This is a genomic window from Pantoea sp. ANP04 (assembly GCF_041982285.1).
GTDB classification, from domain to species: Bacteria; Pseudomonadota; Gammaproteobacteria; order Enterobacterales; family Enterobacteriaceae; genus Pantoea; species Pantoea eucalypti.
Genome location: NZ_JAUTYS010000009.1, coordinates 1 through 56,163 on the forward strand (window position 1 = coordinate 1; position 56,163 = coordinate 56,163).

Consider the following 56,163-nt stretch of genomic DNA (forward strand, 5'->3'; position numbering starts at 1 on the left):
GAGCGGTAGTTCAGTTGGTTAGAATACCTGCCTGTCACGCAGGGGGTCGCGGGTTCGAGCCCCGTCCGTTCCGCCACTTAATTGGAAAGCCCTGACTTAACGGTCAGGGCTTTTTCCATTGCAGCTAAATCAGCCCGGGAAGTTCGCGCACTGATTCCCATCGATCTGCAGGATCATGTTAACGACAACTGATAATCTGAACATAAAGCAATAATCCCGTTGTCGATTCCACCATTACGAATGTGTTCGGTTAAACGCCGACAATGCCAGCCTCTTAAGCGTTCACATACGCTGTCGCTGCTCAGCTGTCCACTCAGTAAGAAAACGATAAAAGCCCGCACCCAGGCTGGCTCACCCCAGTGTCGTAGCAGTCAACCGTATTATGGCGCATCCCGACCGGCAGACGTAGTGACTGCACCGGTGCTCCCTCCGCCACTTCACAATCGATCATAAGTCCGAAAGAGAGGTAATCTCCTTACCCCAAAGACAGAGCTGATTAATTGTCTGCCCACTGACAGGGCTCAATGATGATAAAGACAACATCGCCTCCCGATCTGCCTCGATTTGCTTAGCGAGCGTAAAAGGGCTGCTTTATGCTGGAAATGCGTGATGAATTCCGACATTCACCTGCATCCATTGAAACCCCGGTCTAGAATCCCTATAACAGACAGGTGTTAACTGTATTTTTGAATCATCAGCCAGGCGGGAAAGTGCGCAAAAAAACTTATGCAATGCGATATGTAGCAGGACAACCAGTGGAACAGATCTTTCCACCTGGCGCGATGCTCCATCTCGGTCAGGCACTGCCTCCCGGCGCCCCGTTGCCAGCGCATCCAAACCTCAAGGTCCTGGTATGGAACATCTTTAAGCAGCAACGCGCGGATTGGATGTCAGTACTGGAAGGATTTGGTAAGGATGCACATCTTGTATTACTGCAGGAGGCGCAGACCACACCTGAACTGGTGGAGTTTGCGACCAGTAACTATCTGGCTGCCGATCAGGTGCCCGCCTTTGTGCTGCCTCAGCACCCCTCTGGAGTGATGACACTTGCCTCTGCGCACCCGGTCTATTGTTGTCCGTTACGTGAGCGAGAACCTCTGCTGAGGCTGTCAAAATCGGCACTGGTCACGGCTTACCCTCTGCCGGCCGGTGATATGCTGATGGTCGTCAACATCCATGCGGTTAACTTCAGCCTCGGTGTGGACGTTTACAGTAAACAGCTGGGACCTATTGGTGAGCAGATTATGCACCACCAGGGACCGGTAATTATGGCCGGTGATTTTAATGCATGGAGCCGTCAGCGCATCAATGCGCTCTACCGGTTTGCACAGCGGATGAAACTGGAAGAAGTCATGTTTACTGCCGACCATCGTCGTAAAGCGTTTGGCCGCCCGCTGGATTTCGTCTTCTATCGCGATCTCAGAGTGAGCGAAGCATCCGTACTGGTCACGCGCGCGTCCGACCATAATCCGCTACTGGTGGAGTTCAGTTCAGGACGTGAGTAAGAGACATTAAGGCTGCCAGCAGAAGGCAAGGGAAGGGGAGGGGAATGCGTAGACGGCGGCAGATGCATAAAAGAAAAAGGCTGACAATTGTCAGCCTTTTCAACGTATCAGGTATCAGGGGTTGCGTTATTATTCACAAACAGCGTTAAGTTATCGCCGGGTTGAATATCTTTCGCATTGTCCAGCACACTGTTCCAGCGCATCACGTCTTTAATATTGACGCCGTGATGACGGGCAATACTGTCAAGAGAATCACCCTTGCGAACACGGTAGGTGATGCTGTTGCCGTTATCAGCCAGTCGGGTGCCATTCGAACCGATAGTCAGAGTCTGACCCGGTCGGATATCAGCACCGCGCAGGTTGTTTTCCTGCTTCAGTGTCGAGACGCTGACGCCAAGTTTAGCGGCGATACCAGAAAGCGTATCCCCACGTCGCACTTTATACCCGCCACTCGCGCTGGCTTTTGCAAGCTGCGTCGGCTGTACTGCTGCGATGTCACCGGAAGCCAGTGAGTTACGCAGTTTAGCGACGTTCGACTTCGGCACCATAATATAGTGCGGGCCGTTTGGCGCTGTTGCACCGCCTTTGTAGCCGGTATTGAAGCTCTTCAGTTTCGTGAGCGACATACCTGCCATTTCGGCAGCCTGCGTCAGCTGTATCTGCTGACCCACTTCCACTCGCGCCAGAGCACGACTTTCATTAGGTGTCGGCAGTTTGATACCGTAACGCTTGTTATTTTTGAGCAGTTCACTCAGAGCTAACATTTTAGGCACATACACGGTTGTTTCGCGTGGCAGCGATAAATGCCAGAAGTCAGTCGGCTTACCGCGCGCCTTGTTCTGCTTAATCGCTTTAAGCACACGTCCTTCACCACTGTTATAGGCGGCGATGGTTAATAACCAGTCACCGTCAAACATAGTGTTAAGACGCTGCATCATATCCAGCGCAACTTTCGTGGATGCGACCACATCACGTCGCCCATCGTAATACTGGTTTTGTTTCAAACCATAGTTTCGACCCGTAGCTGCAACAATCTGCCAGATGCCAGCGGCATTGGCGGATGACGTTGCCCGGGGGTCAAAAGCGCTCTCCACTATGGGTAGCAGTACCAGTTCCATCGGCATTTTACGTTTCTGTATCTGCTCGACTATCCAGTACATGTACGGCTCTGCCCGTAATGTTACATCGTGGAGATAGCTCTTATTTTTTAAAAATTTTCTTTTTTGTTCGCGGATTGCCGGGTTTTCCGGAATCCCCATCTTCAACTCGTCACTAATGAAACTCCAGAGATCTGCGTCTGCTGCGAGGCCAGTTCCATCTTCCTGCCATCGCGGCGACAAAAACTCGTCTCCGTACTTTCCATTTTCACCTTGACCAGCTGAAGACAGACTCTGTGCATGCTGTTCGGGAATATTGGCATCGTTCCTGGACGCCTGACATCCCACCAGCAAGACTGAGGCGAGTAATATCGCTTTAGCCTTCATATGTGTGTCAATAGTTCGCTTAAAAGACGAGCAACTATACGTGACGACTTTTCACAACACAACCCGAAAAATCAAAAAGCGTCTTTCTTCTCGCGTAGAACAGCAAATGTATGCCATAGCGGTTCATCAGAAACATTAACGTTTAAAGCGCGTTGTAAATCAACGTCTTGCGAACGGAGAAATAAATTAATTGACCGTTCGTGCGCCAGTTTTACAGGCAGACTAATGCCATTTTCAGCGCGTAAGTCCTTAATTTTCTGATATTCGGCCATTATTTGCGGGTCATGAGGCAGAATAGCCGCAGCAAACTTCAAATTGGATAAAGTATATTCATGCGCGCAACAGACTAAGGTTTCTCCTGGTAGCTGATTAAGCTTTTGAAACGAATCATACATTTGCTCTGCTGTGCCCTCAAAAAGGCGTCCACAGCCACCCGAAAAGAGGGTGTCGCCGCAGAAAAGATAAGGCGCACTGTAATATGAGATATGTCCTAAAGTGTGACCAGGAGTGTGGATCACGTCGAAAGTCAGCCCCAGAACCGTGACTTTATCCCCTTCGCTGACGATCGTTCTGGCTCCTTTGGCCTCGGTTTCCTGAGGGCCGTACACCTCCAGTTGCGGGAAATGCTCACACAGGGTTTTCACTCCACCGGTATGATCGTTATGGTGGTGAGTCAGCAGGATGGCGACCGGCTCCCAGCCGTTGGACGCCATTTTTTCTAACACCGGTTGGGCTTCGCCGGGATCGACAATCAGGCATTTACCTTGATCATCCGTCAGTGCCCAGATGTAGTTGTCCTGCAACGCAGGAATACTGGTAAGATTCATCATCACCTCTCGCAGGTCGTAGTAAAAGGAAGAGCGTAAAGCATGAAGCCCGCTAAATCACGCCAGATTCTGAACGCTCCGCTGTCATGGCGCGATATGCCGTGGGGAGAGTATTTCCGCGACGCGTTAACGCAGCAGCTTCAGCCTTACCTCGGAAAGCTATATGGCTTTCATATGCTTAAGCTTGGCAATCTCAGCGCAGAAATCAACACAGAAAATTGTGCTATTTCACATCAGGTCAATGTGGGCAGTAAAGGTGAGCAGTTGCAGGTGCTGGCCGACCCGATGCAGTTGCCGTTTGAGTCGAAGTCGGTGGATGCCTGTCTGATGGCCCATACGCTCGCCTGGAGCCAGGATCCTCATCGGGTATTGCGCGAAGTGGACAGGGTGTTAATCGATGATGGCTGGATGATCATCAGCGGTTTTAATCCCTTCAGCCTGCTTGGCGTGAGCAAAATGGTGCCGGGATTAACTCGCAAGGCGCCGTGGAGCGGACGGATGTTCAGCCAGATGCGGTTGCTCGACTGGCTGGGGCTGCTGAATTATGAAGTGGTTTATCGCACCCGGTTTCAGGTGCTGCCATGGCATCGACAGGGCGGGAAACTGATCAGCGCCCACTTACCGGCCCTGGGCTGCCTGAATATTGTTGTGGCACGTAAACGCACCTTCCCGCTGCTGCCGACACGGGCAAAGAAGAGCCTGAGTACCAGCAAGATCCGCCAGACGGTCAACGCGACGCGTCAGTTCCGCAAGGCAGAGGATCAGGACTCGGCTTTATAACCGATATCTTCAAAGGCAGGGTTTTCAGCTGCAGTGCGGGCCAGCACGTCGCAGCGTTCATTTTCCGGATGTCCGGCATGCCCTTTAACCCACTCCCACTGAATTTTGTGGGTGCTGAGTGCTAAGTCGAGACGCTGCCAGAGATCGACATTCTTTACTGGCTTTTTATCGGCGGTTTTCCAGCCACGCTTTTTCCAGTTATGAATCCAGCTGGTGATTCCCTGGCGCACATACTGACTGTCGGTGCTGAGCACCACATCGCAGGGTTGAGTCAGCGCTTCAAGCGAAACAATCGCCGCCATCAACTCCATCCGGTTATTGGTGGTAAGGTGATAGCCCGCGCTGAACGTCTTTTCATGCTGACCGTAGCGTAAAATCGCACCATAACCGCCGGGACCGGGATTTCCGAGGCAGGATCCATCGGTGAATATTTCTACCTGTTTGCGCATCTCTGGTAGACTTCCTCTCAAAAACGCTAAGTCTGACATAAAACGGGTCTTATGAGCACTGCAAATAACCGCCAGATCGTTCTCGATACTGAAACCACCGGCATGAACATGATCGGGGTACATTATGAGGGGCACCGCATCATTGAGATTGGTGCGGTGGAGGTGATTAACCGTCGCCTGACCGGCAACAATTTTCATATGTATCTCAAGCCCGATCGGCTGGTCGATCCTGAAGCCTTTGGTGTCCACGGGATTGCAGATGAATTTCTTGCCGACAAGCCCGCGTTCAGCGAAATCGCTGATGAGTTTCTCGACTACATTCGCGGTGCTGAATTAGTCATTCACAACGCACCGTTTGATATCGGCTTTATGGACTACGAGTTCTCAAAGCTGAACCGTGGCATTGAGAAAACCGAAACCTTCTGCAAAATTACCGATAGCCTGGCGCTGGCGCGTCGTATGTTTCCCGGCAAGCGTAACAGCCTTGATGCGCTCTGCTCGCGTTATGAAATAGACAACACCAAGCGTACTCTGCACGGCGCACTGCTCGATGCCGAGATTCTGGCGGAAGTCTTCCTGACCATGACCGGTGGTCAGACGTCGCTCTCGTTCTTATCGGAAAGTGAAAGTGCCCGTGAGGCTCAGGGAGAGAGCATTCAGCGCATCGTCCGTCCCGCCTCTGCACTGCGCGTGGTCACGGCCAGCGAAGAGGAAGTGGTTGCCCATGAGTCCCGTCTGGATCTGGTGATGAAAAAGGGTGGCAGCTGTCTGTGGCGTGGCTGAATGGCCTGTTTTTGTGGATAAAATCAACGCCAAGCTGAAAAAAACAGCAAACGATTTATTCACCTGGAAAAAGCGTTGACGCCGTAACAACCTGCCATTACTATGCGCCTCGTTCTCGACGGGGAACAAAGCGCGGAGCGGTAGTTCAGTTGGTTAGAATACCTGCCTGTCACGCAGGGGGTCGCGGGTTCGAGCCCCGTCCGTTCCGCCAATCTCTTTTAAAAAGCCGATTCAGAAATGAATCGGCTTTTTGCTGTCTGCTATTCAGCGACGGCCTGGTTCTTCTGCGCCACTACCTCGCCATGCGCGCGGGTCACATCTTCAGCTTCACGATCTTCACGGGCGATAAAGCGATAGCAGCCCGCCGCCAGACCAGCACCAATGAACCAGCTGAAGTTCGCCACCTGATGCAGGGAAGGGATAAAACTAATCACCAGGCAAATCGCTACCGACGGCAGCAGCGCGCCAATCGCTTTGGGGTTAAAGCCACCGCGATACCAGTAACGACCAGATGGCGTGTCATTAAACAGATCGTCGACTGAGATACGGCCACGCTTAATCAGATAGAAATCGGTTAACAGAATCCCGAACAGCGGCCCGATAAAGGATCCCAGCACATCCAGGGTGTAGTGAATCAGCTCAGGCGACTGGAACAGGTTCCACGGCGTTAACAGCACTGAACCAACGGCGGCGATCATCCCACCGGTGCGGAAGCTGATTTTCTGTGGGGAACAGTTCGAGAAGTCAAACGCGGGTGAAACGAAGTTCGCCACGATGTTGATGCCGATGGTGGCGGTAATCATGGTCAGCAGACCAATCGCGACCGCCAGATCGTTGCCGACCATGCTCACGGTTTCGATAGGATCGGTAATCATTTTGCCAAACAGCGACTGGGTGCCCGAGACAATCACCACCGTCACCACAGAGAACAGCAGGAAGTTAAACGGCAGGCCCCAGCGGTTGCCGCGACGAATCTCGGACATATTCTTGCCGTAGCGTGAAAAATCACCGAAGTTTAACAGCGGCCCGGAGAAGTAAGAGACCACCAGCGCCGTGGCCGTAATCATCTGCCAGGTCTGTTCGCCTGCGGTCAGCGATTTGCTGGCGAGGGTAAAGGAGATGCCATCGAAGCCGGTCTTGTATACAATCCAGCCCGCCAGTGCCACCATCACCACATAGACCGCCGGTCCAGCGACATCAATAAACCGCTTAATGGCGTTCATGCCGTGCCAGAACACCATCGCCTGCAGTAACCACATAATGCCGAAACAGCACCAGCCCAGCAGCGACAGGCCCAGCCAGTGTGGCACGGTCATTGATGTCAGCGACGGCGCAAACTTCAGCAGCACCAGCATCAGGGCATTCGCCGCCAGATAGGTCTGAATGCCATACCAGGCGAACGCGATCAGCCCGCGAATCACCGCCGGAATATTGGCGCCAAACACGCCAAACGCCTGACGGCAGATCACCGCATAAGGGACACCCGCCATCTGGCTCGGTTTCGCCACCAGGTTGGCACAGATTTGCACGATGCAAATCCCGGCCAGCAGGCAGAGCAGCACCTGCCAGCTGGCTAATCCCAGCGTGAAGAAACTGGCGGCTACCACATAGCCGCCCATGCTGTGCACATCGGACATCCAGAAAGAGAAGATGTTGTACCACGACCAGTTCTGATTGCGAGTCGGTGCCAGGTCTTCGTTACAAAGCCGTGGGCTGTAACGTGCACTGGCTTCAGAGGCCGCGCTGGCCACCGTTGATTGTTTTGGCATGAAACCTGCTCCTGTACCTGAAAGTGGAATGAATAATCTGGTAAGACGGTATTGCAGGATTCAGGCCAGATCTGTTTTGTTGTATACAATATTTATTTTTCACGTATACGATAGTGGCACACAGCGAGCGACCGGAGCAGGTAATGACGAGTAAAACAGGCCAGCGAGACGCCACTCATCTGCAGGACAAAGATGAAGGGATTTACCAGGCGTTGATGAACGCTATTGTTGAGCACCAGCTGCCGCCGGGCAGTAAATTGCCGGAAGAGGCACTTTCCGCGGTCTTTGGGGTGAGTCGCACCGGCATCCGCAAAGTGCTGCAGCGCCTCGCGGCGGTGCAGATGGTCACCCTGACGCCCAAACGTGGTGCGCAGGTGGCGACACCCGGCGTTGAAGAGGCACGTGACATCTTCTCAACCCGCAGTTTAATGGAGTGCGCCAATCTGCCTGCGGTACTGGCGCATCTGCAGCCTCCGCATCTGGCGGCACTGGAGCAGCTCATTGCACAGGAAAACCAGGCGCACGCCGATCATGATGGTCCGGCAGCCATCCGGCTTTCCGCCGCGTTTCATATTCAGCTACAGGCGATCTCCGGTAATCAGGTGCTCACCGGCATGGTGACCAGCCTGACTCAGCGCTCCTCACTGGTAATTGCCGCCTGGGGCGCGCCCTGGCAGCGCGGCTGTCGCTGTGACGATCACGCAAATCTTCTGGCGTTACTGCGCGCTCGTGCGCTGGAACCGCTGACTCTCGCGCTTCAGCATCACTTTGAGCACATCGTTTCCAGCCTGCACTTTGAGCGCAGCGGAGAAACCCTGCCCGATTTCTCCCGACTGTTTGCCTCAGTCTCTGGAGTCGCTTCATGAGTCTGATTCAGGTCATTAATCCCAACACCAGTCTGGCGATGACCGAAACTATCGCTCAGGCCGCGCGTGCGGTCGCCGCGCCGGGCACCGAAATTCTGGCGGTTTCGCCGTCGCAGGGTGTGCCCTCCATTGAAGGGCACTTCGATGAGGCGATCGCCGCCATCGGCGTGCTGGAGCAGATCAAGCTGGGCAGGGAGCAGGGTGTCAGCGGACATGTCATTGCCTGCTTCGGCGATCCGGGTTTACTGGCCGCACGCGAGCTGGCCAGCGGGCCGGTAATCGGCATTGCGGAGGCGGCGATGCATACCGCCACGCTGCTGGCGACACGCTTCTCCATTGTCACCACGCTGCCGCGCACGCTGGTGATTGCGCGTCATCTGTTGCAGCAGTATGGCTTTACCCATCACTGTGCCGCGCTGCATGCCATCGATCTGCCGGTACTGGCGCTGGAGGATGGCAGCGGTCTGGCGCAGGAAAAAGTGCGGCAGCGCTGTATTCAGGCGAAACGGGAAGATGGCAGCGGGGCGATTGTGCTGGGTTGTGGCGGAATGGCGACGCTGGCGGCTTCGCTGACCCAGGAGCTGGGCCTGCCGGTGATTGATGGCGTCAGCGCAGCGGTGAAAATGGTCGAGTCGCTGGTGGCGCTTGGTTTTGGCACCAGCAAACATGGCGATCTGGCCTGGCCTTTGCAGAAACCTCTCTCAGGTGCGTTTCAACATCTAAACTAACGGAACTTTCCCGAATCAAAACAGGTGGAGTAATGACTGACGCTGCAGAGAAGAAAGAGTACAGCTTTAACAAAAACTATCCGCGCGATTTAATCGGTTATGGCGCCAATCCGCCGCACGCCGCCTGGCCCAATAACGCCCGTGTGGCAGTGCAGTTTGTCCTGAATTACGAAGAGGGTGCAGAAAACAGTGTGCTGCATGGCGATGCGGGCTCAGAGCAGTTCCTCTCCGACATCATCGGTGCAGCCAGCTATACCGATCGTCACATGTCGATGGAGTCGCTGTATGAGTACGGCTCCCGCGCCGGCTTCTGGCGCATCCACAATGAATTTCAGAAACGTGGTCTGCCGCTAACCGTGTTTGGTGTGGCGATGGCGCTGGCGCGTCATCCGGAAATTGTCGAGGCGATTAAACAGGCGGACTACGATGTGGTCAGCCACGGCTGGCGCTGGATCCACTATCAGGGCATGGATGCAAAAACTGAACGTCAGCATATGCAGCAGGCAGTGGATGTGCTGGTGGATCTGTTTGGGAAAGCGCCAACAGGCTGGTACACCGGGCGCGACAGCCCGAACACCCGTCGGCTGGTGGTGGAGCAGGGTGGGTTCAGCTACGACAGTGACTACTACGGCGATGATCTGCCGTTCTGGACGCAGGTTACCTGCCAGGATGGCACGGTAAAACCGCACCTGGTTATTCCTTACACCCTTGAGTGCAACGATATGCGCTTTGCCTCGCCGCAGGGGTTTAACACCGCCGAACAGTTCTTCACCTATCTGCGCGACACCTTCGATGTGCTGTATGAAGAGGGAGAGACGGCGCCGAAGATGATGTCGGTCGGCATGCATTGCCGCCTGCTGGGTCGCCCTGGCAAATTCCGCGCGTTGCAGAACTTCCTCGATCACATCCAGCAGCACGACGACGTCTGGATCTGTACCCGCCAGCAGATTGCTGACCACTGGATCGCAACTCACCCGGCACCTTAAGCCAGTTCCGGCGCTTGCCCCGTTCTGAACGGGAGCAGCGCCGGATGCCGTCAGCTCATCAGACTGACCTGCGCCGCCACGATGCACCAGCCGTGGGGCATTCGTACCCAGGTCTGCTGCTGACGACCAATCTTATCGCTACCAGGGCGGGTAAATTCGGTGCTGCAGACCGCATAATCCTCGCCAAAAGTCGTAATCACGGTGTTCCGTAGCGTCCGGTTCAGACCGGCTGAAGGACGCGCGGCACGGAAGGCCCGAATTTCATCAATGCCATACAGATTCTCACCCGCCCCAAGACGCACGGTTCGCGGGTCATGCCAGAAGAGCGCATCCAGTTCTTCCACGTCATTGCTGACCAGCGCCTGCTCGTAGCGATAAAACTGCGCCGTTACCTCGGTGAGCACCTGCGGTAAATTAATCTCTCTGTTCATCACGCTCCTGCCATATTCATTTGCGGCATCGTAATGCCCTGTTGTTCCAGTGCCCAGGCGGCGCGTAGTACTGCCTCTTCATTAAACGGACGGGCGATAAGCTGTAATCCAATCGGCAGGCCACTTTGGGTCGCCAGCGGCACGGTACAGACCGGCAATCCCAGGAAGGAGATCGGCTGCGTTAGCATTCCCATGCTCGCCTTGGCGGGCAGCGACTCACCCTGAATCGTCAGGGTTTGCTGACCGATAGTAATCGCGCTGCAGGGCGTCGCTGGGGCGATCAGCACATCGAACCGATCAAACAGCGGTAACACCTGCTGCTGAAAATGGCGACGGAAACGCTGTGCCTGCACATACCAGGCACCAGGCATCATGGCACCGGCCAGCAGACGCTCACGTGAGTTCGGTTCAAACTGCTCCGGCATCTGGCGCAGGGCAGGCAAATAGTGATTGCCGCCCTCGGCGGCGGTCATGATAAACGCCGCCGAGCGGGCCAGCTCCGCCTCCGGCATCAGCACCTCTTCCTGAGCCTCAAGCGCGGCTGCAACTGCCGCGACGGCCGCGCGGGCATCCTCATCGCACCAGCGGGCAAAAAAACCACCCAGTACGCCACAGCGCAATCCTTCGCTGCCCTGTGACAGCCCTGGCAGCGTCTCGGCCAGTGGACGGTCAGCCTGAAACGCGTCAGCGTGGTCTGCACCCTGCAACAGGTCATACACCAGTGCCAGGTCCTCAACCCGGCGCGCCAGTGGGCCGATGTGATCAAGGCTGGCGACAAACGGATGGCTGCCGCTGCGTGACAGACGACCAAAAGTTGGCTTAAGACCAAAAATACCGCACAGCGACGCGGGCACCCGAATCGAGCCGTTGGTGTCGGTGCCCAGTGAAAAGTGGACCAGCCCGGCGGCCACGGCGGCGGCTGAACCGCCTGAAGAGCCGCCCGCCACGCGGCTCAGATCGCGCGGATTGTGCGTCGCACCATAGTGGCTGTTTTCGGTGGTAAAACCATAGGCATAAGCATCCATGTTCAGCATGCCCGACAGCAGTGCGCCTGCGTGACGCAGTTTCTCCACGGCAAACGCATCTGCCTGGGCCGCAGGGCGATCGCGGAACAGGCTGGCACCGGCCAGTGTGCTGTGACCCGCCACATCAAACAGGTTTTTCACCGCATACGGGATGCCCGCCAGCGGTGGCAGGGTTTCGCCGCGCTGCCGCTGCGCATCAATCGCGCTGGCCTCTTTTAACATGCGCGGCCCGGTCACTTCCGTCCAGGCATTCAGCGCCGGATTATGGTGCTCAACGGCCTGCAGCGTGCTCTTCGCTACCTCCACCGCGCTGATCTCACCCTGCTGGATCGCCCGTTGCAGGCTCTGAATCGAAACATCACCTAATCTCATGCCTGGTATACTCCTGCCACTTCCAGCCGATCGTCCAGCGGAAACGCCATCAGCGGTGCCGCCATCTCCGCGATACGCGACAGCTGGATCAGCAGTTCAGCGCGGCGGGCGTCATCCAGTTCCAGTTGCAGTATCTGCTCCATATGGCCGATGTAGCTGGCCCAGTCGTGTTGATTCATGATTCGCTCCTGTTAAAAACCGGCAGCGCTGCCGTTACTGCGCGGATCGCTTGCGCCCTCAAACATGCCGTTGCTGTGACGCACGATGGCGCCCGCATGGCCAACGGATTCACTGAAGTCCGGCAGCAGCTCCACCTCATGTCCCCACAGACGCAGCATCAATACCGTTTCGTCGTCAAAGCGGCCTTCCAGTTTTAATGAGTCTGATGATTGCCCCCAGGTCCGGCCCAGCAGCCAGCGCGGCGCACTGACCGCCTGCTGTAACGGCAGGCCCTGAATGACATGGCGGGTAAAAATCGCCGCCTGGGTCTGCGGCTGACCATCTCCGCCCATGGCGCCATACACCATTGTCCGGCCATCTTTCAGGCGTGCAGCGGCGGGATTCAGGGTATGAAACGGCTGCTTGCCGGGCGCAAGGGCGAGTAAGTGGTCAGGATCCAGGCTAAACGCCGCGCCACGGTTCTGCCAGGTAATACCGGTGCCGGGCAGCACCACACCACTGCCAAACTCGTGATAGATGCTTTGAATAAAGGAGACCGCCAGGCCGCTGCTGTCCATCACGCCCATCCAGACGGTATCGCCCGGGCCGCGTCCGCTTCCCCAGGCTGCCGCCTCACCATCGGTGATCTGGCTGGCGAGTGTGGCAAGGTGATCGCTATCCAGCAGCGCCTGCAGATCTTCGGTGACGTGACGCGGATCGGTGATGTGTTTGTCCCGCAGCGCAAAGGCTTTCTTGGTGGCTTCAACGATGCGGTGCACCGTCTGCGCGTCATCAGCCTCCGCCATCGCCAGCCGGTCGGTGATGCCGAGGATTGCCAGCGACACCATGCCCTGCGTCGGCGGGGCGATATTCCAGATGTCGCCTTCACTGTGTGCGAGGTGCAGTGGCGTTGTGCGGCGGGCGCGATGCTGCTGCAGATCGTTCAGCGTCACCGGCATGCCCAGTGTCGCCATCTCGTCGGCCAGATGATGAGCCAGCGGGCCGCGATAAAAACTGTCGAGTCCCTCTTCGGTGAGCTGACTCAGGGTGTTCGCCAGTGCGGGCTGGGTAAAACGGCTGCCGGGCTGCGGCACCTCGCCGTCAGGCATAAACGTGGCGCTGAAGCCGGGCTGATGCTGCAACTCACTGCGAAACGTCGCGGTGGCGGCGCTCTGTGAAGCGGTCACCGGAATGCCGTCGGCGGCGTAGCGAATGGCATCACGCAGCAGACGAGCCAGCGGCAGCGGCGGGGTGCCCATCTCCTTAGAGAGCATCAGTGCCTCCTGCCAGCCACTGACTGTACCGGCTACGGTCAGCGCCGCTTTCGGTCCGCGATGTGGAATTTTCGGGTGATCGGCGTAAAAATCGCGGTGAGCCAGTGAACCTGCTGCGCCGCTGGCGTCGATAGCGACAGGATCACCACCGGGCGGCAGAATCAGCCAGAAACCGTCGCCGCCCAGTCCATTCATGTGTGGATAGACCACCGCGATAGTTGCGGCGGCGGCCACCATCGCTTCAATGGCATTACCGCCATCACGCAGTACCGCGAGTGCGCTTTCACTCGCCAGATGGTGCGGCGTCACCGCCATCCCCTGCGGGGCCATATTGCTTTGAATCATCGTTTTCTCATTCTTCGGGTGACAGAACCCATAACAAAGCAAGAGCTGTTCCAGTTTTCACCCTGCGATGACAATGCGCCGGTTAACCTGGCGTAAATTGTGCTAGGTTTTGCTAAACAAAAGTGCTGAAACAAAAGTTACAGGACGCCTTATGCAACAGCTTGATGAACGACTCAGAAGTCACTATCCCCAGCTCTCGCCACAGGAACAGCGCATTGCTGACTTCGTGTTTGACCATTTCGATGACCTGATCAGCTACAACAGCGCCGAGCTGGCGCGGCTCAGTGGTGTGTCGAAAGCCACGGTCAGCAGGCTGTTTAAGCGTCTGGGCTACGAGAAATACAAAGATATGCGTGATGAGTTACGCATCCTGCGTCAGAGCGGCATGCCGCTGACAGATAATCGTGATGCCGTGCAGGGTAATACCTTGCTGGCACGCCACTATAAGCAGGAAATGGCGAATCTGACGCAGTGGGTTAACAGCCTGGATGCACAGCACTTTAACGAGGTTATTCAGCAGCTGTCGCAGGCAAAACGCGTCTTTATCATCGGTATGCGCAATGCCTACCCGGTGGCGCTGCACCTGCGCCAGCAACTGGTACAGGCGCGTTCTCAGGTGCATATTCTGCCGCAGCCGGGCCAGACGCTGGCTGAGGAGCTGGTGGATATCACACCGGACGACATGGTCATCGTGATGGCCTTTCGTCGTCGTCCACGCATTATTCGCCCGCTGATGCAGCAGTTGCAGGCAGCCGGTATCCCGCTGCTGGCGCTGTGTGAGCCGCAGGCGCAGACGGTGATTACCCTGGCGCGGTGGCAGCTTTGTACGCCGCTGGATAGCGTCTCCGCTTTTGACAGTTACAGCGCGGCCATGAGTCTGGTTAACCTGATTGCTAATGCCCTGCTGCATGAAATGCTGGCTCAGGGACGTCAGCGGATTCATCAGATCGCTGACCTGTATCAGCAGTTTGACGAACTGGAGCACCGTTAACAGGCACCGTTTTGGTGCTTTGCCCCATTTCAGAACACATCTTTCCCGGCGTAATCGCTCCGATTACGCCCGCATTCTGCTGAACTCTCTGCCGCTTAACCCTTTTTTTGTTGCCGCCCGGATTGGCACATTAGTTGCAGATTGCATGTCAAAGAATCTTTTGTTTCACGTTAATCTCACCGGGGTGCATAATGAAAAAAGTTTTAATGGCGGTAGCAGCTGCAGCATTACTGATGGCTCAGGCGGGAAGTGCGCTGGCCGATCAACTGCAGGACATCCAGAAGCGCGGTGTCATCCGCGTCGCTGTGCCGCAGGATTTCCCACCCTTTGGCTCGGTCGGCACTGACCTGCAGCCGCAGGGGTATGACATCGACACGGCGAAATATCTGGCAAAGCAGATGAAACTTAAGTTGCAGCTGGTGCCGGTCAGCAGTGCCAACCGCGTGCCTTATCTGCAAACTGACAAGGTCGATCTGGTTATCTCCAGCATGGGTAAAAATGCCGAGCGTGAGAAAGTGATCGACTTTACACGTGCCTATGCGCCGTTCTTCCTGGGCGTATTTGGTCCGAAAGGTGATGAGATCAAAGCGGCGTCGGCGCTGAGCGGCAAGTCGATTGGCGTCACGCGCGGTGCGGTAGAAGACATGGTGCTCAGCGACGTTGCGCCGAAAGATGCGCAGATAAAACGCTATGAAGATAACAATACCACGTTGTCTGCCTATCTCTCCGGTCAGGTGCAATATGTCGCCACCGGTAACCTGGTGGTCGCCGCGATTGCACGCCAGAATCCGGCTAAAGCGCCTGTCGCGCAGTTTATGCTGAAAGATTCACCCTGCTTTATCGGCCTGAAGAAAGATGAGCCTGCGCTGAAAGCGAAAGTCAATGCGCTGATTGAGCAGGGCATCAAAGATGGCACTCTGAATAAACTGTCAGAAGAGTGGCTCAAAGCGCCGCTGCCCGCCAACCTCGGCGCCTGAGGACGGATTCATGACCGGGCAACTTAACTTTCCCGCCCTGTGGCCCTACTGGCCGGAGCTGCTCTCCGGTCTGTGGGTCACCCTCCAGCTGACGGTGCTGGCGACGACCGGTGGTGTGGCGCTGGGCATTGCGGGCGCGGCGCTGCGCAGTGGCAAACCCAGCTGGATGAGCCGCCTGTGGGGCATCTATGTCGAGCTGATCCGCAATACGCCGTTTGTGGTGCAACTGTTCTTTATTGTTTTCGGTCTGCCTGCGCTGGGGCTGAAACTTACCGCTGGCGAGGCGGCGCTGCTGGCGATGCTGATCAACCTTGGCGCTTACAGTACCGAGATCATCCGTGCCGGAATTCAGGTAACGCCCAAAGGGCAGTGGGAAGCAGGCCGGGTGCTGGGATTAACCCGCAGCCAGACATTTTTGCGGGTGGTGTTGCCACCTGCGCTGCAGCGCATTTACCCGGCGCTGGTCAGTCAGTGCATCATCGTGATGCTGGGGTCGTCGGTGGTGTCCCAGGTTTCTTATGAGGAGCTGACCTTCGCCGCTAACCTGATTCAGTCGCGCACCTTCTTAAGTTTTGAGGTCTATCTGGTGACCACGCTGATCTACCTGGCGTTGTCGATTGCGATGCGCCATCTGCTGCTGGCAATTGGCCGTAAATGGTTTGGAGTGCAGCCATCATGATGACGACCTTTACTGACTGGGACATCCTGCGCAACCTGCTGCTGGCGGCGCGCTGGACCCTGTTACTGTCGCTGGTGGCCTTTGCCGGCGGAACGCTGGTAACGCTGCCACTGCTGTTTCTGCGTCTGCTGCAACGCAAGTGGCTGACGCGCGTGATACGCGGTTACACCGCGCTGTTTCAGGGCACGCCGCTGCTGATGCAGCTGTTCCTGGCATTTTTCGGCGTCGGGCTATTCGGCATTGATGTCGCGCCCTGGACCGCAGCTTCGCTGGCATTGACCTTCTACACCAGCGCCTTTCTGGTGGACATCTGGTACGGCAGCATTCGCGCCCTGCCGAAAGGGCAGTGGGAAGCGTCGCGCTGCCTCGGCCTGACCTTTGGTCAGACGCTATGGCGGGTGGTGGCACCCCAGGCGATCCGCATCGGTATCGCGCCGACCGTGGGCTTTGCCGTGCAGGTGATCAAGGGCACCGCGCTGGCCTCAATAATCGGCTTCATTGAGCTGACTAAGGCGGGCACCATTCTGAACAACGTGACCTATCAGCCGTTTAAAGTCTTTGGGCTGGTGGCGCTGGGCTACTTCCTGATGTGTTATCCGCTGTCTCGCTACAGCCAGTATCTGGAGAAAAAATTCAATGCCGCTCATCACCATTAATCAGGTGCAAAAATATTACGGCGACAACCATGTGTTGAAAGGCGTGGATCTGGATATCGACATGGGCGAGGTGATCTCGATCATTGGTCGCAGTGGATCCGGCAAAAGCACGTTGCTGCGCTGTATGAACGGGCTGGAAGGCTATCAGGAGGGCAGCATCAAGCTCGGCGGGATGACGATTACTGACCGTGATTCGCAGGCGCGTGAAATCAGCCGCTCGGTCGGAATGGTATTTCAGAGCTTCAATCTGTTCCCGCACATGACGGCGCTGGAGAACGTGATGCTGGCGCCGCGCCGGGTGCTGAAGAAAAGCGAGGCCGAGTGCCGGGCGCTGGCGGCGCAGATGCTGGAGAAAGTCGGGCTGGGTGAACGTCTTGACTACTATCCTGCCAGCCTCTCTGGCGGTCAGCAGCAGCGCGTGGCGATCGCCCGTGCGCTGGCGATGACGCCGAAAGTTTTACTCTGTGATGAGATCACCTCCGCGCTCGATCCTGAACTGGTGGGCGAAGTGCTTAAAGTTCTGGAGCAGCTGGCGGCAGAGGGAATGACGCTGATCCTCGTCACCCATGAAATGAGCTTCGCCCGCGACGTGGGCGATCGTGTGGTCTTTATGCATCAGGGGCGCGTCTGGGAGCAGGGCGACAGTAAAACGCTGTTCGCCCAGCCGCAGACGCCGGAGCTGAAGCAGTTTATCTCTTCGGTTCGTCTCTAAATGTTTAGTTTGACAGGCGTTTATTGTTGCAGACAGTCTGACCACGGACAGCGCGGAACAACCGGAGCGTACACGAAGTACGTGAGGATGACTCGCTGTGCTCGCCCCTTCAGGGCCGCCCTTACGGGCGTTCAGGTTGCTAAAGCAGCCTGTGTGAGCACTGCCCGGGGCCAGAATGGCAAATAAAATAGCCTGTCGGGCATCAGAAAAGGAAATGATGATGGATATAACACAATACCCGCAACTCAATCCGCCACAGCGTCTGCTGATGGGACCGGGACCGATCAACGCCGATCCCCGCGTGCTGCGCGCCATGTCGAGCCAGCTGCTGGGTCAGTACGATCCCGCGATGACCCACTACATGAACGAAGTGATGGCGCTCTATCGCGGCGTGTTCCGCACAGAGAACCGCTGGACGCTGCTGATTGATGGCACCTCTCGTGCCGGCATCGAATCGATACTGCTCTCCGCTATCCGCCCTGGCGACAAAGTGCTGGTCCCGGTGTTTGGCCGCTTCGGTCATCTGCTGTGCGAAATTGCCCGCCGCTGTCGTGCGGACGTTCACACCATCGAAGTGCCGTGGGGCGAAGTCTTTACCCCGGACCAGATTGAAGATGCGATCAAAAAAGTGCGGCCACGCCTGCTGCTGACCGTGCAGGGCGATACCTCGACCACCATGCTGCAGCCACTTGAGCAGCTGGGGGCGATCTGTAAACAGTACGGCGTGCTGTTCTACACCGATGCCACCGCGTCGCTGGCGGGCAACCCGCTGGAAACGGATGCCTGGGGACTGGATGCCGTATCGGCGGGGATGCAGAAATGCCTGGGCGGCCCATCGGGCACGTCACCGATCACCCTGAGCGCAGAGATGGAAGCGGTGATCCGCAAACGCAAATGCGTGGAGCAGGGGATCCGCACCGAGGCGCATCAGGATGGAGATGATGAAATGATCTACTCCAACTATTTTGATCTCGGCATGATCATGGATTACTGGGGGCCGGAGCGGCTTAACCATCACACCGAAGCGACCAGTGCGCTGTTTGGCGCCCGCGAGTGTGCCCGTCTGATCCTGCAGGAAGGGCTGGATAACGGCATCGCCCGTCACAAACTGCATGGTGAAGCGATGCTGAAAGGCATTCAGGGAATGGGGCTGGAGACTTTTGGCGATCTGAAAAACAAGATGAACAACGTGCTGGGCGTGATGATCCCGTCAGGTGTCAACGGCGATCAGGTGCGCAAACTGATGCTGGAGGATTTCGGCATTGAGATTGGCACCTCATTTGGTCCGCTGCATGGCAAGGTGTGGCGCATCGGCACCATGGGTTACAACGCGCGCAAAGATTGCGTGATGCAGACGCTATCGGCGCTGGAAACAGTGCTGACTCATGTTGGTTATCGCACGCCGCAGGGCGCGGGTGCGCAGGCCGCCTGGGATCACTACGGGAGCCAGGCATGATGATGAGTGCCAGCGAAGCTCAGGCCGCTGCACAGCGCGTGATGGCGCGCTGTGATGCGCTGGCAGCGATCAGCGAAACGGCTGAGGGCCTGACCCGCGTCTACCTGTCGGCGGAACATCTGCGCGCCAACGCCTGCGTCGGTGAGTGGATGCAGGCAGCGGGGATGCAGGTGTGGCAGGATGAAGTCGGCAATATCTGTGGGCGCTATGAGGCGGCAGAAGCGGGTGCGCCTGCGCTGCTGCTCGGCTCCCATCTCGATACGGTGCGCAACGCCGGCCGCTACGACGGGATGCTGGGCGTGCTCAGCGCCATTGAAACCGTACAGTGGCTAAATGAACATCAGCGCCGCCTGCCGCTGGCCATTGAGGTGATTGGCTTTGGCGACGAAGAGGGCACCCGTTTTGGCATTACGCTGCTTGGCAGTCGCGGGATTACCGGCAGCTGGCCGCAAAGCTGGGTGACACATCCCGACGGCAATGGCATTACTGTCGCGCAGGCGATGGCCGATGTTGGTCTCGACAGCGACAGGATCGCATCTGCGGCGCGGCGGGTTGAGGATATCGTCGGATATCTTGAGCTGCACATCGAACAAGGCCCCTGTCTGGAGCAGGAAGATCTGGCGCTGGGTGTGGTCACGGCGATTAACGGTGCGCGCCGCCTCAACTGTCGTTTCACCGGCGAAGCGGGCCATGCGGGAACGGTGCCGATGACGCATCGCAAAGATGCGCTGGCCGCCGCCGCCGAGTGGATGGTGTTTATCGAGCAGGCCACCCGTGAGCAGGATCCGCAGCTGGTCGCGACTGTGGGCACGATTAACTGCGCGCCGGGTGCAGTGAATGTGATCCCCGGCGAGGTATCGCTGTCGCTGGACGTGCGCGGTCCGCTGGATAATCCGCTGGAGACGCTGCTCTCCAGCCTGCTAACGCAGGCTGAGGCGATTGCGCTGCGTCGTGGACTTCGCTTCGAGTCGAACGAATATTATCGCATCGGTGCTACCGCCTGTGACTCCGCGCTGCAACAGGCGCTGAGCCATGCGGTGGAAACGGTGCAGGGTCGCAGTCTGTCACTGCCGAGCGGGGCCGGGCATGACGCTATCGCTATCGCTGAACGCTGGCCGGTCGGCATGTTATTTGTGCGTAACCATCGCGGCATCAGTCATCATCCGGCAGAGTCGGTGGCGGTTGACGATGTGGCTCCTGCGCTGCAGGCTTATCTGGAAGCGGTCTCGCTGATTGCCGGACGGAGTTAAAATATGGAGTTAGCCACATTTAATCAGCTGTCAGCTGACGAGGCGCAGTCGGCCATCCGGCACTGTGTGGCGATCCCGCACTGGCAGCAGTCGATGGTGGCGGGCCGGCCTTTTGCCACCATTGAGGCGCTACTGGCCACTGCCGATGCGCTGGCTCGCCAGTGGCAGCAGCCCGAGCTGGAAGCGGCCTTGTCGGCCCATCCCCGCATTGGCGAACGCGCGAACGGCGCGGACAAAGAGTCTGTACTGTCGCGTGGGGAGCAGTCCGCGATGCAGCAGGCCGATTATGCTCTGCAACAGGCGATGCAGCAGGGGAATAAGGCGTATGAAGCGCGTTTTGGCCGGGTGTTTCTGATTCGTGCCAAAGGGCGCAGCGGCGAACAGATGCTCGCAGAGTTGCAGCGTCGGTTGCAGAATAGCGATGTTACCGAGCAGCAGGAGGCGCTGGATCAACTGCGTGAAATTACCCTGTTACGCCTTAAGGAGACGATTCAATGAGCACTGTGACCACCCATATTCTCGACACGGCGCTGGGTAAACCGGCCAGCGGCGTGGCGATTTCACTGGAGCAGAACAGCCCGGAAGGCTGGTTTCCGATTTCACAGGGTGAAACGGACAGCGACGGGCGTCTGAAAGATCTGACGCCTGAGCCGCTGACGCCGGGCCACTACCGTTTAACGGCGGAAATCGGCGACTATTTTGCCGTCGCCGGTCGGGATGCGCTCTACGTCAGTGCACAGATCGATTTTATGATCGCTGAGGCGGGCAGCCATTTTCATCTGCCATTTCTGATTTCGCCCTGGTCCTGGTCAACTTATCGCGGCAGTTAACCGGCGGTGGTTTACAGCGAAAACCGGTCTGCATCCTGCCAGGCCGGGAAGCGCTCGCGGTAAGCCTGAAGCGCGTCCAGTGACAGCTCGGCATCCAGCCGGGCGCGCTGATGCTGCTCGGCCGCGCTGAGGATCTCCCCCTGCGGTGAAATAATCTGGCTGTCGCCACTGTAGTGATGCTGATTGCCATCGCTGCCAACGCGGTTACAGCCTGCCACGTAAGCCTGATTTTCAATCGCCCGCGCTAACAGTAGCGCCTGCCAGTGCAGCGCACGTGGCGCAGGCCAGTTGGCGACATAGAGCGCCAGATCGTAATCATTGCGGTTGCGCGAGAAGACCGGGAAGCGCAGGTCGTAACAGATTTGCGGCAGAATGCGCCAGCCGCGCCACTCAAACACCTGCCGCTGTTCGCCGGGCTGATAGTGGTGATGCTCGTCCGCCATACGGAACAGGTGACGCTTGTCATACTGATGCAGCGTGCCGTCCGGTTCGACCAGCAGGAAGCGGTTTACCGCGCCGTGTTCTGTCTGAATTGCCGCGCTGCCGCCGACCAGGGCATCGGTGCTGCGGGCATGCTGGTGCAGCCACTCAACCACCTGCGCCTCTGGCAGCGAGCTTTTCGCCGCCTCCATCGCAAAGCCGGTCGTAAACATCTCTGGCAGGATAATCAGATCGCGTCCGGTAAGTCCGGCCAGTTGCGCGTCAAAATGGCGCAGGTTGGCCTCGCCATCCATCCAGCTCAGCGTCTCCTGCAATAGCGTGATTTTCAAAGCTGACATAAGCGCTCCGCGGCGGCATCTAATGTCGCCGGCTGTTTGGCAAAACAGAGGCGGATCAGTTTATGGGGGAAAGCATCGGCGCAGAACACCGACAGGGGTATCGCGGCGACGCCGACTTCACGGGTCAGCCACTGGCAGAAACTGACATCATCCCGATCGGAGATGGCGCTGTAATCGACCAGTAAAAAGTAGGTCCCTTCGCAGGGCAGAACCTTAAAGCGGCTGTTGCTCAGCGCCGTGGCCAGCCTATCGCGGCGATCGCGATAGAACGCTGGCAGTTCAAAATAGTGTTCCGGATGCTCACGCAGCATATCGGCGATTGCCAGCTGCGCCGGGGTATTCACCGAGAAGGTCAGGTATTGATGCACTTTGCGCAGTTCAGCGCTGATCGCCGCAGGGGCAATGCAATAGCCCACTTTCCAGCCGGTCATATGGAACGTCTTGCCAAACGACGACACCGCGATGGCGCGCTGACGCAAATCAGGATGGGCCAGCACACTGGCGTGGCCCACCTCATCGAAGCAGATGTGCTCATAAACTTCGTCGCTCAGCACATAAACCGGGTGCGCCGAAATCGCCTGCCACAGCGCGGCGAAATCGGATTGCTGCCAGACGGTAGCGGTAGGGTTGTGCGGCGTATTCAGAATCACCAGCCGGGTTTTGTCACTCAGCAGTGCAGCAAACGCCTGCCAGTCCACCCGAAAAGCGGGCGGCTGCAGCGTAATGCGTTTCATCACGCCGCCAGACAACTCCACCGCTGGCGCATAGCTGTCGTAGCTGGGATCAAAGCAGATCACCTCATCGCCCGGCCGCACCAGTGCGGTAATCGCCGCATAGAGCGCTTCAGTTGCACCCGCTGTCACCGTAATCTCCACGTCAACATCCGGGCGGTAATCATAAAGTCGCGCGGTTTTTTCAGCTATCGCCTCGCGTAACGGCAGCGCACCGGTCATCGGCGCATACTGATTCGCGCCCTGGCTGACGTGATACGCCAGCCGCTGCTGTAGATAGTCCGGGCCGCTGAAATCGGGAAAGCCCTGAGAGAGATTGATGGCGTTATGCTGCTGCGCCAGCGCACTCATCTGGCTGAAAATCGTGGTGCCGAGTAAGGGAAGTTTACTCTCGGGGATCAGGTTGTGCTGCGTCATGGTGTCAGGCCTTAAGCGCGAAAATTGATGCGGTGTCACCCGGTGTTTGTGCCACTATAAACAGGATGGTAGTATTTGGCAATCAAGACGCTTAGACGGCTAAATGCGTCATGCTCCACATCTCTTCTGCGTTGGCTGCGCTTGCTTACCCCGGTCACTGACGAGTGTCAGCTCTCGGGGATGCGCGCACTTGCCGCCTTGTCCTGCCGACATGCTCCGCGCGGCAGCGGCGTTGGCTGCGCTTGCTTACCCCGGTCACTGACGAGTGTCAGCTCCCGGGGATAAGCGCGCTTGCCGCCTTGCTGACACACGGATCATTTGGCAGGACCTGGAGATGATGATGCAACCTGTTGAAATTTCATCGCCGTTACGATTATCTGAGTTACCGGGAATTACATTTCACCGTAAGGAACCTTTATGTCGCAGAGTCTTCCGTTAGATCAGCTGGTCGCCGCCTGTCACTGGATTGGCGAAAAAGGCTGGGCACCGGCCACCGGCGGAAATATGTCCGTGCGCCGCGATGAACATGTCTGCCTGCTGAGTGAATCGGGCAAAGATAAAGGCACGCTGACGCGGGATGACTTTATTGAGGTCGATATCGCCACCAGCCAGTCGCTCTCTGGCCGTAAGCCGTCGGCAGAAACCGGCCTGCACACGATGATCTATCGCCTCTTTCCTGAGGCGGGCGCGGTGCTGCACACCCACACGGTGAATTCGACCGTGCTGTCGCGGGTGGAGCAGGGGGCGGCGCTATTGCTGCACGGCTATGAGATGCAAAAATCGTTAAGTGGTCAGCATACTCATCTGGATACGCTGGCGATTCCCGTGTTCGACAATAGCCAGGATATCGCGGCGCTGGCGTCAGAAATTGAAGATTACGCCGCACGTTTTCCGCTGCATTACGGCTTTCTGCTGCGCGGCCACGGCTTAACCTGCTGGGGCCGGGATGTCAGCGAAGCCCGCCGTCATCTGGAAGGTCTGGAATTTTTATTTGAATGTGAACGTCAACGTCGCCTGCTGGAGAAAGCATGATTCGCGCCATTGTTACTGATATCGAAGGCACTACCAGCGATATCCGCTTTGTACATAACATCCTGTTTCCCTATGCCCGCAAGCATCTGCCGGATTTCCTGCGTGAAAATGCGCACCAGCCGGACGTGGCGGCCGCACTGCAGTCGGTGCGCGAAGAAGCTGGTCAGCTGCAGGCCGATCTGGCTGGCGTCACAGATATTCTGCTGGGCTTTATGGACCAGGATCGCAAATCGACCGGCCTGAAGGCGCTGCAGGGCATGATCTGGCGCGATGGCTACGTGAACGGCAGTTTTACCGGTCATCTCTATCCCGACGTCGTGCCTGCGCTCAGCCGCTGGAAGGCGCAGGGCATTGAACTTTATGTATATTCCTCCGGCTCGGTTGCGGCGCAGAAATTGTTATTTGGCTACAGCGACGAAGGTGATATTACTGGCCTGTTCAGTGGCTATTTTGACACCCACGTCGGCGCCAAACGCGACGTCGCGGCTTATCGCACTATTGCCGCTGACATTGGCCAGCCAGCGGAGCAGCTGCTGTTTCTCTCTGATATTCATCAGGAGCTGGATGCCGCCGCAGAGGCGGGCTGGCAGACATTGCAATTACTGCGTGGCGATGCGGACAATGAGAGCCGCCATCGTCAGGTGACGGATTTTTCTCAGATTAACCCGGAGTCGATTTAGCATGAGCGCACTGACTATTTTTACCGACCGTGAAGCCAGCCAGCCGGTGTGGCACAGCACTGACGCGGAAGCGATTCGTGACCGCCTGAATGCAAAAGGTGTCCGTTTTGAGCGCTGGGAAGCCGATCGTGATTTGGGTGAAAATCCGGATCCCGAAACGGTGATCAACGCCTATCAGCATGCGATTGATCGGCTGGTGGCGGAAAAGGGATATCAGAGCTGGGATGTGATCAGCATGCGTGCTGATAACCCGCAGAAAACCGTGCTGCGGGAGAAATTTCTCAATGAACATACGCACGGCGAAGATGAAGTGCGTTTCTTTGTCGAGGGTGCCGGGCTGTTCTGCCTGCATCTGGATGGCGAGATCCTGCAGATCCTCTGCGAAAAAAACGATCTGATCTCAGTGCCAGCGGGAACGCCGCACTGGTTTGATATGGGGTCGTCACCCCACTTCACGGCTATCCGTATTTTCGACAATCAGGAAGGCTGGGTGGCGAACTTTACCGGCGATAAGATAGCGGATGCCTATCCGCGTCTGGCGTAATCTGTCAGCCTGTTATGCGAGGCGTCTCCATAGCGGCAAACGCCTCGCAGACCATTACTGCGGCTGGAAGATGCCGTCCTGCACCTGGTCAGGCGTCACCACGCCGGTGTCCAGCACCCAGCCGCTGATCAGCGCCGCTGGCGTCACGTCAAACGCCGGGTTATAAACCCAGGCTGCTTCTGGCGCCCACTGCACGCTGCCAAAACTGCCGGCAACGCCCGTCACTTCACTGGCGGCGCGCTGCTCAATGGGAATCGCTGCGCCGTCAGGGCAGCTGCGATCCAGCGTGGTATGCGGAGCCGCCACGTAGAACGGAATCTGATGATAATGCGCCAGCACCGCCAGGCTGTAGGTGCCGATCTTATTGGCGACATCGCCATTGGCGGCAATGCGGTCAGCGCCGACCCACACCGCATCTACGTCGCCACGGGCCATCAGGCTGGCGGCCATGGAGTCGGTAATCAGGGTGTAGGGAACCGCCAGCTCGCCCAGTTCCCAGGCGGTTAAGCGGCCGCCCTGTAACAGCGGACGGGTCTCATCAACCCACACATTCTTAATCAGGCCCTGCTGATGGGCACGGGCAATGACGCCCAGCGCGGTACCCACACCCGCCGTTGCCAGCCCGCCGGTATTACAGTGAGTCAGCAGCTGGCTATTAGGTTTCACCAGCGTGCAACCCGCATCAGCGATGGCATCACACAGTTGCTTATCCTCCTGCACCAGCCGCCAGGCTTCCTGAGCCAGCGCAGGGGCAAAGTCCGGCTGGGCCAGTGCCCCTTTCATCCGGTCAAGATTGTTCATCAGGTTGACGGCGGTAGGGCGGGCGGCGCGCAGGGTCTCCAGCGCCTGAGCCAGTTCAGCGCGCGGCTGCCCCTGTTCTGCCAGCAGCGCCAGCAGCAGCGAGGCAGAGAGGCCGATTAGCGGCGCACCGCGCACCCGCAGTGCATGAATATGTTCAATCAGTTGAGGCACGCTGTGTGCGGGCAGCCAGTTCTTCTGCTGCGGCAATGCCTGCTGATCCAGAATCCAGAGCTGATTGTCACGAACCTGTAAGCTGGTGGTTTGAAGTGTCTGCATTGTGGGTGAAATCCATGTTGCGTTAATGATGCGTATTGTGCCAACATGCTGAACGGATGTATAGACGTCTGAACGGCTTATTACACCTGAGTGACCCCCTTCGAATGATGAGGAACAGGCAATGTCGCAATACCGTACCTTTACTGCTGCTGATGCTGTGGAATATGCCCGACAATTTGGCGGCGTGGACAATCCTGCCGCGCTGAGCAGCGCAGAAGAGATTGGTGATGGCAACCTCAACCTGGTGTTTAAGATTTATGACGATCAGGGCATCAGTCGCGTTATCGTCAAGCAGGCACTGCCTTATGTGCGCTGCGTGGGGGAGTCCTGGCCGCTGACGCTGGATCGGGCGCGGCTGGAAGCGCAGACGCTGGTCGAGCACTACAAATATTGTCCGCAGCACACGGTGAAGATCACCCATTACGATGCGGAGCTGGCGGTGATGGTGATGGAAGATCTCTCCAGCCATCGCATCTGGCGTAGCGAGCTGGTGAAGGGCGCTTACTACCCGGAAGCGGCTCAGCAGTTAGGCAACTATCTGGCGCAAACCCTGTTTCATACATCCGATTTCATCCTGCATCCGCATCAGAAAAAAGCGGAAGTGGCGCGTTTCATCAATCCGGAAATGTGTGAAATCACTGAAGATCTTTTCTTCAACGATCCTTACACCAATCATGAGCGCAACAGCTATCCTGAAGCGCTTGAACCGCTGGTCGCCAGCCTGCGTAATGATGATGCCCTGCGCATCGCGGTGGGCGGTCTTAAGCATCGTTTCTTTGCTCACGCCGAAGCACTGCTGCATGGGGATATTCACAGCGGCTCGATTTTCGTTGCTGACGGCAGCCTGAAAGCGATTGATGCGGAATTTGGCTATTTTGGTCCCATCGGTTTTGATGTTGGTACTGCGGCAGGCAACCTGCTGATTAACTACTGCGGCCTGCCAGGTCTGCTGCCTCCGCGCGAAGCCGCCGATGCCCGCGAGCAGCGCCTCAGCGATGTCCATAAACTCTGGACGACGTTTGCTTCAGGCTTCCTGGCGCTTGCGGCAGAGAAAACCCGCGATGAGGCGCTGGCTTATCCAGGCTATGCGGAAGCGTTTCTGCGTAAAGTATGGGCTGATACCATCGGTTACTGCGGCACTGAGCTGATTCGCCGCACGGTGGGAATGTCACATGTGGCAGATATGAAGCTGATTGCCGATCCGGCGATGCGCACTGACTGCATCCGTAATGCGATTAACCTGGGTCGCACGCTGATTCTGGCAGCCGATCACGTCGAAGATGTGGATGCGCTGATTGCCCGCATCCGTCAGGCAGGATAAAAAAAGCCGACATGATGTCGGCTTTCAGGTAAATCAAAAGCTGGCTATAAGAGTGTGCCCGCGCCGGTAACAGGGACAGATCGGAAAGTCGCTAAAGCCATCCCTGGCTCGCTCGGCCCGCGTCGTCCTGACGCGGGACGCTTTCCTCTTCTGACCCTGTTCCCTGCGCTTTGGGCTTAATTATTGCGGCCAGATTTCCCCTGATTTGGCATAGTGCCGCCCTACTGATGAAGAGCGCTGAACTTCAAGCGATGGGACCATACGCCTGGAATAAAGCATCGCGGGCCATGGATGGCCCGCGCTGAGCATGCCATGGATGGCGTTTTTGCGTCTTTACGGAAGGCGTCTGCTCCCTGAGCCGGTGCTGCAGGCTAACGCTAACCTTATGCTGCCTCACTCGTCCGTGATGCAGGCTGAGGGGCTTTCTCTGGCACCGGTACTGCCAGTGCCTCCGGCTCAAACTCATCGACGTTAATCGAACGCAGACGGCTGACTTCGGCACGCTGCAACACTTCCGCCTCTTTGGCATCAATCCAGCCCTGATCCAGCGCACGCTTCGCCAGCGCGTCCAGACGGGTAAAGGAGAGGTGCTGCTTCGTCTGTTTGCACAGCCTGTCATGAATCACTTCTGCCGCCATCACATCCTGCAGCGCCTGTTCCAGCTGACCGGCAGGGTTATGTTTACTCGGCGTCAGGTACATGCCACGGCCCAGTCGGCTGCGGGTGGCTGACGGCTGCTGCAGCATTTTTGCCAGCTGATGATCCAGACGGTCAGACGGAGCAGGGCAGTGATGACCGCCAGCGAAAATCGTCATCCGCAAGGCGCCCGCCACCAGACGGTTCGGGAAGTTACGCAGCAGATCGTCAATAGCCACTTCTGCCTGATGCAGCGCATCCTGTACGCCCCAGTGAACCAGCGGCAGATCGGCTTCGTTGCGACCTTCATCGTCATAACGTTTCAGGGTTGCGGAGGCCAGATAGAGCTGACTCAACACATCGCCCAGACGCGCCGAGATACGCTCGCGACGTTTCAGGCTGCCACCCAGCACCGCCATCGACACATCAGAGAGCAACGCCAGGTTGGCACTGATGCGGTTCAGGTGCTGGTAATAACGGCGGGTGCCATCGCGGGTCGGGCTGGCGCTGGTGCGTCCGGCAGTTAAGCCCAGCCACAGGCTGCGCATCGTGCTGCTGCCCACATGACCGATATGGCTGAACAGCGCCTGATCGAACGCATTCACATCGTTGCTGGCTGCCGCCGCCATCTCCTGCAGTACATAAGGATGGCAGCGAATCGCGCCCTGACCAAAGATAATCATGCTGCGCGTCAGAATGTTCGCGCCTTCCACGGTGATAGCGATCGGCGCACCCTGATAGGCACGGGCCAGGAAGTTACTGTTCCCGAGCATAATGCCTTTACCGCCGGCAATATCCATAGCGTCGATAATGGCGCGCTGACCGCGATGGGTGCAGTGATATTTCACAATCGCCGACAGCACCGCCGGTTTTTCACCCTGCATAATGCCGGCTGTGATCAGCGTAGCGGCCGCATCCATCACATAAGCATTACCCGCAATGCGTGCCAGCGGCTCTTCAATCCCTTCCATCTTACCGATTGAGACGCGGAACTGGCGGCGGATATGGGCATAAGCACCTGTTGCCAGCGCCACACTTTTCAGGCTGCCGGTTGAGTTCGATGGCAGCGTAATGCCGCGACCCACTGACAGACACTCCACCAGCATCCGCCAGCCCTGGCCGGCCATTTCCGGACCGCCGATAATATAGTCAATCGGCACAAAGATATCGTTGCCGCGTGTCGGCCCGTTCTGGAACGGCACGTTAAGCGGGAAGTGGCGATGGCCAATTTCCACACCGGGCGTGTTGGTCGGAATCAGCGCACAGGTAATACCAGGATTTTCGTTGTCGCTGAGCAGATGATCCGGGTCGGAAAGTTTAAACGCCAGGCCCAGCACGGTGGCGATCGGTGCCAGTGTAATGTAGCGCTTGTTCCAGGTCAGGCGCATACCCAGCACCTGCTGACCTTTCCATTCGCCCATGCAGACGACGCCAGTATCGGGGATCGCGCCGGCATCTGAACCTGCTTCCGGGCTGGTCAGCGCAAAGCAGGGGATCTCATCGCCGCGTGCCAGCCGGGGCAGGTAATGATTTTTCTGCTCTTCGGTGCCGTAGTGCTGCAGCAGTTCGCCCGGACCCAGTGAGTTAGGCACACCCACAGTAATCGCCAGAATCCCGGAGACGCCCGACAGCTTTTGCAGCACACAGGCTTGTGCATAGGCAGAGAAATCGAGGCCGCCATACTCTTTTTTAATGATCATCGCGAAGAAACGATGCTCTTTCAGATATGCCCAGAGTTCCGGCGGCATATCGGCCAGCTCATGGGTGATCTGGAAATCGTTGGCCATGCGGCACGCTTCTTCGACCGGGCCATCAAGAAAGGCCTGCTCCTCGGCAGTCAGGCGTGGCTGAGGATAGTTGTGCAGCTTCTGCCAGTCCGGTTTGCCCTGGAACAGATCGCCTTCCCACCAGGTGGTACCCGCATCGATGGCCTCTTTCTCGGTGCGCGACATCGGCGGCATTACTTTCTGGAAGCGCTGAAAGATCGGCGTTGAAAAGAGGCTGCGGCGCAGCGACGGCAGGTTAAACGGCAGCAGAATGATCGCCAGTGGCAGCAGCAGCCATGGCGTCCAGAGATGCGCAACAGCCATCGCCGCAGTCCACAGCAACAGAATGGCGCTGCTGAGCCGTAACGACAGGCGGTGGTAGAACAGGGCGCCAATCAGCGCCACCGTGGCAAGTATCGAAACAACCATCATAATGAACCGCTCCAAGTAGTAAGAGGTCTGACCTGTTATACAGAGAGGTTTAGAGCAGTTGAGAGCATTTATCAATTTGTTTACATCGCAATTACAACCTGCCTCACAAAAACCTGTTTTAGCCCATTTTTGCAGCACCTTCGGCAACAATATTCCGCGTTAGAGTCCGGACCGACGTGGCATGACGCTTTGCGCTGACCGGCCATTCCGTTAAACTTGCTGCGATTAACCTCTCCTAAAAAAGGACATCCCTATGTACCAGGACATCATCCGCTCTGAGCTCAATGAAGCTGCTGATACGCTGAATAAATTCCTCAGCGACGATGCCAATATCCATGCGATCCAGCGTGCTGCGGTACTGCTGGCTGACAGCTTTAAGGCTGGCGGAAAGGTGCTTTCGTGCGGTAACGGCGGTTCACATTGCGATGCGATGCACTTCGCCGAAGAGCTGACCGGTCGCTACCGTGAAAATCGTCCTGGCTATCCGGCGATTGCCATCTCTGATGTCAGCCACCTCTCCTGCGTCAGTAATGATTTTGGTTATGACTATGTCTTTTCGCGCTACATAGAAGCAGTAGGGCGTCCGGGCGATGTGCTGCTGGGCCTCTCAACCTCCGGTAACTCTGCCAATATCATTAAAGCGATTGAAGCTGCCCGTGCGCAGGGAATGAAAGTGATCACCCTGACCGGTAAAGATGGCGGTAAGATGGCAGGCAGTGCCGACATTGAAATCCGGGTGCCGCACTTTGGTTATGCCGATCGCATTCAGGAGATCCACATTAAAGTGATCCACATCCTGATGCTGCTGATCGAAAAAGAGATGGTGAAGTAACAGCGCTGGCCTCCCACAGAAGGAGGCCACTTAATCAGAGGCGGTGGCTATGTGCGAATTGCTCGGGATGAGCGCCAATGTTCCCACGGATATCTGTTTCAGCTTTACCGGACTGGTTCAGCGTGGCGGTGGGACCGGGCCTCACAAAGATGGCTGGGGCATTACCTTTTACGAAGATAAAGGCTGCCGTACGTTTAAAGATCCGCTGCCGAGCTTTAACTCACCGATTGCGCGTCTGGTGCAGGAATACCCGATAAAATCACATTCGGTGGTGGCGCATATCCGCCAGGCGAATCGTGGTCAGGTGTCGCTGGAAAACACCCATCCGTTTACCCGTGAGCTGTGGGGCCGTCACTGGACCTATGCGCACAACGGACAGCTCAAGGGGTATCGGCAACTGGAGACCGGCACATTCCGGCCGGTAGGCGAAACGGACAGCGAGAAGGCGTTTTGCTGGATCCTGCATCAGCTGGCGACGCGCTATCCACGCACGCCGGGCAACTGGCCTGCGGTGTTTCGTTTTATCGGGGAGCTGGCTGGCACGCTGCGGCAGAAGGGCGTGTTTAACATGCTGCTGTCAGACGGGCGATATCTGATGGCCTTTTGCTCCACCAACCTCTTCTGGATCACCCGTCGTGCACCTTTTGGCCGGGCGCAGTTACTGGATCAGGATGTGGAGGTTGATTTTCAGCAGCACACCACGCCGCATGACGTGGTGACGGTGATTGCTACGCAGCCACTGACGGCCAATGAAACCTGGCAGCGGATTGCGCCAGGCGAATGGGCGTTATTCTGCCTTGGAGAGCGCCAGGAATGAACGGGAGGCCGCTTCGGGACTGGCTAAAACCGGTGCCGGGCTGCTGTTCATCACATATTTACCGCTGGCGACGTTGACCGTCGGCGGCTGGTGATATTTAGCAAAATAAGCGTATCCGGGCTGGAGCTGCTGCCAGAAACTGGCATCGCTGGAGTAGCGGTGACGCTGCATGTTGCTGTCAGTCATGCGGAACGGATAGATGCTGATGCTGACATCCTGCTGGCCATTACGCAGCGCCGCGTTCACATAAGTAAAAATCTCATCCATATAGGCGTTCGTCATGGCATAGCAGCCAATTGACTTACAGTCGCCATGAATCATCAGGTAGTTGCCGCTGTAGCCCTGATTACGATCGAACTGATTCGGGAAGCCAATGTTGATCGCGCGATAAAAACGGCTATCCGGCTTCAGCTGATTCAGCTTCACGTTGTAAAAACCTTCCGGGCTTTTGAAATCGCCTTCACGGCGTTTCGGGCCGAGGCCGCCAGAAAAGTTACAGATGCGGTAGGTATCCAGCAGGCGATATTCATTACCGATTTTGCCGTAGAGTTCGAGGGTGCGTTCTTCCTTGAAGATCTGGATATAGACCGGGGTGCCCAGTAACTGTTTCTTTAATTCTTTGCTGACCGGAGCCGCTGTCTGGACGGGTTCGGGTGTCATTGCCATGCTGAGGGCTGGCAGTAAAATCATCGCAAACAGGAGTGCGATTTTGCCCATGCTGTGTATACCTTGAGGTGAATAGAACATGACGCAAATTGTGCGTCTCTGTTTGCATTATCGGAACTGTCCGCTATCGCAGCGCAACATTAAACATTGTCTGTTTTTTTAGCAAGACGCTGGCAGCCAGATTCGCGATTTACTGAAGGATATTCGGCCACAAATTTGTAAACTTTAATTGTGGGCGCGACAAATATTGCAGTTACCCCTGCCAACTGTATACTTATCCAGTGCCGGAGGGGGTATGCGTAAAATCATTCATGTCGATATGGACTGCTTCTATGCCGCGGTGGAGATGCGTGATAATCCCCAGCTGCGCGACATCCCGATCGCGATTGGTGGCAGCCGTGAACGTCGTGGCGTCATCAGCACCGCCAACTATCCGGCCCGCAAATATGGCGTGCGCAGCGCGATGCCAACTGGCATGGCCCTCAAGTTATGCCCGCATCTCCGTTTGTTGCCAGGACGTTTCGATGCCTACAAAGAAGCCTCCGCACAAATTCGCGACATCTTTACCCGCTACACCCCGCTGATTGAACCGCTCTCCCTGGATGAAGCCTATCTGGATGTCACCGACAGCCCGCACTGTCACGGCTCTGCCACACTGATGGCGCAGGCGATCCGCGCCACCATCTACCGTGAAACCGGGCTGACCGCTTCAGCGGGCATCGCGCCGATTAAGTTTCTGGCAAAGATTGCCTCTGACCTGAATAAGCCCGATGGGCAGTTCGTGATTACGCCGCCGGAGATGGCCGGTTTTTTGCTGACGCTGCCGCTGGCGAAGATCCCCGGTGTTGGCAAAGTCTCGGCCAAAAAGCTGGAGGAGATGGGGCTGGTGACCTGCGGTGACGTGCAGAAGGCCGATCTGGCGCTACTGTTAAAGCGCTTTGGTAAGTTTGGCCGGGTGCTGTGGGAGCGCAGCAATGGCATTGATGACCGCAGCGTCATTGTGGAGCGCGAGCGTAAATCGCTGGGGGTGGAACGCACGCTGGCAGAAGATATCAGCGACTGGGATGCCTGCCTGGAGATAATCGATTTTCTCTATGCCGAGCTGGATCGCCGGCTGACGCAGATCCGACCCGACAGGCAGGTGGCGCGTCAGGGCGTTAAACTCAAGTTCAGTGATTTTCAGCAGACGACCCAGGAGCATATCTGGCCGGTACTGAATAAAGAAGACATGATTGCCATCGCCCGGAAAACCTGGGATGAGCGTCGTGCCGGGCGCGGCGTGCGGCTGGTGGGACTGCATGTCACCATGGTCGATCCCCAGCTTGAGCGTCAACTTCTGCTGGGTCTGTAACGGTCAGCCTCACCGTTCGGCAAGGCTGACGCCGGATTATTTCTTATATTTCGCCGCCAGGGTAGCAAACCACGGCGCGACGAAATCCTCATTGCTGCCCCAGCCCGGAATGATTTTGTTCAGCGACGCGACGTTCACCGCACCAGGCTGGCTGACGAGCTGCTGCTGAGAGATCGATGCCGCTTTAAACTGGTAAGTCGCAGGCGTCTCTTCACCGGCAATCTTCTTCGCCACCAGCCGCATATTCACCGCGCCAATGGTTTTAGGGTCGACCGCCACCGTCTGCATCCACGGGCTGTTCTTCTCACGCATCAGCTGCAAATCCTGATTCGAGACATCAATACTGTAGAGCTTGATCTCGGTCCGGCCATTCTCCTGCAGCGCTTTGTAAGCGCCCTGGCTGAAGGCATCCCAGGCACCCCAGATTGCGTCGATTTTGCCTTTCGGGTATTTCGCCAGAATCGCACCAATTTTGTTGGCGGTGTCGCCCTGTACGTCCGTTGAAACTGCGCCAATCGACTCCAGCTGATGAATGCCCGGATTCTCTTTCAGCAGCTTTTCATACACCACCTGGCGGCGTTCCATCGGCGGGAAACCGGCAACCCACAGCTTGACGATATTCGCCTTGCCGTTGAAATCATGGATAAGCTGACCCAGCGACAGCTGCGCCAGTGAAGCGTCATCCTGCGCGGTGACGGTGACGCCCGGAATCGGACTATCTACCGGCGTATCAAATACTGACAGCTTGATGCCCGCGTCGGCAATGCGCTTCACCAGGCCGCTGGCGTAGGGCGCTTTACCGTGCGACAGCACGATGCCGTCATATTTCTGGCTGATCGCCTGATTCACGAAATCCTGGAAGCGCGCATCGTCGCCGTTGCTCAGGAAGGTGCTGACTTTAAAGCCCAGCTGGCGCCCCTGCTGAATAGCACCGGCCACAAACTGGGTGGTGTTGTCATCGGAACCAAGGTTGCGGATCACCGCAATACGGATCGGGCCATCATGGCTGGCGATAGCCGCAGGCACCGGCGTGACGGTCTCCGCGAAGGCAGCGCTGGCGTTCAGCAGGCTCAGGGCCAGCAGCGAGAGTGTTATTTTTTGCATTGTTATCAACTCCGGTAAACGCGCCTCAGCGGCGCTGGATATAGGTGATCGCCAGTGCTAAAGCCAGCACCAGTCCTTTAATAATGTCCATGGCGTAGTAGGGAACAGAGAGCATCACCAGACCGTTCTGCAGCACGCCGAGAATCACCGCGCCGACCAGCGTGCCCAGCGCATTGGGCTTGCCGGAGCCAGCCAGCGAGAAGCCGATCCATGCCGCCGCGACAGCGTCCATCAGGTAGCCGCTTCCGGCGTTAACCTGCGATGAACCGATACGCGAGGCGAGCAGGATGCCGCCCAGACCGGCCAGCAGTGAGGCGATCACATAAGCCAGCACCCGATAACGGGTGGTGCGGATGCCGGAGAGGCGCGCCGCTTCCGGATTGCCACCCAGCGCGTACATCCGGCGACCATGTTTGGTCAGTGATAGCGCCAGCTGCGCGGCGACGGTCACCACCAGCATAATGATGACAATGGTTGGCACCTGGCCGAGCAGGCCAAACGTCGCCGGAATAGTGCCTTCCGCCATATCACCGCTCGGCAGCACCATGTTCTCGGTAATCGATCCGCCAAAGCTGTAGGTCATCGCCACACCCTGAATCACAAACAGCGTTGCCAGCGTCGCCAGCATGTCGGGGATACGCAGGATCACAATCAGGAAGGCGTTAAACAGACCGACCAGCGTGCAGAGCGCCAGGGTAATCAGGATCGCGGTGGTGGTGCCGAAGCCGTACCAGACAAACAGTGAAATCACTAACGCATTCGCCAGTGAGGCGGTCGAGCCGACCGACAGATCAAAGCCGCCCACGGTCAGTGATATCGACACGCCAATTGCAATCACCGTAACAATGGCAATCGATCGCAGAATATTGATGATGTTATTGGGTTCAAGGAAGCTGTCGGAGGCCAGGCCAAAGGCGGCAATCAGGATCACTACCGTGAGCAACATGCCCCATTTGTAGAGAAAGTCGAACAACTGGTGACGCCATGGCGAGGGTGTCAGGTTCAGGCTGGTTTCTTTGCTGCTCACGCAGGGGTTCCTCCGGTGGAATAGAGCAAAAGCGTCTCTTCAGTGACGTCGCGTGCAGCCAGCTCGGCCACGATGCGTCCATCCCAGAGCACGCAAATCCGGTCGCATAAGCCGACCAGTTCAGAAAATTCACCCGACGCGTAAATAATGCCTTTCCCTTCGCGCGCCAGGTTATCGATCAGGGTGAACAGCTCGGTTTTGGCTTTAATGTCCACGCCTTTGGTCGGCTCATCGAAGATCAGCACATCCGCGTTATTGCGCAGCCATTTGCCAATGGCCACCTTTTGCTGGTTGCCGCCGGAGAGACGTCGCAGTGTCTGTGCCGGACCGGTGGTGCGCACCTGCAATTGCCGGATAACCTGTTCTGCCCAGCGCCACGCCTGGCGATGACCAAACAGGCTCCAGCGCGAAAAGCTGTCGTCGGCGCTGACGCTGAGGTTCATTGCGACGGATTCATCAATAAAGATCCCCTCTTTGCGACGCTCTTCCGGCACCAGCGCCATACGACGACTGACCGAGTCGTGCGGCGAACGGGGTCGCCACGGCTGACCGTGCAGTTCACCGCCACTGACGCGGCTTTTGCTGGCACCAAACAGCGCTTTGCAGAGCTCGGTTTTGCCGGCACCGGCCAGTCCGGCAATCCCCAGAATTTCACCTTTATGCAGCCGCAGCGAGATATCCTGCAGCAGCTGCTCATCGTGCAATCCTTCCACCGTCAGCAGCAGCGGCTGTGCCTGTTGTTCACGGCGGGCCGGGAAGATATCGGTCAGCTGATGGCCGAGCATCTTCTCCACGATCTGTTCACCGCTCAGCGCCGCCATCGAGCCGGTTTCGATTAACCGGCCATCACGCAGCACCGTCAGCTGGTCGCAGATCGCTTTGAGTTCATGGATACGGTGAGAGATAAACACCACGCCGATACCGCTTGCTTTAAGACGACGCACCACGGCAAATAGCCGCTCGCTTTCGTGCTGATCCAGCGGGGCAGTGGGTTCGTCGAGAATCAGGAAGCGGCAGTGATGCGACAGCGCCCGCGCCAGCAGTATTTGCTGCTTTTCCGCCAGAGTGCAGCGCTCAACCAGCCGGTTAACGTCCAGCGCCACGTCGAGCTGAGCCAGTAAGGCCCGGGCCTGACGGCGAATCTCGCCCCAGCGATAGCGGTGGCCTGGCTCTGCCAGCCGATCCAGCAGAATGTTTTCCGCCACGCTGAGCTGCGGTACCAGGGCGACATCCACTTCCTGCTGAACCAGATGGATACCCAGCTGTTTCGCGTCACGCGGGGTGCGGATAGAAACCGGCTCCCCATCCAGCAGGATCTCGCCGCTGTAGTGACTGTGCGCGCCGGAAAGGATCGCCATCAGCGTAGACTTGCCCGCGCCGTTAGCGCCGGTCAGCGCATGCACCGAATGGCCCTCACTGCGGAAATCCACCGACGATAGCGCGGAAAAACCGCCAAAAGCGATGGAGATATTACGCATCTCAAGGCAGTTTACCCCTGGCATGTGATGATTCTCCTGAAGAAACACTGGCCGCATTTTTTCCTGAACCTTCAGGCGCGGCAACAGCCGAAAGCGCATAAGCTAGCACGAAATCTTATTAGCCATCCAGACATCTGGACATAATGGCGGCTGTGACCAGCGAAGCGTGAGAACGTGGCGGAATAGTAGGGGAAAGCGCGAAAAAGGTAGCGAATTATGCTGGTGAAAAGTCACAGGCATAAAAAAACCAGGCCGGAGCCTGGTTGACTTTTTTTGTGACAGAATTACTTTTCTGGCACCACATTCAGCAGGGTGGTCAGCAGTTTCCAGTAAAGACCCACGCTTTCGATGTGAACCTGCTCATCCGGCGAATGCGGCCCGGTGATGGTCGGCCCAATCGAGACCATATCCATGTCCGGATACGGCTTTTTGAACAGACCACACTCCAGACCGGCGTGAATCACCTGAATGTTAGGGGTTTTATCAAACAGCGCTATGTAGGTCTGACGGGTCAGCGCCATGATGGCGGAGTCTGCATCCGGCTGCCAGCCTGGGTAGCCGCCTTTCGCTTTCGTCTGCGCGCCAGCCAGCTGGCCCAGCGAGGTCAGCATCTGCACCACATAATCACGGCCGGTGTCGATCAGCGAACGAATCAGGCAGTTGATCTCTGCGTGATCGGCTTCCATCGTTACTACACCGATATTCAGTGAGGTTTCGACCACGCCTTTCGCCACGTCTGAATTGCGGATCACGCCGTTTGGCATGCTGTTCAGCAGGTTCAGGAAGCGATCGCGGCTGTCAGTGCTCAGGGCATCGCCCTGATGCGCCAGCGGCTCGGTGACCAGTGCAATGTTCGGCTCTTTCATGCCGTGCTCGTTTTTGATGGCGCTCAGGAACTGCGCTGCCGCTGATTTCAGCGCATCCGCTTTGTGGCTTTCTACCGCGACGGTAGCGAAGGCTTCACGCGGAATTGCATTACGCAGCGTACCGCCGCTGAACGCCAGCAGACGCAGATCCAGTTCAGCCGCATGGGCCGCCAGGAATCGCGCCAGCAGTTTGTTAGCGTTGCCCAGGCCCATATGAATATCGGCACCGGAGTGACCGCCACGCAGCCCTTTCAGCGTCAGTTTCAGGGTCTGGAACTCAGCAGGCACGGCTTCACGGGTCAGCGGCAGGGTGGAGACGAAATCGATACCGCCTGCGCAACCCATATAGATTTCACCTTCCTCTTCAGAGTCGGTGTTGATCAGGATCTCAGCCTGCAGCCAGTTGGGTTGCAGACCGAAAGCGCCATCCATGCCGGTCTCTTCGGTCATGGTCAGCAGCACTTCCAGCGGACCATGCGTCAGGCTGTTATCAGCCAGTACCGCCAGCGCAGAAGCCATGCCGATGCCGTTGTCGGCGCCCAGCGTGGTGCCGCGCGCTTTCACCCACTCGCCATCAATCCACGGCTGAATAGGATCTTTGGTGAAGTCATGAACGGTGTCGTTATTTTTCTGCGGCACCATATCCAGATGCGCCTGCAGCGCGACCGGAGTACGGTTTTCCATGCCTGCAGTGGCGGGCTTACGAATCAGGATGTTGCCGACCTGATCGCGCTCACACCAGAAGCCCTGCTCTTTAGCCCAGCCAGTGATGTAGTTCGCCAGCGCTTCTTCGTGAAAAGAGGGATGGGGAATAGAGCAGATCTTAGCGAAAATATCCCACAGCGGCTGTGGAGAGAGTTGAGACAATTCAGACACGACAGGTCTCCTGTGTCAGTGTACCGGCGAGGCCGGACATCGCGAGTTTCCAGTGAAAAATCGCCGTCAGAGAATCTGACGAGCCAGTCCTGAGAATATCACTGTTTTTTACCGGGTGCGCTCTCAGACGCGCTAAAAAGCCGCAACCGGCGCACGGGTGCTGGTTTTTAGTGCGTCAACTCCTTATAATCTCGCGCAACCTTTTCCCCGTTGCACATTTTTACGCCACCTCGGTTGGCTGGGATTTCTATTTATGAGCGAAAAATACGTCGTTACCTGGGACATGCTTCAGATTCATGCCCGCAAACTGGCCCAGCGTCTGCTCCCTGTTGAACAGTGGACAGGCATTATCGCGGTGAGCCGCGGCGGTCTGGTACCGGCTTCGCTGCTGGCACGTGAACTGGGTATCCGCTACGTTGATACCGTCTGCATCTCCAGCTATGACCACGATCATCAGCGTGAAATGAAAGTCCTGAAGCGCGCAGAAGGCGACGGTGAAGGCTTTATCGTAATCGACGACCTGGTCGATACGGGCGGCACCGCGCAGGCGATTCGCGAAATGTATCCGAAAGCGCGTTTCTGCACCATTTTCGCTAAACCCGCCGGTCGTTCACTGGTTGATGATTACATCGTCGATATTCCGCAGGATACCTGGATCGAGCAGCCGTGGGATATGGGTGTCGTTTATATCCCGCCGATTGTAAAAAACTGATTGATATACATCAGACAACGCCCGGTTTTCCGGGCGTTGTGCATTCTGAGCCTCGCACCCCGAATTGCCGTACAGTACACTTAGCCATCGCCGTTCTGTTGCAGGAGAAGTGAGTATGTCGAGCAAAAATCTCAGCGAGGAGCTATTCAAGCCGCGCTTTAAACATCCTGAAACCTCTTCCCTGGTTCGCCGCCAACATCACGCTACCCCGAATGTCCACTCTGCCCTGGAGGGTGACAGCCAGCGCGGCTGGTATCGCATGCTGAATAAGCTGATGTGGACATGGCGAGGGCTGACGCCGCAGGAGATCAGTGAAGTGCTGGCACGTATTGCCATCAGCAACGCTGAACATACTGATGAGACGCTGCTCGACACCGTGATTGGTTTTCGCGGCGGCAACTGGCATTTCGAATGGTCTAAGCAGGCGGGCATCTGGCAGCAGAAAGCGCTGGAGGCATCCGACGACAGCGAGGCGGGCGACGACTGGCTACATGCGGCCCATCTTTATAGCGTTGCGGCTTATCCCTATATAAAAGGCGATGAACTGGCTGACCAGGCACAGACGCTGGCCAATCGTGCCTATGAAGAGGCGACTCAGCGGTTGCCTGGCGAACTGAAAATCCTGACGTTTGCTATTCCGGGCGGCAGTCCGGTCAGCGGCTTTCTGCATATGCCGCCGGATGTTGAAGCGCCTTATCCCACCGTACTGTTTTGCGGCGCACTCGACTCGTTACAGAGCGATCACTATCGCCTGTTCCATGATTACCTTGCCCCGCGTGGCATTGCTATGCTGACAATTGATGTGCCGTCAGTGGGCAATTCGGTGAAATGGACGCTGAATCAGGACACCAGTTTTCTGCATCAGCAGGTGCTGCGCGATCTAGTCAATGTGCCCTGGGTCGACCATACCCGCGTGGCGGCATTCGGTTATCGCTTTGGCGCTAACGTGGCCGTGCGGCTGGCCTATCTGGAATCGCAGCGGTTGCGTGGGGTCGCCTGTCTGGGCCCGATTGTGCATGCTCTGCTGACCCAGACGGCGTTGCAGGATGCGATCCCGGATATGTATATGGATATGCTGGCGAGCCGGCTGGGTATGGCCACCGCCTCCGACAGTGCGCTGCGCACTGAACTCAACCGCTATTCGCTTAAAACCCAGGGATTACTGGGCCGCCGGACGCCCACGCCGATGCTGTCGGGCTACTGGCAAAACGATCTCTTCAGCCCGGAAGAGGAGAGCAGGCTTATCGCAAACTCTTCCTCAGACGGCAAAGCGTTGCGAATTCCGGTGAAGCCGGTGATGGCCAGTTTTGATAAGGCGCTGAATGAAATTTGTGACTGGCTGGAGAAGCGTTTAAAAAGGTGACTGGCAAAATTTACAGTATTTGCTACAACTAGTAGCGGAATTCTTCCGGGCTGCCGCTAAGTGAAATATGACGTCATCGGGCCCATGCGGTGTAGCGTCGTGCTGGCCGTCCGGAAATCAAGGCTGTATAGCGGTCAAAACCTATGGAGAATCAGCATGACGTTACCAAGTGGTCATCCCCGCAGTCGCCTGCTTAAGCGCTTTACGGAGCTTGGGCCTTATATTCGCGATGGGAAATGTGGCGAAACCCGTTTCTTCTTCGACTGCCTGGCTGCCTGCGTCAATGTGAAACCGGCACCGGAATTGCGAGAGTTCTGGGGCTGGTGGATGGAGCTGGAAGCACAGGCTGACCACTTTACCTATGTCTACCATATCGGTCTGTTCGATAAAGAGGGTGACTGGTCGGTGGCAACCATTAAGGGGAAAGAGAACACGGCGCGCGTGGAAGAGACCTTACGGAATTTCCATACCCGCCTGAAAGCGATGCTGAAAGAGTTCGAGCTGGATCTGATCCCAGCCAGCGATTTCGATGAGAAACCGGTGAAGCTGAGCGCCTGATAGGGTAGTGTAGTGAAATAAAGACGAAAAAAATGGCGAGTTTAAAAACTCGCCATTTTTGTTGAAGTCTGACCCGCTGTTGGATCGAGCCTTCTCAGAGAACACGGTCAGATCGGAAAGACGCAAAAGCCGCCATCCATGGCACGCTCGGCCCGCGCCGTCCTGGCGCGGGACGCTTTCCTCTTCTGACCGTGTTCCCTGCGTGTTGAATTTATGCGTTGCTGCCAGCTCCAAATCTGCCCGGTTTGCGAGCCTGAAATCAGAACTGGTAAGTTACACCCATCGCCACAATGTCGTCGTTGTTAAGCGAAAGCGCATTGTCGTCATCCAGCTGGTTAATTTTGTAATCAACGAAGGCGGACATATTTTTGTTGAAGTAATAGGTCGCGCCCACATCGATATATTTCACCAGATCCGCATCGCCGATACCGTTTTCGATATCTTTGCCTTTGGTCTGTACATAACCGATTGACGGACGCAGGCCGAAATCAAACTGATACTGCGCCACCAGTTCGATGTTCTGCGCTTTGTTGGCTGCGCCCGCAACCGCTGCGCCGGTGGCACGGTTGGTACCGCTAATTGGCGTCATATTACGGGTATCGGTGTAGATTGCGGCCAGGTAGACACTGTTAGCATCATACTTCACGCCTGCGCCCCAGGAATCCGCACGGTCACCGCCGCCATAAGCGCGCGCCTGTTGCTGGTTGGTGCGGTCAGATGAGGTGATGGCACTCATCAGGCTCACACCAGAATCACCCAGAGCATAGCCGAGAGACGCACCGTAGCCGTCGCCATTCTGACGGTTAATATCAGTACGGGTGTTGGTGCTGGACGCGTCATTTTTGCCCTGGTACTGCAGCGCAAATTTCAGGCCATCGACCAGACCAAAGAAGTTATTGTTACGATAAGTCGCAACACCGGTGGCGCGCTGTGTCATAAAGTTATCAGAGCGGGCTGTACCGTCACCGCCGAATTCCGGGAACACGTCAGTCCAGGCTTCAACGTCATACAGCACACCGTAGTTACGGCCATAATCTACCGAACCGTACTGAGAGAATTTCAGACCAGCAAACCCGAGGCGGGTTTTGTTGCCATTGTTGGCGTCACTGCCTTCGGAGTTGTTAACGTTGTACTGATATTCCCACTGACCATAACCGGTCATCAGGTCGTTAATCTGTGTCTGACCCTTAAAGCCGATACGGGTATAGGACTTGTCTCCATCCTGGCTGGCATTATCGCTGATGTAGTGCTCAGCTTTAACTTTGCCGTACAAATCCAGTTTGTTGCCATCTTTGTTATAGATTTCGGCAGCCTGCGCGGCAGAAGCCAGCGTCAGCGTGGAGAGGAGCATGGCCAGTGTGCTTTTCTTCATTTGCTATCAATCCCAATGTGAACAACGTAAAAAAATGAAAGTTTTTGTAAAACACGGACTTTTTACCCGTCAGTGATGAACTTTTTATGACACTTTTCATGATTTCTTGTTAACCATGAACTTTTGGTCTACCTCCTTGTCCGCGTAATTTCGTGCTTTTCCCCCGCTGGCTGTTGGCTTCCTTATCGACTCCTGTTAAAACGTCCTTTCGTAAAAATTTTTCTCTACGGCAGGAAATATGAGTGGCAGTCAGACCTTAGTGGTCAAGTTGGGTACCAGCGTTCTTACCGGCGGATCTCGCCGGTTGAACAGGGCGCACATGGTGGAACTGGTTCGTCAGTGCGCGCAGCAGCACGCCGCAGGCCACCGCATTGTGATCGTGACTTCTGGCGCAATGGCCGCCGGACGCGAGCACCTGGGCTACCCTGAACTGCCACCGACCATCGCCTCAAAGCAGCTGCTGGCTGCGGTGGGGCAGAGTCGTCTGATTCAGCTGTGGGAACAGTTATTTTCTATCTACGGTATTCATATTGGTCAGATGCTGCTGACCCGTGCCGACATGGAAGATCGCGAACGCTTTCTGAACGCCCGCGACACGCTGCGTGCGCTGCTGGATAACCATATTGTGCCGGTGATCAATGAGAACGATGCTGTCGCCACCGCTGAAATCAAAGTGGGCGACAACGACAATCTCTCGGCGCTGGCGGCCATGCTCGGCGGCGCCGACAAGCTGCTGCTGCTGACCGATCAGCAGGGACTGTTCACCGCCGATCCCCGTAACAATCCTGAGGCTGAGCTGATCAGTGATGTGCATATCATTGATGATGCGTTGCGCGCCCTGGCAGGTGACAGCGTTTCCGGGCTCGGCACTGGCGGCATGTCGACTAAGCTTCAGGCGGCGGATGTTGCCTGTCGTGCCGGTATCGATGTGATCATCGCCTCGGGCAGCCGCAGCGGCGTGATCAGCGATGTGATTGATGGTAAGCCGGTCGGTACGCGCTTCCATGCGCAGCAATCGCCACTGGAAAACCGTAAACGCTGGATTTTCGGTGCGCCTCCGGCGGGTGAGATTACCGTCGATGACGGTGCACTGGCAGCCATTATCGAACGTGGCAGTTCGCTGCTGCCGAAAGGGATCCGGGCAATCCAGGGAAATTTCTCGCGCGGTGAAGTGATCCGCATTCGCAGCCTGCAGGGCCGGGATATCGCTCACGGCGTTTCACGCTACAACAGCGACGCGATGCGAATGATCGCCGGTCATCATAGTCAGCAGATCAGCGAGATCCTGGGATATGAATATGGCCCGGTGGCGGTTCACCGCGACGACATGATCGTCAGTTAAGGAGCGGACAATGCTTGAAGAGATGGGAAAAGCGGCGCGTGCCGCAGCGTATACCGTGGCCGATCTGTCAACGGCAGAAAAGAACGATGTTCTGATGACGATTGCTGACCGGCTGGAAACCGAGAGCGCTGACATTCTGGCGGCTAACGAGCTGGATTTAGCCGATGCGCGTCAGAACGGCATGAGTGCCGCGTTATTAGATCGACTGACGCTTAATCCGCAACGCCTCAGCAGCATCGCCAGCGATGTGCGCCAGGTTTGTCAGCTTGCCGATCCGGTAGGGCAGTTAATCGACGGTGGTCAGCTCGACAGCGGGCTGCGCATTGAACGCCGTCGCGTGCCGCTGGGCGTCGTTGCGGTGATTTATGAGGCGCGCCCTAATGTGACGGTTGACGTCGCCAGTCTGTGCCTGAAAACCGGCAACGCCGCTATTCTGCGTGGCGGCAAAGAGACCTGGCGCACCAATGCGGCCACCGTTCGGGTCATTCAGAACGCGCTGAAGCAGCACGGTTTACCGGTAGCCATTGTCCAGGCGATTGAAAATCCTGACCGCGAGCTGGTGAATCAGCTGCTGAAGCTGGATCGCTACGTCGACATGCTGATCCCGCGCGGCGGAGCCGGGCTGCATAAACTGTGTCGCGAGAACTCCACCATTCCGGTGATTACCGGCGGCATTGGCGTCTGCCATATCTACATTGATGAGACGATGGAGATTGAACCGGCACTTGATGTGATCGTCAACGCCAAGAAACAGCGTCCCAGCGCCTGTAACTCACTGGAAACGCTGCTGGTGGACCAGGCGATGGCCGAACGTTTTCTGCCAGCTTTCAGCGCGCGAATGGCGCAGGAAGGAATCGCGCTGCATGCTGACAGCAACGTGCTGGCACAACTTCAGCATGGCCCCGCCCCGGTGAAACCCGTGAATCCTCAGCAATACAATGACGAGTGGCTGTCGCTGGATCTTAACGTTAAATTGGTGGCGGATATGGATGAGGCGATCGATCACATTCGTACGCACGGCACACAGCACTCAGATGCTATCCTCACCCGTAATACGCGTAATGCCGCGCGTTTTGTTCGTCAGGTCGACTCGTCAGCGGTTTATGTCAACGCCAGCACCCGCTTCACCGATGGGGGTCAATTTGGCCTGGGCGCGGAAGTGGCGGTCAGTACACAGAAATTGCATGCCCGTGGCCCCATGGGGTTAGAGGCGCTGACCACCTATAAATGGATAGCGTGGGGAGACGATACGCTCCGCCCATAACGACGATAATTTTTAACAAAGCGGGAGTCTTTCAAAGGCTCCCGTTTTTTTTATCCCGATTTTTCGGACCAGTGAAAGATAGGATTTTCTGCGCATCAGATCATTTTCTGTTCTGTTCTCGTCATCCCTGGCAATTATGCTGCCTGATATTCACGCAATTTCTTACGGAACATTCCTGAAAGCCGGGGCTGCAAGCGGCCTGAGGCAATATTTTTTGTTTAGCCGCAGGCTGAAGCGGATAATGATAGTTAGCAATGCTTGATAAAGCGGTTAGGTAGTAAACGAGCGGTAATATAAAATGAACTGGTAGCAATAACGAAAATAACATCCAGTATCTCTTCTATGGCTGATTATTAACTAATGGTTAAAAAAGAAAGTACAAGACAAGCTTTCACCGCCAGGCTGATAGCGGCCTGTGAGAGTGCCGGCATTGTCGGACATGGACGAAACAAACAGGTTGCCAGAGCTCTGCAGCAGCAGGGCTGTAAAATTTCAACGCCAGGCGTGTGGAAGTGGTTTAACGCGCAGTCAGTGCCTGATGGCGGCAATTTACTGGCACTCAGTCAATTGCTGGGCGTCAGGGTAGAGTGGCTCCAGTACGGCATGGAGCAATCCACTGAACCTGTAGCGATGAGTACACTCACTGGCCAAAAGAGTGTGTTTCGTATTGATAGCCTCGACATTGGTCAGCGCAGTGCTGCGGGCCTGCCCGCGCGCGATGAGTTTGTCGAGACTATCCAGGCGATTGAATATGGTCTGGATGAGGCACGGGTTCTGTTCAACGGCCGTCCGGCGGAAAACATTCGGTTGATCGCTATCAACAGTGATTCTATGGCTGACACCTTTGCACCGCGCGATCAGCTGTTTGTGGATATCAGCGTGCGGATGTTTGACGGCGATGGTATCTATATTTTTACCCTCGACGAGCAGCTCTACCTCAAACGCCTGCAGCTGCAGCATAAAAAAATTGCAGTGATATCAGATAATAAACGCTATGAAACGTGGTATCTCAATCGTGATGAGGTCACCAGCCTGAAGGTGCTCGCAAAAGTGATTATGAGCCAGGCGCGACACTATCAAATTCTCGGCTAAAGCCGTTTCTGCCGCTTTTCTCCGGAGAGCTGCAAAAAAATAATCGGCATAAATTCATAAATTTAACCAGCGGTAAATAAAAAATTAACCAACAGTGTTTGATAAAGCATAAGAACCTGTTAATAATTTGGACATGGATGAACGAAGACGTTCTTTTCAGGGATGACCCGCTCTTAAACAATTCAGGCGCTGCACAAGCGCGAATCATACCACCCAAAAGTCAGTGAACTTTGGGATGGGGTGGATGCGCAAATGCAGCGTCGTCAGATGCCGTTTATTTCCCCTCGCTTACTTTCCACCTGGCTGCTTACGCAGCCGGGCGGTGAGCGTGCGACCGCGATATACGACATTCGGGTCCGTTCGGTTTCCCGAAAGCTCGCGCCTGCCACCCCATCGCCAAATACTCATTCACAGGAGGAGTTATGGCGATTATTCACTATGGCAAAAGCGTTTTCACTGGCAACGCACGTACGCGTCGCCATCGGCGGCGCCAGCCTCTCAGCAGCCTGCAACAGAGCATCGATCAGGCATTGAACTTTCCAGCTGAACCACCAACCCTGAGGCGTGCAGAGCAAATCTGCCAGCGTCAGGTCGCCCCGCGCGTTGATCGCGCAATCACAACACCCCGCGTGACCAGTCAGGAAACACCCAGTTTCGACAATTGCTGTCTTCCGCATGTTCATCTCTACGCCGTGAGCTGAAGCGGAAGCGCGCGCCGTTTTTCGTTCCGGCTAACGCTTTGTTATCTCCAGCTCTCATTGGGCGCAATCTGCTGAATTACTGTTTAGTTTTGCTGCAGCTTCAGCAAGGCCCTTTGCTGTGCCGGGCTTGTTAATGATCAGCGGGCGTTATGTATTTATTTTCACAAGGCTGAAGGCCTTAATTCGTCATTGAGGAGTCCGTATGAGCCAGATCATCGCAGTACTGAATTTTGAAGAGGGATATGTCGACATACCTTATCTCGACACGCTGGGTTTCCCCACGGTGGCGGGCGGCATACGCATTGGGCCAAAAGGGGCGTCGCTCAGTAATTACACTTTCCGCGTGCCACGGCGCGTCGGTGATGTCTGGAAGCAGTGCATTCTGGAAAACAAAGTTCAGGAGATGCAGGGCAGGGAGCTGCTGCGCAATGCGCTGACGAAGTGCAATGACGCTCGTACCGATGTGTTGCTGAGCATGACGTATCAACTGGGCGTGGAGGGCGTCCTGCAGTTCAAAAACATGCTCACCTCCATCATCGCTGAACAGTTTAGTGATGCGGCTGACGCGATGATGAACAGCCTCTGGGCGCGTCAGACGCCGGGCCGGGCCCGGCGTCATGCGGAGATGATGCGCACCGGCACCTATGCGATTTACAGGGGGCTGCTATGAGATGGCTCATGTTTCTCATTGCCGTGCTGACGGCAATCATCATTCTGCTGCTGCTGCAGCGCTTTACCACCCTGCAGTTTGTCTCTCATGCCCGCCTGCTCTTCAAAACCTGGTCTGTCTGGCTTGCGTCGTTGGGTTCCATGCTCAGCGCCTGGGCGCAGTCATTTCCCTCTGCCGCCGTTGATGCCTGGAACGTGCTGCCGGAGGACGTGAAATCGATTCTGCCCCACAACTACCTGGGGCTGGTAGGCGCATTCATGGTGGCGATGGGGGTGATTGCCCAGTTTGTTCGTCAGAAAAACCTGCTCACCGCGAAGGAGCAGGCGGGAGGAGCGAAACCATGACTCTCATTACCACCTTACTGGGCGGCAGCTGGCACTGGCTGGCCGCACTCGCTGGCGTGATTGCGGCGCTGGGCGCCAGTTATTTCGGCGGCAAAAAAATCGGCAAAGTGCAGCAAAAAGCACGTTCTGACGTCGATAACGCGCAACAGGAGGCGTCCCGCGTTAGCGCGGTGGCGCAACAGCAACAATACAACCGCGAGGAGGCTAACCGTGTGGCGACCGACAACCATAGCCTTGATGACGCTGCTGCTCGTGACAAGCTGCAACAGTCGAAATACCACAAACCCTGAGCCGGTAGCGATTACCGACTCTGCCTGCGTACTTTTTTCCCCTCTTTATACCTACGGCGATGACGCGCAAAAAATGGACGTTCGTACGGTGCGCGCCATCAACACCCACAACGACATGTGGGACTCCCTTTGCGGCCATCCGGCTGCGGCTAAGTAGTGCGCTGATTTCAGCGCGATATCTCTGTGATCCTGAGGAGGATTCTATGATCGAAGTTAACTCTTTTGCTGAACTGCGTACCACTGTTCCACCAAAATCAGGTGAAGTCGCCAGCCTTAAACGCTATTACGATAAGGACTCCAGCTTCCGGGGTGGCGCAGACTTTGTCGGTTTCCTGAGTACGACACCGCTAAAAGATGATGGCGGTACGGTGGCGATAGGCAACGGTTTCTACTGGAAACGCACCATCAACGATCCTACGGAAGTGAACATTCTGCACTTCGGTGCGAAAGGGGATGGCGTCACCGATGATACTGATGCTTTCAAGCGGATGCTGGCATGGACCCAGACCTACAACACCTACGTGAAAGCGATGCCGGTGCGATTTCCGGGTGGCCGCTTCCTGATTTCACCCATCGATCTCACCGATACGGAGTTGCCGTTCTTTGGTATCAGCGGTGATGATACCGAACTCGGATCGTCACCCCGCACCACCATTGTCTCTGACAAAAGCGCGAATACGGTATTCAAGGTGAATGCGCGCAAAATCGTCATTAAAGGCATTTGCTGGCACGGACAGGCTAACGCCGGAACTGTCGACACCTCTCTCAAAGTCACCGTCACGCCTGAACAGTGCAGCAACGTTCAGCCATTCTTTGAAAATACGATTGTTGGAGGCCAGATCGTCAATATCTTCTGCTTCAAGGCTCAAAGCACCGGGGGAACTGTCTTTAAACTGCAGGATACGCTCGACAGTAAATTCGATCAGATCTACAGCTCCAGTACCTATTCCCGTGTGTTTGATGTCGGCTGGTCAAATACACCAAAGGGAAACTGGGACCACTCAACAGCGATTGAGCTGTGTAATGCTAACTTCCAGTCGGGCTATGGGGACGCCACGCTCTACATGCCGCGCGTCACACAGGGAGTCATGCGCAACGTCTGGATTGAGCACACGACTAACCCGGGTGATCTGTCGGACGGGGGCTGGAACATCGAAACGCTTAACATTGAAGATTGCGCCACGCCGCTCAATCTCAACAATGCCCGCGTGGTGATGCGTCATATCAACCTGCAGGCGGGGGCGAAAATCACCAATGATATAGCCGGAAACAAATGGCTATCGACTTTTGAATATGGCTACCGTCGGGATGAGAACTACGGCACGTTCATGACCGGTTCACTGCGTGCCGGCTATTACAGTGGCTATAAAGTGGTGAACAACACCGCTACCGATAACTGGTATCGGCTGGGGCAGCTCTATTTCCCGGCGCCTAACCAGCAATGGGTGATGGAGCTGATCGGTAAAGCGGATGCCACCACGCCGTCCGGCACCGCCGGTTCACCGGTAAATATGCCGGCCACAGGTAAAACCCTGATCAACCTGCAGCGACTGGAGACGGTCTGGGCCGATGCTTACCATATGGGACAACCTTCTGTGCTGGACATTCGTTATGGCCGGGTAGGGACCACCTATGCCGTAATCTGGGTCAAGCTGAAAGCCAATAGCGGCGAGACCATGTTCAATCTGAAGACCACGGGTCCAACCCGTTTTGATACCGGTTCCTGCTCGCTGTTCCAGTCAGATATGACGATGGTTGATGACATCACCAAAATCAGCAACCTGAAACCCGCTGCACGTTTCGGCATGCACAATGGACTGGCGGGTATCGGTGCCAACGAGAAAGGGGTGGTGACGCTGGCGACTGCGGCGGGTACACCGACTAACAAGACCGCGCCGACCGGTTTTGTGCTGATCAATATCAACGGCGTGGATCGTAAGGTTCCTTACTACGATTGATGATCGGCATATTTTGGGCGAGGTGTGAGCCTCGCCCTTTTTTGCTCTGTGGGTATCTCCACTTCTCTTTATGTCGGCAGGAACGCATCGCTGCAGAGCCCTGCCAGGCTGCTTCCCTGAGAGAGTCTCGCGCTTTCATGTTCTCCAGTCGACGGATTACGATTAATTTGAATTAGGAGTTGCGTCACTGTGAGAAGTGTGGCCTAATGAATCGTCGGTTTGATTAACAGACACTATCAAAGTAAGTAACCAAAGCAGTTCTCATCTCTAAGTTTGTCGCGAGACATCCCTTCTTTTTGAGTCTTCTCTTACGTTCTGATTAAAATCTGTTCTCAGGCCATTATGCCGGAAGGCTCGATATATTAAGGATTTAAGCATGTCTAACAAAATTCGCGGTACCGTTAAATGGTTTAACGCAGAGAAAGGCTTCGGTTTCATTTCTCCTGCAGACGGCAGCAAAGATGTATTCGTACATTTCTCTGCAATCCAGGGCACCGATTTCCGTTCATTAGATGAAGGTCAGCAAGTTGAATTCACAGTAGAAAATGGCGCCAAAGGCCCAGCTGCTGCGAACGTTGTTGGTCTCTAAGGACTGAAAATTACTTTTAAGTGTCCTCACTGTAATGGCTCACAGTTTCGTACATCACATTTTGATGTTACAAGAGCCAATCCGCATGGAGCGAAATGCATTTTCTGCAAATCTGTCGTCGTTCAGGTGAACATGGCAAGGATTGCAACTCAGAGCCAGCTTCGCGCGCTCTGATAAAGGCTAGTGAGCTTTATAGCGTTGTTGCATTTATAGTAATAAAAGGTCGCCTCTGGCGGCCTTTTTTGTGTCCGCTATTCCTGTCCTCAAACCTCAAACCTCAAACCTCAAACCTCAAACCTCAAACTTTAACCCTCAACCCTCAACCCTCAACCCTCAACCCTCAACCCTCAACCCTCAACCCTTAAACCCTTCCTGCACGCGTCGGGTGGCGTCAGCTTTCTTTGTCTCGGAACAGTGTTAACAGCCTGAAATCTATCCGCTCTCCATCATCGTGCAAAAAAAGACCCGCCGGGGCGGGCCGTTAAGAAGGATTAACGCAGTACGGGTTGCAGAGAAAGCTTGCCGGTATTGAACACGCTCATCGCCTGTGCCATGCGCTCGGCCTGATCCTGCAGTGCCTGAGAGGCGGCTGATGCTTCCTGTACCAGCGCGGCATTCTGCTGCGTTACCGCTTCCATCTGAGTAATTGCCTGATTGATTTCATGGATGCCGCTGCTCTGTTCGCTGCTGGCGATCGTGATTTCGCTCATAATGTTTGCCACGCTCTGCACGCTGTTCACCACTTCACCGATGGTTGAACCTGCATGCGTCACCAGTTTGCTGCCTTCATCGACTTTAGCGACAGAATCTTCAATCAGCACCTTAATCTCTTTGGCTGCGGAAGCTGAGCGCTGTGCCAGATTACGCACTTCACTCGCCACGACGGCAAAGCCACGACCCTGTTCACCCGCGCGCGCGGCTTCTACGGCGGCGTTAAGGGACAGGATATTGGTCTGAAAGGCAATCGAGTCGATAACGCTGATAATATCGACAATTTTGCGTGAGGAGAGGGCGATGGCTTCCATCTTCTCGATGACCTGCTCCATGACCACGCCACCTTCACGTGCCACGCTTGAGGTGGTGGAAACCAGGTGATTAGCTTCACGCGCGTTGTCGGCATTGTGTTTCACCGTCGACGTCATCTGCTCCATCGCAGAGGCGGTCTCTTCCAGGGAGCTGGCCTGCTGCTCAGTTCGGGTTGAGAGATCAAGGTTGCCGCTGGAAATCTGCGTTGATGCAACCGCGATAGTGTCGGAGCCGGTACGCACTTCCGTCACAATTGACAGCAGGTTATCGTTCATCCGCTGCAATGCCTGCATCAGAACACCTGTTTCATCGCGTGAGGTCACCTGCATCTGGGTACTCAGATCGCCGGCCGCCACACGTTCAGCGACATCAACAGCTGCAACCAGTGGACGCACGATTGAACGGGTCAGGAAGTAGCCCAGCATGATAGAAGCAAGAATGGCCAGTGCGGAGAAAATCAGCGTGATGGAGATAGCAGACTGGCCATTTTCCACAATACCCTGACCTTCAGTCCGCAGCTGTGCATCCTGAGAGTTGGCAAAATCCACGGCATCCTGCAGGAATTTATTCTGGGTAGCCGTCATTGATTTCAACACATAGATGCTTGCTGCATCAAAGTTGCCCGCTTTTACCAGGGTAATTAATTCGGCTTTGACCTTTTCAAATGCCTGAGAAGAGGCCAGCAGACCGGCGATCTTTTTCTTACCGATTGGCGTGACCTGAATGTCTTCAATCCTTTTCATGGCGCGGTTGGTACGTTGCGTGGCTTCATCCAGCTGACCATAACGTTTCACATTATTTTCCGGATGTGTCGTGTCGATCACCATGCCGCGCAGGTATTTGATCTGATCGTTGACGCCATCGCGCACATCAAATGCCAGTCGTACTTTCACATAGCGATCATCAACGATCGACGAGATTGCCGTATTGATATTGTTAATTCTGGTAATAGATGTCACACCAATCACTATCAGTAACGTCACAATAATGCCGAAGGCTGCTGCAAGCCGCATTCCGACCTTCATATTCCTGATGCTGAACATGTTCTTTTCCCCGTTATTGTATTAATCAATTTATTAGCAACACTCAGATTCCCTGCTGTTGTACGCAAAGCCTTGCTGAAGTCTGTGGTCACAGCCGCAGGCAAAATGTGATCTCGCGCATACAGTTATCGGAGTGCGGAGTTGTATCTTTAATAATTTTTAAGTAATCATGCAGCGTGAATAAATAATCAGTGAAAAGCATCAGAAAGGGTTAACAAACGAGCGGAGGCGGAATTCAGGCAAAAAAAGGGCTGTCAGCAGTGGTGCTGACAGCCCGATCCAGACAAACATGAATGGATTCAGAAAACTAAAAAGTAGAGGCCTACCCAGAACGCGACGCTTAAACTGACGGCGCTAATCCAGGCCAACTGACGTAAACGGCCACGCAATACCTTTTGAGGAGAAGGCGTCGCAGGTGCGGGCGTAACAGGTAAAGTTTCAATGTGCATAGTCGTTTCCTGGTCAGGTCAGCGATTCCGCTGATCAAAAAAGTAAAAGTGTGCCGGGCATTCTTTGCGGCCCGTGTTCACTTAACGGGCGGTATCGAGAACGTTGAAAATCACGTCTGAAAGTTCATTCAGCTCAAACTTTGCCACATAGCCGTCGGCTCCCACTTTACGCACGTGGTCTTCGTTGGCGCTTCCAGAGAGTGAGGAGTGGATCACGACCGGCAGCGTTTTCAGAATCGGGTCACGCTTGATGTTGCGGGTCAGCGTAAAGCCATCCATCTCAGGCATCTCCAGATCGGTCAGTACCAGGGCAATTTTGTCGTGAATCGACTCGCCTGAAGCCTGCACTTCCTGGCTTAGCTGCTTAATTTTTTCCCAGGCATCAAGGCCGGTGTTAAACATCAGCGCCGGAATGCCCATGCTCTTCAGTCCCTGCTCCAGCAGCTGACGCGCGACTTTGGAATCTTCTGCCACAATTGCAACCGCACCCGGGCGATAGTTGAAGGCACGCGGTTTGGCCGCTTCAGGCTCGACGCCGCGTGACGACGGGATGATGTCATACAGGATTTGCTCAACGTCCAGCACCATCGCCAGCTCGCTGCCCTGCTTATCGGTGTCCAGGCAGGCGATGCTGGTAATGTTGCGACCGCCGATACCGGCTTCAGCGGTATGGACCTGGCTCCAGTCGAGACGCACGATGTTATCCACGGATTCCACGGCAAATGCCTGGGTGTTACGGGCATACTCGGTGACCAGCAGCAGGTTAAGGCCCGTTTCAGGTACGCAACCTGCCACAGCAGGCAGGTCGATGACCGGAATGAACTGACCGCGAATACTGGCCATACCCAGCAGCGGCGAACTCATTCCCGCGGCTTTGGTGATGGTCTGCATTGGTACAATTTCACGCAGCTTGAAGACGTTAATGCCAAACAGCTCGGACTTGCCTTTCAGCTGATCAGAACCTAAGCGAAACAGCAGCAGCTCAAACTTGTTCGATAATGCGAGGTTCGCTCTCTCATCGATCTCTTTCTGAAAATTATCCATGGTTGCCTCTGCATTAACGCAGCTGGTGAAATAGGGTGTGAACAGGTTATCGGCAGCAAACGGAAAAAGGTGAGAAGAGAAAGGTGAAATAAAACGGACGCCAATTATTGTGCCAGGCTTAACCCTGAAGGTTCAACATGGACACCTTTCCAATAAAGGAGTGTGAAATGAAAAAAGTGATTTTAGCGTCGTTGCTGGTGATGATGAGCGCGGGTGTGTCGGCTGAAGAGGGTGGATACAAAGCGGGTGATGCGCCACCGCCGCAGCACAAGCAGGATGCGGGCTATAAAGGCTCAGAAGATACCGGTCAGACACATATTGATCAGATCCGCGACTTCCGTCAGGGCGGGTATGTGACGCTGGAAGGTTACATCGTGAAGAAAGAGCAGGGCGAGCGCTATCAGTTCCGCGACAACACCGGTACGTTACCGATTATCGCACCGAAGAAGACCTTTGATGGTAAAACCTACACCGCGGAAGACAAAGTACGTGTCAGTGGTAAGGTACAGGGCAAAGGGGATAAAACCACGCTGCATGTGACACAAATCGAAGAGCCATAAGAAATCGGGCGAGGTAATAA

The 56,163-nt window shown here is 56.0% G+C and carries 56 protein-coding genes and 1 tRNA gene; 37 read left to right on the forward strand and 20 right to left on the reverse strand.

Annotated features, from left to right (window positions below):
• Positions 1 to 710 precede the first annotated feature (710 nt).
• Positions 711 to 1,505, forward strand: coding sequence for an endonuclease/exonuclease/phosphatase family protein (locus Q7C21_RS13065; RefSeq protein ID WP_105099467.1), 795 nt, complete (start codon positions 711 to 713; stop codon positions 1,503 to 1,505).
• 107 nt (positions 1,506 to 1,612) lie between these two features.
• On the opposite strand, the gene mltD is transcribed toward Q7C21_RS13065, so the two are convergent.
• Together mltD and gloB are read right to left on the reverse strand one after the other, a co-directional pair.
• Positions 1,613 to 2,989 (reverse strand): murein transglycosylase D, encoded by a 1,377-nt coding sequence (mltD, locus tag Q7C21_RS13070; RefSeq protein WP_033742950.1) that lies wholly within the window; start codon positions 2,987 to 2,989, stop codon positions 1,613 to 1,615.
• Positions 2,990 to 3,060: 71 nt separating this feature from the next.
• Entirely contained in the window at positions 3,061 to 3,816 is a 756-nt protein-coding gene (gloB, locus tag Q7C21_RS13075; RefSeq protein WP_003852545.1) for a hydroxyacylglutathione hydrolase, read from the reverse strand.
• Between the two features lie 42 nt (positions 3,817 to 3,858).
• On the opposite strand from gloB, the gene Q7C21_RS13080 reads away from it, so the two are divergent.
• Positions 3,859 to 4,596 carry a class I SAM-dependent methyltransferase gene (locus Q7C21_RS13080; RefSeq protein ID WP_003852547.1) on the forward strand — a complete coding sequence of 246 codons (738 nt, stop codon included), beginning with the start codon at positions 3,859 to 3,861 and terminating at the stop codon, positions 4,594 to 4,596.
• Here Q7C21_RS13080 and rnhA read toward each other — a convergent pair.
• A complete protein-coding gene (rnhA, locus tag Q7C21_RS13085) occupies positions 4,578 to 5,045 on the reverse strand; it encodes a ribonuclease HI (RefSeq protein ID WP_003852549.1) in 468 nt (155 codons plus the stop codon). The genes Q7C21_RS13080 and rnhA overlap by 19 nt on opposite strands.
• Positions 5,046 to 5,096: 51 nt before the next feature.
• Between rnhA and dnaQ the strand changes: the two genes are divergently transcribed.
• Together dnaQ and Q7C21_RS13095 are read left to right on the forward strand one after the other, a co-directional pair.
• On the forward strand, positions 5,097 to 5,828 hold the full coding sequence (gene dnaQ, locus Q7C21_RS13090) for a DNA polymerase III subunit epsilon (RefSeq protein WP_003852550.1): 732 nt from the start codon (positions 5,097 to 5,099) through the stop codon (positions 5,826 to 5,828).
• Between the two features lie 134 nt (positions 5,829 to 5,962).
• Positions 5,963 to 6,039: transfer RNA gene (locus Q7C21_RS13095), tRNA-Asp, on the forward strand.
• A 49-nt stretch (positions 6,040 to 6,088) separates the two neighbouring features.
• Here the strand turns inward: Q7C21_RS13095 and Q7C21_RS13100 are convergent.
• Positions 6,089 to 7,597: an NCS1 family nucleobase:cation symporter-1 gene (locus tag Q7C21_RS13100; RefSeq protein WP_003852551.1), complete on the reverse strand. Its 1,509-nt coding sequence runs from the start codon at positions 7,595 to 7,597 to the stop codon at positions 6,089 to 6,091.
• Between the two features lie 143 nt (positions 7,598 to 7,740).
• Here Q7C21_RS13100 and Q7C21_RS13105 point away from each other — a divergent pair, with 143 nt between their 5' ends.
• The 3 genes from Q7C21_RS13105 to puuE are packed head-to-tail and all read left to right on the forward strand — an operon-like array spanning position 7,741 to position 10,177.
• A complete protein-coding gene (locus tag Q7C21_RS13105; RefSeq protein WP_003852553.1) occupies positions 7,741 to 8,463 on the forward strand; it encodes a GntR family transcriptional regulator in 723 nt (240 codons plus the stop codon).
• A complete protein-coding gene (hpxA, locus tag Q7C21_RS13110; protein WP_003852554.1) occupies positions 8,460 to 9,191 on the forward strand; it encodes an allantoin racemase in 732 nt (243 codons plus the stop codon). Before Q7C21_RS13105 ends, hpxA begins: the two co-directional genes overlap by 4 nt.
• Before the next feature lie 32 nt (positions 9,192 to 9,223).
• Complete coding sequence (gene puuE / locus Q7C21_RS13115; protein ID WP_039658999.1) at positions 9,224 to 10,177, forward strand: allantoinase PuuE; 954 nt, start codon at positions 9,224 to 9,226, stop codon at positions 10,175 to 10,177.
• A 50-nt stretch (positions 10,178 to 10,227) separates the two neighbouring features.
• Here the strand turns inward: puuE and hpxZ are convergent, their stop codons facing one another.
• From hpxZ to Q7C21_RS13135, 4 genes are read right to left on the reverse strand one after another with little or no spacing between them, the layout of a single operon-like run.
• Positions 10,228 to 10,608 (reverse strand): oxalurate catabolism protein HpxZ, encoded by a 381-nt coding sequence (gene hpxZ, locus Q7C21_RS13120; protein ID WP_003852558.1) that lies wholly within the window; start codon positions 10,606 to 10,608, stop codon positions 10,228 to 10,230.
• Positions 10,608 to 12,005: an AtzE family amidohydrolase gene (locus Q7C21_RS13125; RefSeq protein ID WP_110411630.1), complete on the reverse strand. Its 1,398-nt coding sequence runs from the start codon at positions 12,003 to 12,005 to the stop codon at positions 10,608 to 10,610. The genes hpxZ and Q7C21_RS13125 overlap by 1 nt, the downstream gene beginning before the upstream one ends.
• The gene (hpxX, locus tag Q7C21_RS13130; RefSeq protein WP_003852562.1) at positions 12,002 to 12,184 is read right to left on the reverse strand and encodes an oxalurate catabolism protein HpxX; all 183 of its coding nucleotides are present in this window, start codon (positions 12,182 to 12,184) and stop codon (positions 12,002 to 12,004) included. Before hpxX ends, Q7C21_RS13125 begins: the two co-directional genes overlap by 4 nt.
• 12 nt (positions 12,185 to 12,196) lie before the next feature.
• Positions 12,197 to 13,783 (reverse strand): gamma-glutamyltransferase family protein, encoded by a 1,587-nt coding sequence (locus Q7C21_RS13135; RefSeq protein ID WP_105099463.1) that lies wholly within the window; start codon positions 13,781 to 13,783, stop codon positions 12,197 to 12,199.
• Positions 13,784 to 13,934: 151 nt separating this feature from the next.
• Between Q7C21_RS13135 and hpxU the strand changes: the two genes are divergently transcribed.
• From hpxU to uraH, 9 genes are all read left to right on the forward strand, one after another.
• The gene (gene hpxU, locus Q7C21_RS13140) at positions 13,935 to 14,774 is read left to right on the forward strand and encodes a MurR/RpiR family transcriptional regulator HpxU (protein ID WP_078804136.1); all 840 of its coding nucleotides are present in this window, start codon (positions 13,935 to 13,937) and stop codon (positions 14,772 to 14,774) included.
• Positions 14,775 to 14,965: 191 nt separating this feature from the next.
• Complete coding sequence (locus Q7C21_RS13145) at positions 14,966 to 15,751, forward strand: transporter substrate-binding domain-containing protein (RefSeq protein WP_003852569.1); 786 nt, start codon at positions 14,966 to 14,968, stop codon at positions 15,749 to 15,751.
• A gap of 10 nt (positions 15,752 to 15,761) precedes the next feature.
• On the forward strand, positions 15,762 to 16,430 hold the full coding sequence (locus Q7C21_RS13150) for an amino acid ABC transporter permease (RefSeq protein ID WP_008924825.1): 669 nt from the start codon (positions 15,762 to 15,764) through the stop codon (positions 16,428 to 16,430).
• The gene (locus Q7C21_RS13155; RefSeq protein WP_033742952.1) at positions 16,430 to 17,086 is read left to right on the forward strand and encodes an amino acid ABC transporter permease; all 657 of its coding nucleotides are present in this window, start codon (positions 16,430 to 16,432) and stop codon (positions 17,084 to 17,086) included. The genes Q7C21_RS13150 and Q7C21_RS13155 overlap by 1 nt, the downstream gene beginning before the upstream one ends.
• On the forward strand, positions 17,067 to 17,798 hold the full coding sequence (locus Q7C21_RS13160; RefSeq protein ID WP_008924827.1) for an amino acid ABC transporter ATP-binding protein: 732 nt from the start codon (positions 17,067 to 17,069) through the stop codon (positions 17,796 to 17,798). Before Q7C21_RS13155 ends, Q7C21_RS13160 begins: the two co-directional genes overlap by 20 nt.
• Positions 17,799 to 18,018: 220 nt before the next feature.
• On the forward strand, positions 18,019 to 19,254 hold the full coding sequence (locus tag Q7C21_RS13165; protein WP_003852571.1) for an alanine--glyoxylate aminotransferase family protein: 1,236 nt from the start codon (positions 18,019 to 18,021) through the stop codon (positions 19,252 to 19,254).
• A complete protein-coding gene (gene hpxK / locus Q7C21_RS13170) occupies positions 19,251 to 20,504 on the forward strand; it encodes an allantoate amidohydrolase (RefSeq protein WP_039659006.1) in 1,254 nt (417 codons plus the stop codon). The genes Q7C21_RS13165 and hpxK overlap by 4 nt, the downstream gene beginning before the upstream one ends.
• A gap of 3 nt (positions 20,505 to 20,507) precedes the next feature.
• Complete coding sequence (uraD, locus tag Q7C21_RS13175) at positions 20,508 to 21,002, forward strand: 2-oxo-4-hydroxy-4-carboxy-5-ureidoimidazoline decarboxylase (RefSeq protein WP_003852573.1); 495 nt, start codon at positions 20,508 to 20,510, stop codon at positions 21,000 to 21,002.
• On the forward strand, positions 20,999 to 21,334 hold the full coding sequence (uraH, locus tag Q7C21_RS13180; protein WP_003852574.1) for a hydroxyisourate hydrolase: 336 nt from the start codon (positions 20,999 to 21,001) through the stop codon (positions 21,332 to 21,334). The genes uraD and uraH overlap by 4 nt, the downstream gene beginning before the upstream one ends.
• Positions 21,335 to 21,345: 11 nt before the next feature.
• Here the strand turns inward: uraH and Q7C21_RS13185 are convergent, their stop codons facing one another.
• Positions 21,346 to 22,113 carry an amidohydrolase gene (locus Q7C21_RS13185; protein ID WP_008924831.1) on the reverse strand — a complete coding sequence of 256 codons (768 nt, stop codon included), beginning with the start codon at positions 22,111 to 22,113 and terminating at the stop codon, positions 21,346 to 21,348.
• On the reverse strand, positions 22,101 to 23,261 hold the full coding sequence (locus tag Q7C21_RS13190; protein ID WP_110411629.1) for a pyridoxal phosphate-dependent aminotransferase: 1,161 nt from the start codon (positions 23,259 to 23,261) through the stop codon (positions 22,101 to 22,103). Before Q7C21_RS13190 ends, Q7C21_RS13185 begins: the two co-directional genes overlap by 13 nt.
• A gap of 417 nt (positions 23,262 to 23,678) precedes the next feature.
• On the opposite strand from Q7C21_RS13190, the gene Q7C21_RS13195 reads away from it, so the two are divergent.
• The 3 genes from Q7C21_RS13195 to Q7C21_RS13205 are packed head-to-tail and all read left to right on the forward strand — an operon-like array spanning position 23,679 to position 25,517.
• Positions 23,679 to 24,293: a methylthioribulose 1-phosphate dehydratase gene (locus tag Q7C21_RS13195; protein ID WP_110411628.1), complete on the forward strand. Its 615-nt coding sequence runs from the start codon at positions 23,679 to 23,681 to the stop codon at positions 24,291 to 24,293.
• Positions 24,290 to 24,973 carry an acireductone synthase gene (gene mtnC / locus Q7C21_RS13200; RefSeq protein ID WP_003852578.1) on the forward strand — a complete coding sequence of 228 codons (684 nt, stop codon included), beginning with the start codon at positions 24,290 to 24,292 and terminating at the stop codon, positions 24,971 to 24,973. Before Q7C21_RS13195 ends, mtnC begins: the two co-directional genes overlap by 4 nt.
• A gap of 1 nt (position 24,974) precedes the next feature.
• Positions 24,975 to 25,517 (forward strand): acireductone dioxygenase, encoded by a 543-nt coding sequence (locus Q7C21_RS13205; protein ID WP_003852580.1) that lies wholly within the window; start codon positions 24,975 to 24,977, stop codon positions 25,515 to 25,517.
• Between the two features lie 54 nt (positions 25,518 to 25,571).
• Here Q7C21_RS13205 and mtnA read toward each other — a convergent pair whose 3' ends face one another.
• Entirely contained in the window at positions 25,572 to 26,594 is a 1,023-nt protein-coding gene (mtnA, locus tag Q7C21_RS13210) for an S-methyl-5-thioribose-1-phosphate isomerase (protein ID WP_110411627.1), read from the reverse strand.
• 121 nt (positions 26,595 to 26,715) lie between these two features.
• Between mtnA and mtnK the strand changes: the two genes are divergently transcribed.
• Positions 26,716 to 27,915, forward strand: a complete 1,200-nt coding sequence (gene mtnK / locus Q7C21_RS13215) for an S-methyl-5-thioribose kinase (RefSeq protein ID WP_110411626.1) — start codon at positions 26,716 to 26,718, stop codon at positions 27,913 to 27,915.
• A gap of 383 nt (positions 27,916 to 28,298) precedes the next feature.
• Here mtnK and fadE read toward each other — a convergent pair whose 3' ends face one another.
• The gene (gene fadE, locus Q7C21_RS13220; protein ID WP_110411625.1) at positions 28,299 to 30,749 is read right to left on the reverse strand and encodes an acyl-CoA dehydrogenase FadE; all 2,451 of its coding nucleotides are present in this window, start codon (positions 30,747 to 30,749) and stop codon (positions 28,299 to 28,301) included.
• 253 nt (positions 30,750 to 31,002) lie between these two features.
• On the opposite strand from fadE, the gene lpcA reads away from it, so the two are divergent.
• Together lpcA and Q7C21_RS13230 are read left to right on the forward strand one after the other, a co-directional pair.
• Entirely contained in the window at positions 31,003 to 31,581 is a 579-nt protein-coding gene (lpcA, locus tag Q7C21_RS13225; protein WP_003851153.1) for a D-sedoheptulose 7-phosphate isomerase, read from the forward strand.
• 49 nt (positions 31,582 to 31,630) lie between these two features.
• Positions 31,631 to 32,398 carry a class II glutamine amidotransferase gene (locus Q7C21_RS13230; RefSeq protein ID WP_003851154.1) on the forward strand — a complete coding sequence of 256 codons (768 nt, stop codon included), beginning with the start codon at positions 31,631 to 31,633 and terminating at the stop codon, positions 32,396 to 32,398.
• On the opposite strand, the gene dpaA is transcribed toward Q7C21_RS13230, so the two are convergent.
• Positions 32,369 to 33,115, reverse strand: coding sequence for a peptidoglycan meso-diaminopimelic acid protein amidase (gene dpaA, locus Q7C21_RS13235; RefSeq protein WP_008924835.1), 747 nt, complete (start codon positions 33,113 to 33,115; stop codon positions 32,369 to 32,371). The two genes, Q7C21_RS13230 and dpaA, sit on opposite strands and share 30 nt — an antisense overlap.
• A 244-nt stretch (positions 33,116 to 33,359) precedes the next feature.
• Between dpaA and dinB the strand changes: the two genes are divergently transcribed.
• Positions 33,360 to 34,415: a DNA polymerase IV gene (gene dinB, locus Q7C21_RS13240; RefSeq protein WP_008924836.1), complete on the forward strand. Its 1,056-nt coding sequence runs from the start codon at positions 33,360 to 33,362 to the stop codon at positions 34,413 to 34,415.
• Positions 34,416 to 34,451: 36 nt separating this feature from the next.
• Here the strand turns inward: dinB and Q7C21_RS13245 are convergent, their stop codons facing one another.
• The 4 genes from Q7C21_RS13245 to pepD form a co-directional block, all read right to left on the reverse strand.
• Entirely contained in the window at positions 34,452 to 35,519 is a 1,068-nt protein-coding gene (locus tag Q7C21_RS13245) for a sugar ABC transporter substrate-binding protein (protein WP_375150778.1), read from the reverse strand.
• Positions 35,520 to 35,544: 25 nt separating this feature from the next.
• Positions 35,545 to 36,546 carry an ABC transporter permease gene (locus Q7C21_RS13250; RefSeq protein WP_003851161.1) on the reverse strand — a complete coding sequence of 334 codons (1,002 nt, stop codon included), beginning with the start codon at positions 36,544 to 36,546 and terminating at the stop codon, positions 35,545 to 35,547.
• Positions 36,543 to 38,048 (reverse strand): sugar ABC transporter ATP-binding protein, encoded by a 1,506-nt coding sequence (locus tag Q7C21_RS13255; RefSeq protein ID WP_375150779.1) that lies wholly within the window; start codon positions 38,046 to 38,048, stop codon positions 36,543 to 36,545. Before Q7C21_RS13255 ends, Q7C21_RS13250 begins: the two co-directional genes overlap by 4 nt.
• A gap of 260 nt (positions 38,049 to 38,308) precedes the next feature.
• Positions 38,309 to 39,766 (reverse strand): beta-Ala-His dipeptidase, encoded by a 1,458-nt coding sequence (gene pepD / locus Q7C21_RS13260; protein WP_375150780.1) that lies wholly within the window; start codon positions 39,764 to 39,766, stop codon positions 38,309 to 38,311.
• A 253-nt stretch (positions 39,767 to 40,019) separates the two neighbouring features.
• Here pepD and gpt point away from each other — a divergent pair, with 253 nt between their 5' ends.
• From gpt to crl, 3 genes are all read left to right on the forward strand, one after another.
• The gene (gpt, locus tag Q7C21_RS13265) at positions 40,020 to 40,478 is read left to right on the forward strand and encodes a xanthine phosphoribosyltransferase (RefSeq protein WP_003851171.1); all 459 of its coding nucleotides are present in this window, start codon (positions 40,020 to 40,022) and stop codon (positions 40,476 to 40,478) included.
• A gap of 115 nt (positions 40,479 to 40,593) precedes the next feature.
• Positions 40,594 to 41,841 carry an esterase FrsA gene (gene frsA, locus Q7C21_RS13270; protein ID WP_008924842.1) on the forward strand — a complete coding sequence of 416 codons (1,248 nt, stop codon included), beginning with the start codon at positions 40,594 to 40,596 and terminating at the stop codon, positions 41,839 to 41,841.
• Positions 41,842 to 41,997: 156 nt separating this feature from the next.
• Positions 41,998 to 42,399: a sigma factor-binding protein Crl gene (crl, locus tag Q7C21_RS13275; RefSeq protein ID WP_003851176.1), complete on the forward strand. Its 402-nt coding sequence runs from the start codon at positions 41,998 to 42,000 to the stop codon at positions 42,397 to 42,399.
• Between the two features lie 259 nt (positions 42,400 to 42,658).
• On the opposite strand, the gene ompC is transcribed toward crl, so the two are convergent.
• Positions 42,659 to 43,771 (reverse strand): porin OmpC, encoded by a 1,113-nt coding sequence (gene ompC, locus Q7C21_RS13280; protein ID WP_003854421.1) that lies wholly within the window; start codon positions 43,769 to 43,771, stop codon positions 42,659 to 42,661.
• 238 nt (positions 43,772 to 44,009) lie between these two features.
• Between ompC and proB the strand changes: the two genes are divergently transcribed.
• The 10 genes from proB (at position 44,010) to Q7C21_RS13330 (ending at position 52,195) form a co-directional block, all read left to right on the forward strand.
• Entirely contained in the window at positions 44,010 to 45,113 is a 1,104-nt protein-coding gene (gene proB / locus Q7C21_RS13285; protein WP_008924844.1) for a glutamate 5-kinase, read from the forward strand.
• A gap of 10 nt (positions 45,114 to 45,123) precedes the next feature.
• Positions 45,124 to 46,377: a glutamate-5-semialdehyde dehydrogenase gene (gene proA / locus Q7C21_RS13290; RefSeq protein WP_039659021.1), complete on the forward strand. Its 1,254-nt coding sequence runs from the start codon at positions 45,124 to 45,126 to the stop codon at positions 46,375 to 46,377.
• Positions 46,378 to 46,737: 360 nt separating this feature from the next.
• Positions 46,738 to 47,469, forward strand: a complete 732-nt coding sequence (locus Q7C21_RS13295) for a S24 family peptidase (protein ID WP_008924846.1) — start codon at positions 46,738 to 46,740, stop codon at positions 47,467 to 47,469.
• Between the two features lie 422 nt (positions 47,470 to 47,891).
• Positions 47,892 to 48,170, forward strand: coding sequence for a hypothetical protein (locus Q7C21_RS13300; RefSeq protein ID WP_003854417.1), 279 nt, complete (start codon positions 47,892 to 47,894; stop codon positions 48,168 to 48,170).
• 202 nt (positions 48,171 to 48,372) lie between these two features.
• Positions 48,373 to 48,840, forward strand: coding sequence for a lysozyme (locus Q7C21_RS13305; protein WP_375150781.1), 468 nt, complete (start codon positions 48,373 to 48,375; stop codon positions 48,838 to 48,840).
• Positions 48,837 to 49,184 carry a hypothetical protein gene (locus tag Q7C21_RS13310; RefSeq protein WP_008924848.1) on the forward strand — a complete coding sequence of 116 codons (348 nt, stop codon included), beginning with the start codon at positions 48,837 to 48,839 and terminating at the stop codon, positions 49,182 to 49,184. The genes Q7C21_RS13305 and Q7C21_RS13310 overlap by 4 nt, the downstream gene beginning before the upstream one ends.
• Positions 49,181 to 49,474, forward strand: a complete 294-nt coding sequence (locus tag Q7C21_RS13315; protein WP_008924849.1) for a hypothetical protein — start codon at positions 49,181 to 49,183, stop codon at positions 49,472 to 49,474. The genes Q7C21_RS13310 and Q7C21_RS13315 overlap by 4 nt, the downstream gene beginning before the upstream one ends.
• Positions 49,475 to 49,677: 203 nt before the next feature.
• Entirely contained in the window at positions 49,678 to 51,432 is a 1,755-nt protein-coding gene (locus Q7C21_RS13320) for a glycosyl hydrolase family 28-related protein (RefSeq protein ID WP_003854410.1), read from the forward strand.
• 376 nt (positions 51,433 to 51,808) lie between these two features.
• Positions 51,809 to 52,021, forward strand: coding sequence for an RNA chaperone/antiterminator CspA (gene cspA, locus Q7C21_RS13325; RefSeq protein ID WP_003854408.1), 213 nt, complete (start codon positions 51,809 to 51,811; stop codon positions 52,019 to 52,021).
• Between the two features lie 3 nt (positions 52,022 to 52,024).
• Complete coding sequence (locus Q7C21_RS13330; RefSeq protein WP_085980553.1) at positions 52,025 to 52,195, forward strand: cold-shock protein; 171 nt, start codon at positions 52,025 to 52,027, stop codon at positions 52,193 to 52,195.
• Between the two features lie 317 nt (positions 52,196 to 52,512).
• On the opposite strand, the gene Q7C21_RS13335 is transcribed toward Q7C21_RS13330, so the two are convergent.
• Together Q7C21_RS13335 and Q7C21_RS13340 are read right to left on the reverse strand one after the other, a co-directional pair.
• On the reverse strand, positions 52,513 to 54,090 hold the full coding sequence (locus tag Q7C21_RS13335) for a methyl-accepting chemotaxis protein (RefSeq protein WP_033761898.1): 1,578 nt from the start codon (positions 54,088 to 54,090) through the stop codon (positions 52,513 to 52,515).
• A gap of 530 nt (positions 54,091 to 54,620) precedes the next feature.
• The gene (locus Q7C21_RS13340) at positions 54,621 to 55,583 is read right to left on the reverse strand and encodes a chemotaxis protein (protein WP_003850102.1); all 963 of its coding nucleotides are present in this window, start codon (positions 55,581 to 55,583) and stop codon (positions 54,621 to 54,623) included.
• Positions 55,584 to 55,750: 167 nt separating this feature from the next.
• Between Q7C21_RS13340 and Q7C21_RS13345 the strand changes: the two genes are divergently transcribed.
• Positions 55,751 to 56,143, forward strand: a complete 393-nt coding sequence (locus tag Q7C21_RS13345; protein WP_008924851.1) for a YgiW/YdeI family stress tolerance OB fold protein — start codon at positions 55,751 to 55,753, stop codon at positions 56,141 to 56,143.
• Positions 56,144 to 56,163: the final 20 nt, after the last annotated feature.

Coding starts and splice junctions, on each gene's coding strand:
- mltD (WP_033742950.1), bottom strand. CDS start 2,989: ATGAAGGCTAAAGCGATATTACTCGCCTCAGTCTTGCTGGTGGGATGT.
- gloB (WP_003852545.1), bottom strand. CDS start 3,816: ATGAATCTTACCAGTATTCCTGCGTTGCAGGACAACTACATCTGGGCA.
- Q7C21_RS13080 (WP_003852547.1), top strand. CDS start 3,859: ATGAAGCCCGCTAAATCACGCCAGATTCTGAACGCTCCGCTGTCATGG.
- rnhA (WP_003852549.1), bottom strand. CDS start 5,045: ATGCGCAAACAGGTAGAAATATTCACCGATGGATCCTGCCTCGGAAAT.
- dnaQ (WP_003852550.1), top strand. CDS start 5,097: ATGAGCACTGCAAATAACCGCCAGATCGTTCTCGATACTGAAACCACC.
- Q7C21_RS13100 (WP_003852551.1), bottom strand. CDS start 7,597: ATGCCAAAACAATCAACGGTGGCCAGCGCGGCCTCTGAAGCCAGTGCA.
- Q7C21_RS13105 (WP_003852553.1), top strand. CDS start 7,741: ATGACGAGTAAAACAGGCCAGCGAGACGCCACTCATCTGCAGGACAAA.
- hpxA (WP_003852554.1), top strand. CDS start 8,460: ATGAGTCTGATTCAGGTCATTAATCCCAACACCAGTCTGGCGATGACC.
- puuE (WP_039658999.1), top strand. CDS start 9,224: ATGACTGACGCTGCAGAGAAGAAAGAGTACAGCTTTAACAAAAACTAT.
- hpxZ (WP_003852558.1), bottom strand. CDS start 10,608: ATGAACAGAGAGATTAATTTACCGCAGGTGCTCACCGAGGTAACGGCG.
- Q7C21_RS13125 (WP_110411630.1), bottom strand. CDS start 12,005: ATGAGATTAGGTGATGTTTCGATTCAGAGCCTGCAACGGGCGATCCAG.
- hpxX (WP_003852562.1), bottom strand. CDS start 12,184: ATGAATCAACACGACTGGGCCAGCTACATCGGCCATATGGAGCAGATA.
- Q7C21_RS13135 (WP_105099463.1), bottom strand. CDS start 13,783: ATGATTCAAAGCAATATGGCCCCGCAGGGGATGGCGGTGACGCCGCAC.
- hpxU (WP_078804136.1), top strand. CDS start 13,935: ATGCAACAGCTTGATGAACGACTCAGAAGTCACTATCCCCAGCTCTCG.
- Q7C21_RS13145 (WP_003852569.1), top strand. CDS start 14,966: ATGAAAAAAGTTTTAATGGCGGTAGCAGCTGCAGCATTACTGATGGCT.
- Q7C21_RS13150 (WP_008924825.1), top strand. CDS start 15,762: ATGACCGGGCAACTTAACTTTCCCGCCCTGTGGCCCTACTGGCCGGAG.
- Q7C21_RS13155 (WP_033742952.1), top strand. CDS start 16,430: ATGACGACCTTTACTGACTGGGACATCCTGCGCAACCTGCTGCTGGCG.
- Q7C21_RS13160 (WP_008924827.1), top strand. CDS start 17,067: ATGCCGCTCATCACCATTAATCAGGTGCAAAAATATTACGGCGACAAC.
- Q7C21_RS13165 (WP_003852571.1), top strand. CDS start 18,019: ATGGATATAACACAATACCCGCAACTCAATCCGCCACAGCGTCTGCTG.
- hpxK (WP_039659006.1), top strand. CDS start 19,251: ATGATGATGAGTGCCAGCGAAGCTCAGGCCGCTGCACAGCGCGTGATG.
- uraD (WP_003852573.1), top strand. CDS start 20,508: ATGGAGTTAGCCACATTTAATCAGCTGTCAGCTGACGAGGCGCAGTCG.
- uraH (WP_003852574.1), top strand. CDS start 20,999: ATGAGCACTGTGACCACCCATATTCTCGACACGGCGCTGGGTAAACCG.
- Q7C21_RS13185 (WP_008924831.1), bottom strand. CDS start 22,113: ATGTCAGCTTTGAAAATCACGCTATTGCAGGAGACGCTGAGCTGGATG.
- Q7C21_RS13190 (WP_110411629.1), bottom strand. CDS start 23,261: ATGACGCAGCACAACCTGATCCCCGAGAGTAAACTTCCCTTACTCGGC.
- Q7C21_RS13195 (WP_110411628.1), top strand. CDS start 23,679: ATGTCGCAGAGTCTTCCGTTAGATCAGCTGGTCGCCGCCTGTCACTGG.
- mtnC (WP_003852578.1), top strand. CDS start 24,290: ATGATTCGCGCCATTGTTACTGATATCGAAGGCACTACCAGCGATATC.
- Q7C21_RS13205 (WP_003852580.1), top strand. CDS start 24,975: ATGAGCGCACTGACTATTTTTACCGACCGTGAAGCCAGCCAGCCGGTG.
- mtnA (WP_110411627.1), bottom strand. CDS start 26,594: ATGCAGACACTTCAAACCACCAGCTTACAGGTTCGTGACAATCAGCTC.
- mtnK (WP_110411626.1), top strand. CDS start 26,716: ATGTCGCAATACCGTACCTTTACTGCTGCTGATGCTGTGGAATATGCC.
- fadE (WP_110411625.1), bottom strand. CDS start 30,749: ATGATGGTTGTTTCGATACTTGCCACGGTGGCGCTGATTGGCGCCCTG.
- lpcA (WP_003851153.1), top strand. CDS start 31,003: ATGTACCAGGACATCATCCGCTCTGAGCTCAATGAAGCTGCTGATACG.
- Q7C21_RS13230 (WP_003851154.1), top strand. CDS start 31,631: ATGTGCGAATTGCTCGGGATGAGCGCCAATGTTCCCACGGATATCTGT.
- dpaA (WP_008924835.1), bottom strand. CDS start 33,115: ATGGGCAAAATCGCACTCCTGTTTGCGATGATTTTACTGCCAGCCCTC.
- dinB (WP_008924836.1), top strand. CDS start 33,360: ATGCGTAAAATCATTCATGTCGATATGGACTGCTTCTATGCCGCGGTG.
- Q7C21_RS13245 (WP_375150778.1), bottom strand. CDS start 35,519: ATGCAAAAAATAACACTCTCGCTGCTGGCCCTGAGCCTGCTGAACGCC.
- Q7C21_RS13255 (WP_375150779.1), bottom strand. CDS start 38,048: ATGCCAGGGGTAAACTGCCTTGAGATGCGTAATATCTCCATCGCTTTT.
- gpt (WP_003851171.1), top strand. CDS start 40,020: ATGAGCGAAAAATACGTCGTTACCTGGGACATGCTTCAGATTCATGCC.
- frsA (WP_008924842.1), top strand. CDS start 40,594: ATGTCGAGCAAAAATCTCAGCGAGGAGCTATTCAAGCCGCGCTTTAAA.
- crl (WP_003851176.1), top strand. CDS start 41,998: ATGACGTTACCAAGTGGTCATCCCCGCAGTCGCCTGCTTAAGCGCTTT.
- ompC (WP_003854421.1), bottom strand. CDS start 43,771: ATGAAGAAAAGCACACTGGCCATGCTCCTCTCCACGCTGACGCTGGCT.
- proB (WP_008924844.1), top strand. CDS start 44,010: ATGAGTGGCAGTCAGACCTTAGTGGTCAAGTTGGGTACCAGCGTTCTT.
- proA (WP_039659021.1), top strand. CDS start 45,124: ATGCTTGAAGAGATGGGAAAAGCGGCGCGTGCCGCAGCGTATACCGTG.
- Q7C21_RS13295 (WP_008924846.1), top strand. CDS start 46,738: ATGGTTAAAAAAGAAAGTACAAGACAAGCTTTCACCGCCAGGCTGATA.
- Q7C21_RS13300 (WP_003854417.1), top strand. CDS start 47,892: ATGGCGATTATTCACTATGGCAAAAGCGTTTTCACTGGCAACGCACGT.
- Q7C21_RS13305 (WP_375150781.1), top strand. CDS start 48,373: ATGAGCCAGATCATCGCAGTACTGAATTTTGAAGAGGGATATGTCGAC.
- Q7C21_RS13310 (WP_008924848.1), top strand. CDS start 48,837: ATGAGATGGCTCATGTTTCTCATTGCCGTGCTGACGGCAATCATCATT.
- Q7C21_RS13315 (WP_008924849.1), top strand. CDS start 49,181: ATGACTCTCATTACCACCTTACTGGGCGGCAGCTGGCACTGGCTGGCC.
- Q7C21_RS13320 (WP_003854410.1), top strand. CDS start 49,678: ATGATCGAAGTTAACTCTTTTGCTGAACTGCGTACCACTGTTCCACCA.
- cspA (WP_003854408.1), top strand. CDS start 51,809: ATGTCTAACAAAATTCGCGGTACCGTTAAATGGTTTAACGCAGAGAAA.
- Q7C21_RS13335 (WP_033761898.1), bottom strand. CDS start 54,090: ATGTTCAGCATCAGGAATATGAAGGTCGGAATGCGGCTTGCAGCAGCC.
- Q7C21_RS13340 (WP_003850102.1), bottom strand. CDS start 55,583: ATGGATAATTTTCAGAAAGAGATCGATGAGAGAGCGAACCTCGCATTA.
- Q7C21_RS13345 (WP_008924851.1), top strand. CDS start 55,751: ATGAAAAAAGTGATTTTAGCGTCGTTGCTGGTGATGATGAGCGCGGGT.